The organism is Xanthomonas sp. CFBP 8445 (genome assembly GCF_025666235.1).
Lineage (GTDB): Bacteria > Pseudomonadota > Gammaproteobacteria > Xanthomonadales > Xanthomonadaceae > Xanthomonas_A > Xanthomonas_A indica.
This window is the reverse complement of the sequence record NZ_CP102594.1, coordinates 2,146,791-2,202,268: the sequence shown is the minus strand read 5'-3', so window position 1 is coordinate 2,202,268 and position 55,478 is coordinate 2,146,791. Positions and strand designations below refer to the sequence as shown.

The following is a 55,478-nucleotide window of genomic DNA, read 5'->3' as shown; positions in this document are numbered from 1 at the left end:
CGAAGCTGGTGGAAACCGCACCGGCACCGCCGCCGACTACGGAAGCACCGGCGCCTGCCGCAGGCAGCGATGGCGCCGGCAGCACGGCCACCGCGCTGGCCCCGGGCGACCGCCCGGTGCCGCTGGAAGGACAGACCCCGCCGCCGCGCTATCCGCCGGCGGCGCTGCGCCGCGGCGATGCCGGCACCGTGGTGGTGCGGGTCGAGGTCGACGCCAGCGGCGCGCCCGCCGGCGTGGCCTTGGTGCGGCGCAGCGGCTCGCGCGACCTGGACCGCGCGGCGATGGAGACCGTGCGCCGCTGGAAGTTCCGCCCCGCGCAGCAGAATGGCCGCGCCGTACCGGCCAGCATCGAGATCCCGTTCGACTTCAAGCCGGGCCCCTAACTGAACCGGCACCCGGCCGCGCGGGCAGCGTTCACATGGGGGTGACACCACCGGCACGGGTCCTGGGCGACACTGGCATCGCTCCCACGGCACCGGAGTTGCCGCCATGCCCACCCCGTACAAGTCGACACAGCCGCTGGATGCGTGGAAGCGCTCGGCCCGCCCGTCTGCGCGCCGGGAACCGCACGCACGAGCCGACCGCGGCTCGCCCTGGGCCTGGATGATCGTGATCGCCCTCGCCCTGGCGATCGCCGGCTGGTGGCTGGCCATGGACCGCGCCGACGACACCAGCAGCTACAGCTATCGCGCCGACGCGCCCTCGACGCCGACGAACGATCCGCCGCGTCCGCAGCCGTCGCACTAAGCGCGCACATCCGGGCGTGATGCTTGCACCGGCCGCGTCCACACGCGGCCGGTGTAATGAACGCGTTTACGCTGTGCGCAACCCGAATCCAGCACCACGCGCCAGTGTGTCGAACCCCGGGAACGAGGTGGCCACGTTCGCCACGTCCTCGATCCGCACCTCGCCCTGCGCCAGTTGCCCGGCGATGGCGAAGGCCATGGCGATGCGATGGTCGCCGTGGCTCTCGATGGTCCCGGCGCCCAGCGTGCCGCCGTGAATGGTGGCGCCGTCCGGGGTTTCGTCGACGACGATGCCCAGGCTTCGCAGCCCGGTGGCCATCGCCGCCAGGCGGTCCGATTCCTTGACCCGCAGTTCCGCCGCGCCGCTGACCACGGTCTGGCCTTCGGCCGCGGCCGCGGCCACGAACAACGCCGGGAACTCGTCGATCATGTCCGGCACCACGTCCTCCGGAATCCGCGCACCGCGCAGCGGCGCGTAGCGCACCCGCAGATCGGCCACCGGCTCGCCGCCGTGCTCGCTGTGGTTGTGCTCGACGATGTCTGCGCCCATCAGCCGCAACGCGGCGAGCAGGCCGGTGCGGCGTGGATTGAGCCCGACCGCCTTGAGGGTGATGGCGGAGCCGGGAATGATGCTGGCGGCGACGATGAAGAACGCCGCCGAGGAGAAGTCCGCCGGCACCGCGATATCGGTAGCGCGCAGGCGCTGGCCGCCGCGCAGCCGCGCCTGGCCGGGCGCGAACGTGATATCCACGCCGAACGCGGACAGCATGCGCTCGGTATAGTCGCGGGTGGGATGCGGTTCCTGCACCGAAGTGACGCCCTCGGCATAGAGCCCGGCCAGCAGCACCGCCGACTTGACCTGGGCACTGGCCACCGGCGAGACGAAGTCGATGCCGCGCAGCGGTTGCCCGCCATGGATGCGCAGCGGCGGCACGCCATTGGCCTCGGTGTCGATGCGCGCCCCCATCAGCGCCAGCGGCTCGGTCACCCGACGCATCGGCCGCTTGGACAGCGACGCATCGCCGACCAGCACGCTGTCGAACGGCTGCGCCGCGAGCAGCCCGGCAAGCAGGCGCATGCCGGTGCCGGCATTGCCGCAGTCCAGCTCGCCCTGCGGCGCCTGCAGCCCATCCACGCCCACGCCATGCACGATGCGCTGCGACGGCGACGGGGTCTCGATCCGCACCCCGAGCCGCGCGAAGATCGCCGCGGTCGAACGCGTGTCCTCGCCCTCGAGAAACCCCTCGATCCGCGACGTGCCATCGGCCAACGCCGCGAACATCACCGCCCGGTGCGACACCGACTTGTCCCCCGGCACCGTCAGCGTGCCCTGCAGCGCAGTGCCGCGCGTTGCGATCCAGCCTTGCTCGTTGCTCATCATCGTTCCTGAAAGTCCAACCACCCGAAGATCCACTACCACTCAGACGACACTGCCGCCGTTACCGCGCGCTTGCACTACCACGACGACGCCCGCCCCCACTCCATCACCGCTGTTGCTGTTGCTGTTGCTGTTGCCGTTGCTCTGGCTTTGCTGTTGCTCTCAATCCCCCGTGAGGGCTGGCGGACACGACGGGTAAAACCCCGTGAGGGGCGACGCGCAGGATGCGCGTCGTTTTCGGCAGGCACATGGATGTGCCTTCCGAAAATTCCCGTCGTGTCCGCGGACCCCGCGCGCAGCGCGGGGCAGCCCGCCCGGGGGTGTGTTTCTTTTGGTTACTTTTCTTTGCACAAGCAAAGAAAAGTGACTCGCGCAAAGCGCGAAAGCTGTTGCCGTTGCCGTTGCCGTTGCTGTTGCCGTTAAAGCTGTCGCTGTTGAAGAAGGGATTCATTTACCGAGGAACGCTCTGTCGCGGCTGAAGCCGCTCCTACAGGCGCACCTCTTTTCGTCAGCAAAGCGCCCCGCCGCGGTCAGATCAAAGCAACCGCGCAACCACCTCAAGGCACCGCCACCGGATACGACCCCAACACCTTGATCTGCGCCGAATGCGCCTTCAACTCCGCCAACGCCAACTTCATCGCCTCATCCTCCACATGCCCCGCCAGATCGATGAAGAACCCATATTCCCACTTCGCCTGATGCGACGGCCGCGACTCGATCCGGTTCATGCTGATCCCATGCCGCGCGAACGGACTGAGCACATCGAACAACGCACCCGGCTTGTCGTGGATGAACACCAGCACCGACGTGCGATCGTGCCCCGACGGCGGGAAGATCTGCCGCCCGATCACCAGGAAGCGCGTGGTGTTGTCCGCGTCGTCCTCGATCGACTTCATGATGACCTTCTTCAGCGCATACACGTGCGCCGCGCTCTCCCCGCCGATCGCCGCCGCGTCGTCGGCGTTGCGCGCGCGGCGCGCGCCCTCGGCGTTGCTGGAGACTGGAATCTTCTCCACCTTGGGCAGGTTCGCGCGCAGCCAGCCGGCGGTCTGCGCGAACGACTGCGGATGCGCGTAGATCCGCTCGATCGCGTCGAGCCGCCCGCTGCGCGAGAGCAGGAACTGGTGCACGCGCAACTCGGTCTCGCCGCAGATCTTCAGGTTGGAGGTGAGGAACATGTCCAGGGTGACCTGGATCGTGCCCTGCCCCGAGTTCTCCACCGGCACCACGCCGAAGTCGGCGTTGCCGCTTTCCACTTCCTGGAACACTTCCTCGATGGTGGCCATCGGCAGGCCCACCGCCGAGCGGCCGAAGTGCTTGAGCACCGCCTGCTGGCTGAAGGTGCCTTCCGGCCCCAGGTAGCCGATCTTCAGCGGCTCCTGCTGCGCCAGGCACGCGGACATGATCTCGCGGAACACGTGCACCAGCACTTCGTCGCTGAGCGGGCCCTGGTTGCGGTCCACCACCATTCGCAGCACCTGTGCCTCGCGCTCGGGGCGGTAGTAGTCCACCGCCGCGGCGAGCTTGCCCTTGGCCTTGCCGACCTGGTGCGCGAACTGCGCGCGCTCGGCGATCAGCGCCTGGATGGTGCGGTCGATCTCGTCGATCTTGGCGCGCACGTCGGCCAGGGCCGGCGTGGCGGCGGATTTCGCGGATTTCGCGGACTTGGCCGGCGTGGCGTCGGCGGCGGGGGATTTCTTCGGCTTTGCGGCCATGGATCGGGGTTCCTCGGTGGTCCGGATCGCCGGCGCGATCCGGTCGCGGCTGACGCCGCTCCTACAAAAATCGGCGACTCAGCCGTGGCGCTGCTGGAAGTCGCGCATGAACGCGACCAGTGCCTGCGCGCCGGCCAGGGGCATGGCGTTGTACAGCGACGCGCGGATGCCGCCGACCGCCTTGTGGCCCTTCAGCGCCAGCAGGCCGGCCGCCTTGGATTCGGCGACGAAACGCGTGGTCAGCGTCTCGTCCGGCAGGAAGAACGGAATGTTCATCCGCGAGCGCACCGACGCGGCGACCTCGTTGCGGTAGAAGCCGCCGGAGGCGTCGATCGCCGCGTACACCAGCGCCGACTTGGCCTGATTGCGCGCGGCGAACGCCTCCACCCCGCCCTCGGCCAGCATCCACTTGAACACCAGCCCGGCCAGGTACCAGTTCCAGGTCGGCGGGGTGTTGAGCATGGAGTCGCGCGCCACGTGCGAGCGGTAGTCGAAGATGTCCGCCCGCGGCTGGCCGGCGCGTTCGAGCAGGTCGCGGCGGATGATCACCACCGTGACGCCGACCGGGCCGAGGTTCTTCTGCGCGCCCGCATAGATCAGTGCGTACTTGGACACGTCGATCGGCTCGGAGGCGATGCTGGAGCTGAAATCGGCGAACAGCGGCACCGTGCCGACGTCGGGCGTGTCGCGGAACTCCACGCCGTGGATGGTTTCGTTGGCGGTGATGTGCACGTAGGCGGCATCCTCGCGCAACTGCCAGTCGGCGCGCGGCGGGATGTCGCGGAAGCCGCCGGCCTCGCTGCTGGCGGCCACGTGCACGTCGACGTAGGGCCCGACCTGCTTGATCGCGGTCTTGCCCCAGTGCCCGGTCACCACGTAGTCCACGGTCTGCCCGGGCGCGGCGAAGTTCAGCGCCAGCAGCGCCTGCTGGGTAGTGGCGCCACCGGCCAGGAACAGCACCGCGTAGTCGTCGGGAATGCCGATCAGCCGGCGCAGGTCGGCGTCGGCCTGTGCCGCCACCTCCATGAACTCGGCGCCGCGGTGGCTCAGCTCCACGATCGAGGCGCCCACGCCGTTCCACTCCAACATCTCCGCCTGCGCCTGGCGCAGGACCGATTCCGGCAAGGCAGCGGGGCCGGCACTGAAATTGAACGCGCGCGTCATGGGGCACCTATCGGACAGGACCCCTAGTATGCCGCAGCGCAACAGCTTGCGGCCCGGGCAATTTAGGTTGCATTTGCATCCATTCGCCCTGCGCATGCGTAGTCTGTGTTGAAGTCCCCGCCACTGCTCGCCCCCTTCGCTCCAGGAGTCCGCCATGTCGTTGCGCGATGCCCTCTCCGTCCCCAGCCGCGAGATCACCGACGAGACGGTCTACCGCGACCGGCGGCGCCTGCTGCAGGTCCTGGCGCTGACCCCGGTGGCCGGCCTGGTCGGCTGCGCCGATGCCGAGCCGCCGGCCCCGCCCAAGACCGTGGTGACCCCGGAGCAGGCGCGCAGCGGGTTTCGCACCAACGAGGAGCTGACCCGCTACGAGGACGTGACCAGCTACAACAACTTCTACGAGTTCGGCACCGACAAGACCGATCCGTCCAAGGCGGCCAAGACCCTGCGCACCTCGCCGTGGTCGGTGAAGGTGTCCGGCGAGTGCGAGAAGCCCGGCACGCTGAGCCTGGACGACCTGCTCAAGGGCCACACGCCCGAGGAGCGGATCTACCGCCTGCGCTGCGTGGAAGGCTGGTCGATGGTGATCCCGTGGCTGGGCGTGCCGCTGGGCGATGTACTCAAGCGCTTCGCGCCGACCTCCAAGGCCAAGTATGTCGCCTTCACCACCCTGGCCGATCCGCAGCAGATGCCCGGCATCCGCTACAGCTCGATCGACTGGCCGTACAAGGAAGGCCTGCGCATCGACGAGGCCATGCATCCGCTGACCCTGCTCGCCACCGGCCTGTACGGCAAGCCGCTGCCGCAGCAGAACGGCGCGCCGCTGCGGCTGGTGGTGCCGTGGAAGTACGGCTTCAAGAGCATCAAGTCGATCGTCGAGATCCGCTTCGTCGAGCGCATGCCGGAGACCGCCTGGCACGAGTTGCAGCCGTCCGAGTACGGCTTCTTCTCCAACGTCAATCCGGCGGTGGACCACCCGCGCTGGAGCCAGAAGACCGAGCGGCGCATCGCCGGCAAGGCCAGCAAGCTGTTCGCCGAACGCATCCCCACCCGCCCGTTCAACGGCTATGCCGACCAGGTGGCGTCGCTGTATGCGGGGATGGATCTGAAGAAATGGTATTGAGCCGGGAGTGGGGATTCGGGAGTGGGGATTCGCGAAGCGGTCGCTGCGTGCGTGGGGCCTACGCGCCCGCGTTTGTCCTCGGGTTTGCTGAGGTATTGAGGTTGCATGGCTAAGACATCTGCGTCGCTGATCGCTGCCAAGGCGGTGGTGCATGCGCTGGCGCTGGCGCCGATGGCGTATCTGGGCTGGCAGTTCTGGCAGGTGTGGCAGACCGGCAGCGATGCGCTCGGCGCCGATCCGGTGGCCGAGGTCGAGCACCGCACCGGACTGTGGGCGCTGCGGCTGTTGCTGTTGACCCTGGCGATCACGCCGCTGCGGCAGTTGACCGGGCAACCGGCGCTGCTGCGCTTCCGGCGCATGCTCGGGCTGTATGCGTTCTTCTACGCGACCGTGCATCTGGCGGCCTACCTGGGGCTGGACCTGCGCGGCTACTGGACGCAGATCTTCGAGGAGATCGTCAAACGCCCCTACATCACCGTGGGCTTCCTCGCCTGGCTGCTGCTGGTGCCGCTGGCGATCACCTCCACCCAGGGCTGGATGCGCCGGCTCAAACGCAACTGGGGCAAGCTGCACAAGGCGATCTACGCGATCGGCGTGCTCGCGGTGCTGCACTTCTGGTGGCTGGTGAAGTCGGACATCCGCGAGCCGCTGCTGTACGCGGCGATCCTGGCGGTGCTGCTGGGCTGGCGCGGCTGGCGGGCGCTCAGCGCGCGCCGAACCACAGCAGGCCGCTGAGCGCGGCGGCCAGCAGCAGGGCGCTGAGCAACAGCCACGGCCAGCGCCGCGCGGTGGCCGGACGCGGCGCCACCGCCGCCGGCGTCAGCGCCAACGCGGCCAGTGCCGGGTCGTCGCGCAGGGGCTCGGCGCCGACCACCTGCGGCACTTCCAGCACGAAACGGTGCTGGGCATCGAACACCACCTGGTCGCCGGGCTGCAGCCAGCAACTGCGCACGGCGATGCCGTTGACCTGGGTCTGCGCATCGCCGAAGCCGCGCAGCAGCACCCGCTCGCCATGCCGTTCCAGGCGCGCGTGCTGCTCGGCGCAGGCCGGATCGTCGATGCGGATATCGCACTCGCGCAGGCGGCCGATGCTGCGCACCCGGTCCACGGTGAAACTGCGGCCATGGTGCGGACCGCCGACGCCGCGCAGCACCAGCCGCGGATCGTCGTACTCGGCCTCGCTGACCTCGGGCAGCCGGTGCAGCGGCTCGCACTTGCCCTGCACCACCATCTCCACGCCGTCGGCGTAGATCGCGTCGCCGGCGCGCAGCAGGGCCATGCGCCGCACCGGGCGGCCGTTGACGTGGATCCCACGGCTGCCGTTGGCGACCTGCAGCCACAGGCCACGCCGGTCCAGGCAGAACTGCGCCAGCAGCAACGCGCCCTGGGTGTCGTCGACCACGCTGACCTGGCCGGAGGCCAGCCGCACGATGCGATGCACGCCCGCGCGCAGGGGCCGGTCGGGATGTTGGCGGTTGCTGAAATGGAGTTGCAGATCGTGCACGGCGGGCAGCCTAGCAGGTTGCCTGCGTGCGCAGAAGCGCGCGTACTGGACAATGCACCGCACATACGCACAATGCCTGATCGTTCACGTGGGCACCCGCCCGCACAGGAGCCAGCATGTCCAGCATCGACATCCGCCACGACCACACCAAGACCCCCGCGCAGGCCCGCAAGGCCATCGAAACCGCCGCCAAGAAACTGGCCGAGCGTTTCGATCTGGAATCGCATTGGGATGGCGATTCCTTGCTGTTCTCGCGCTCGGGCGTGGACGGACGCATCGAACTGCTGCCCAAGCAGGTGCATGTCACCGCCGAACTGGGTTTTCTGCTGTCGGCGATGAAGGGCACGGTGGAGAGCGAGATTCGCCGGGTGCTGTCGGAAAAGCTGGCCTGACGAGTGGATCGAGCCCCTCTCCCCACGGGAGAGGGGTTGGGGTAAGGGTGCGGCGCGCAGCGACTCGCCGAGGTTGGAACACGTACTGCCCGTACCCTCATCCGCCCCTGCGGGACACCTTCTCCTGGTCGGAGAAGGAAAAGCGCTAGCCCCTCTCCCGCCGGGAGAGGGGTTGGGGTGAGGGTGCGGCGCGCAGCGACTCGCTGAGGTTGGAACACGCGCCGCCGCACCCTCATCCGCCCCTGCGGGGCACCTTCTCCCGGTGGGAGAAGGAAAAGCGCTTGCCCATTTCTCCCCGGGAGAGGGGTTGGGGTGAGGGTCCGACCGCCCGGTCACTCCAACGCGAACGGATCCGGGTCGCCCGCAAACAATCGCCGCGACACGGCGCGCTCGGTGGTCTCGATATCGCCGATGAACCCCTCGGCATCGCCCAGCTTGGAGAACGCGTCGAAGCCGCGTTCCAGAAACCCCTGCAACTCCGACAGCCCCGCCGCCTTGGCCGGGCCGCGGGCGAAGCGCAGCAGCATGCGCACGCCGGGTGTGTGCACCGCGCTGGCCAGGCCCAGGCCGACGCGGGCGATCAGATCGATCTGGCGCTGGCGCAGGCGCGGCAGCCCGGTCTGCCGATAGGCCTCGGCATACAGCGCCTCGTCCAGGCGTTTGCGCCGCGGCGCCAGGGCCTGCAGCGCCTCGGCCATGCGCAGGTCCAGGGCGTGGGTCAGTGCGCCCAGGCCGATGCCGTCGGCCACGGTCTCCAGCAGCGAGGCCGGCATCAGCCGCTGCATCATCGGCAGCACCTTGACGATATCGGCGTCGCGGCGGCTGAAGTCGCGGTCGCCATAGACATCGGTGAGGAAGAACATCGCCGCCGGGCGCCGCTGCGGATCCTCCAGGAAATGCTCGAAGCTGCGCTCCAGCCGTTCCGATTGCCAGCGCCGCAGCTCCTGCAGCCAGCGCAGCGCATTGCGCGGTTCGCGCGCGGGATCGTGCAGCGCCTGGTGCCACGCCAGGCGGCGGCCGAGTCGTTCCAGGACGGGATTGCTGCGCGCCATGGCCGCCGATGATGGTCGCAGCCCGGCACGACCGCAAGCGTCACCGCGCTCGGCTACACTCGCGCCACTGCCTCCTGCGGACCGCGCATGCTTTCCCTCCACAGCGCCTCGCCCCGTCCCCATTCCAACGGCCGCATCGGCCTGGCCATCGCCGGCGGCGGCCCGATCGGCGGCATGTACGGCCTGGGTGCGCTGCGTGCGCTGGACGAGGCACTCGACGGCCTGGACCTGACCCGCCTGGATTGCTACGTCGGGGTCAGTTCCGGCGCCTTCCTGACCGCCGGCCTGGCCAACCGGGTCAGCAGCGCCGAGATCTGCCGGATCTTCGTCACCGGCAACAGCGACGATGCGCACTTCCGCCCGGAAGACTTCCTGCGGCCCAACGTCTACGAATACCTGCGCCGCGCCGCGACCCTGCCGCGGCTGGCCTACGGCTGGTGGCACGACCTGCTCACCGAACCGCGCAAGACCCGCTGGTCGGACCTGATCACCCGCTTCGGCGGACTGGTGCCCAGCGGCCTGTTCGACAACGCCGGGGTCGAGCGCTTCCTGCAGGACGTATTCAGCCGCCGCGGCCGCAGCAACGATTTCCGCGAACTGGGCACCAACCTGTTCGTGGTCGCGGTGGATCTGGACAGCGGCGGCACGGTGCGCTTCGGCGAGCCGGGCATGGACCACGTGCCGATCTCGCTGGCGATCCAGGCCAGCGCGGCACTGCCGGGGCTGTACCCGCCGGTGCAGATCGACGGCCGCCATTACGTGGACGGCGCGCTGCGCCGCACCATGCACGCCTCCACCCTGCTGGAGCGCGGCATCGACCTGATGATCGGGATCAACCCACTGGTGCCCTACGACGCCACCCACGCGCCGCGCCGCAATGGCCGCGTCGACCGCGCGCGGTTGCTCGCCGGTGGCCTGCCGGCGGTGCTGTCGCAGACCTTCCGCACCCTGCTGCAGTCGCGCATGCAGGTGGGGCTGGAGAAGTATGCGCGGCAGTACCCGCAGGTGGACCAGCTAGTGTTCGAGCCCAACGCCGACAATGGCGAGCTGTTCTTCACCAATCTCTTCAGCTACGCCGCGCGCCACCGCGTCTGCCAGCTCGCCTACCGCAACACCCTGTCGGACCTGCGCCGCAACGCGCAGACGCTGGAGCCGCTGCTGGCCGCGCACGGCATCGCGCTGCGCCACCAGATCCTCAACGACCGCAACCGCACCTTCCTCGACGGCGTGGACGTGCAGCCGCGGCGCATGACCGAGACCACCGCGCGCCTGCGGCGTGCGCTGGACGACGTCGACCAGGTCATCGCCGGCCGCCGCGCCACGCGCCGCACCCGCCGTTCGCCGCCGGCGTAGCGAAGGCCGCGCCGACCAACGGTGTCGTCCGCGTACGCCACGCGCACGCTGGTGTGATTACTCTAAGCAACCTCCCGAGTCTCGATCTCCGCCACTCACCCGCCGAAGGAACCGCACCGTCATGGCCACTCTGAAGAAATCCGCGCGCAAGAAGCGCAGCACCGCCCCTGCCGACGACACCCTGCAGGCGCAGGCGGAGAAGCTGTCCAAGCGCCTGGGCGAATCGGCGCAGCAGGTCTGGCTGGCCGGCGTCGGCGCCTTCGGCCGCGCCCAGGCCGAAGGCGGCAAGCTGTTCGAGACCCTGGTGAAGGAAGGGCTGAACCTGGAGCAGAGCACGCGCAAGCTGGCCGGCGGCGGCGTCGACGCGGTGCGCGATGCGGTGGAGAACCGGGTCGGCCAGGCCCGCGAGCGCGCCGCCGACACCTGGGACCGCCTGGAGAAGGTATTCGAGGACCGCGTGCAGCGCGCCCTGCGCCGCCTGGAAGTGCCCAGCCGCGAAGACCTGGGCGCGCTGATCGAACGCGTGGACGCGCTCAATGGCGAACTGCGCCATCTGCGTGGCGGCCGTGGGCCGCAGGCGTCGGGCAAGGCGCCGGCAGCGAAGAAGACCGCCAAGAAGACCGCCGCAGCGCAACCCGGCACCGCCAAGCGCGCGGCACCGGCGCGGCGCCGCGCCGGCCCGGTGGTCGCCAAGGTCGCACCTGCCAAGAGCACGCCAAAGCGCGCCAGCCGCAAGCGCAATACGGTGACGACCCCGGCCGAGTAACCGGATTGTTGCAAAGCAGCACGTTTTTCCAGACAATCGAAACGGACCCGCCAGTCCATCAGAAGACCGTTTGCTCCCCTCCCCTCTCGGCTTCGGACTGGCGGGTCTTTTTTGTCCGCCTTCCACCGCTGTCGCCTTGCCGGCGCCGTGACACGCTGGCGATACACTGACTTCTTTACGGCGCGTGTGCGGGTGCGAGCATGTTTTCCTGGATAGCGGCAGCGCTCTTGGCAGTCGCGGCATGGCTGGCGGCCAGCCTGTACCTGTGGCTGGTGCGGCGCCGCGAAAACGAGACCATGGCCGGGTTGCATGCACTGGCCGGCCTGCACTGGCGCGATTTCTCCTACATGGTGCGGCGCGCGATGCGCGAGCAGCGCGATCTGCAGGATGCGACCGTCGACGAGCACGCGAGCCAGGAACCGCAAAGCGACTTTGTGATGACCCGCGGCGACGCACGCTGGCTGCTGTCGTGCAAGCACGGCCGGGCGTATCGGATCGGCTCGGCCGCGGTCAACGAACTGGGCGCGGCGGCGCGGCTGATGGGCGCACAGGGCGGCATCCTGATCACCGAGGGCAAGGTGCAGCGCGACGGCATCGCCGCCGCGGAGAAGCAGGCGGTGGAAATCCTCGACGGCCGCCGCATCTGGCCGATGCTCAAGCCCTACCTGCCCAGCGAACTGGAAGACGGCGTGATCGGCGCCAGCCGCCGCCGCGCGCAGCGCCACATCGCCATCGCCGGCCTGGCATCGCTGGCCCTGGGCGTGCTGGTCGGCGTCGGCGCGATGGCGCTGCAGCAGCCCGCGGAGCCGCCGGCCACGGTGGCCACCCCCGTGCCGGCGACTCCGCCTACGCCGGCCGTTGCTGCAACCCCTACCCAGGCCGCGGCTACGCCGACGGCCACGCCCGCCACGCCCGCCGCGCCGCCCCAGCCGACGCTCGACGACGCCGGCAATCTCGCCGAACCCGACCCTGCCACCGAACAGCGCAACCGCCAGGCCCTGTCCAAGGCCCTGGCCGGCACCCCGGGCGTGATCCGCGGCATCTGGCAGACGCAGATGACCCTGGTGGTCGACCGCAGCGGTGACGACGCCCAGGTATGGCCGCGCATCTGCAAGGAAGTGGAGCGCTACCCGTCCCTGCGCACCGTGCGCATCCAGCTCAACCCCCGCCCCGGCCGCGAGGAACCGGTGCGCTGGCGGCAATGTAGGACGTTTTGATAGGCCGGGATTGGGGAGTTGGGATTGGGGATTGGTAAAAGCGGGTCGTTGCGGCGTTTCTCCAGGTCGGCTTCCTTCTGAGGCGAGGCAGCGCCGCGCTCACCGCGACCACTGCCTGTCCTTCCGCCTCCCAGCGGAACAGCAGAAGGACCTTAGGCCACGCAAACGCGGATCAGAGATCGAGAACCCGCTTTTGCGAATCCCCAATCCCGCCTCCCCAATCCCCGCCCCATCACCAATGCACACCCCGCATCAGCGCAGCAAACGCGATCTGCTCCTGGCTCGGCTTGGTCTCGCGTAGCGCCTTGCGGTCGCCCTTGGCCGCAGCGGAGTCCGGGAACAGTTCGAAGGCGGTGTTCATCACCACTTCGTAGGCCTTCGGCGCCACGGCGTTGACCAGGGCGGCGAAGATGCCCAGGCGCGTGGCCACGCGGCTGGGGCGTTCGATGATCGCCTTGACCATCAGGTCGGCGGCCTCGTCCACGCTCAGCGTCGGGACGCTGTCGTACATCTTGGTCGGAGCGATCATCGGCGTCTTCACCAGCGGCATGTTGACCGTGGTGAAGCTGATGCCCTTGCCCGACAGTTCGCCCTGCGCACAGCGGCTCCAGGCGTCCAGCGCCGCCTTGGAGGCGACGTAGGCAGAGAAGCGCGGCGAGTTGGCCAGCACGCCGATCGAGCTGACGTTGATGATGTGGCCCTTGCGCCGCGCGGTCATGCCCGGCAGCACGCCCATGATCAGGCGCAGGCTGCCGAAGTAGTTCAACTGCATGGTCCGCTCGAAATCGTGGAAGCGGTCGTAGCTCAGTTCGATCGAGCGGCGGATCGAGCGGCCGGCGTTGTTGATCAGCACGTCGACGTGGCCGTGCGCCTCCAGCACGGTCTTCAGCAGGCGGTCGCAGTCGGCCAGGTCCGAGAGGTCGGCGGTATAGGCGAAGACCTTGCCGCCCTTGGCGTTCATCGCGTCGCGCGCGGCGTGCAGTTCCTGCTCGCCGCGGGCCACGATGACGGTGATGGCGCCGGCCTCGGCGACGCGCTGCGCGGTGGCCAGGCCGATGCCGGAGGAACCGCCGGTGATCAGCACCACCTTGCCGCGGACCTTGCCCTTGAGCGAGCGATCGACGAACAGGTCCGGGTCCAGGTGCCGTTCCCAGTGATCCCACAGGCGCCAGGCGTAGTCTTCCAGGCGCGGCACGGCGATGCCGCTGCCCTTGAGCGCGCGCTCGGTCTCGCGGCTGTCGAAGCGCGTGGGATAGGTGATGAACTTCAGCACCTCGCGCGGGATGCGGAAATCGCGCAGCAACATGCCGGTGAAGCGGCGGATCGGCGGCAAGCTGCCGACCGCGGCGCGGATGCTCGAGGGCACGAACGCGAACATGCGCGCGTCCACCCGCAAGGTCATTTCCGGCGCATGGCCGGCGCGGCAGAACACGTTGAGCACCTCGCCCACGCGCAGCGGCTCGGGGTCGGTGAGGTGGAAGGTGTGGCCGTCGAGCTTGGGCTTGTGCGCGATGTGGTCCATCGCGTCGGCGACGAAGTCCACCGGCACCAGGTTGATCCGTCCGCCCTCGATGCCCAGCATCGGCGCCCACGGCGGCAGCAGCTGGCGCAGCTTCTTGATCAGCGGGAAGAAATAGTACGGGCCGTCGATCTTGTCGATGGCGCCGGTACGCGAATCGCCCACCACCATCGCCGGGCGGTAGATGCGCCACTTGATCCGGGTCTCGGCGCGCACCAGCGCCTCGGCGTCGTGCTTGGTGCGCAGGTAGGGATCGTCCAGCCCCTCGGCTTCCTCGAACATGTCCTCGCGGAAGATGCCCGGGTACAGCCCGGCCACTGCGATCGAACTGGTGTGGTGGAAAATGCCGGCGCCGAGCTGCGCCGCCAGTTCCAGCGCGTTGCGGGTGCCGTCGAGGTTGGCGACGCGCTGTTCCTCGGCCTTGGCGGTGAGGTCGTACAGCGCGGCCAGGTGGAAGAAGTGCTTGACCTTGCCGTGCAGCGCCTTGCGCTGCGCCGCCGACAGCCCGCAGTACGCGGCACCGACGTCGCCGTGCAGCACCACCAGGCGCTTGGGGTCCCAGCCCTGCTCGCGGACCAGCGCATCGAACTTGCGCTGCGACTCCTTGCGCAGCAGCACATGCACGACGCCCTTGCGCCGCATCAGCTTGGCCATCAGGTAGCGGCCGATGAAACCGGTGGCGCCTGTCACGAAATACGTCATGCCGAACCATCCCTCGTTCCGCGGCCATGGCCCCTCGCCCGGCCCCGGCGCTAACTTGCCAGAGTGCGGCAGGCAGGACAAACCCACGCTGGCGTATGGCGAACGTGCGGCATCGCAGCATCGCGCAGTGCAGAGGCCACTGCGGGCACCTCATCACGTGTGCTCGTCGCGCGTCGTGCCGCGTCCTGAAAGAGTGGCGTCGGCCACAACGGCCTTCCATGGACACCTTCGTCGCGGCTGAAGCCGCTCCTACGCGATGCTTCCCGACGTACGTGAGTTGCCTGCAATCGCCGTAAGCGCCAGGCTCAGCGCGCGCCGGGCGAGAACCGCGCCACCAGGTCGTAGGTGTCGCCGAGAAACACCTGGCGCACGAAGGTCACCGCCTGCTCGCCGCGCCAGGTGCGGCGGTCGATCAGCAGGCAGGCGGTGCCGGCCGGCACCTGCAGTCGCGCCGCCTGCGCGGCGCTGGCGCCGACCGCGCTGATGCGGTGCTCGGCGCGGGTCCACGGCACGTGCTGCAGCAGCCAACTGCCGGGCACGGTCACCGCAAAGTCCATCTGCAGGGCCTCGGGCACCGCCACCGGGTTGATCACCCGTTCCTCCAGCGCGAACGGGCGGCCATCGGCGTAGTGCAGGCACTGCAGCGCCAGCAGGCTGCCGCCCGCGGCGACCTCGGCCTCCTGCGGCAGCGACGCGCGCGGCGCGCGCTGCTGCCGTTCCAGCAGTTCGAAGCGATAGGCATGGCCGCGCGCGGCGACCTCGACCGGGATGTCCGGGATCTCCAGCGCGACCTGTTCCATGTGCGGGTGCGGCCGCGCCACGAACGAACCGGCGCGACGCCGGCGTTCGATCATGCCGGCGTCGGCGAGCAGCGCCAGCACCTTGTTGACGGTCATGCGCGAGCAGCCGTACTGCGCCATCAGTTCGTGTTCGAACGGAATGCGATGGCCCGGCGGCCACTCGCCGCTGCGGATGCGCGCCTCGATGTCGCGGCGAATGCGCTGGTTGAGCGGCAGCATCGGTGCAGCGAGACTCATGGGCGCTCCGTGCTGCGGCGATCGGTGCACGACTCCACGCGATCCGCGCGCCTCATGCGTCCAGCAACCGGGTCAACGCACGCGCATAGCGCGCGGCGACGGCGTCGCGCTGCAGGTGGCGGCCCTCGCGCACCAGTTCGCGGCCGTGGCGCCAGACCGAACGCACCGCGCCGCCGCGTGCGGCGAACAGCCAACTGTCCAGCCAGGCGTCGCCGTGGCGCGCCTGCAGTGCCGGATGCGCGGCGTCCAGTTCGACCAGATCGGCCGGTGCGTCCACGCACAGCCCCTGTTCGACACCGAGCGCCTGCGCCGCGCCCTGCGCGGCGGACTGGAACAGAAAGCGGCCGCTGGACAGCGCGGTGTCGCCGGTCAGCACGTTGCGCCCGCGCAGGCTCAGGCGCTGACCATATTCGAGCAGGCGCAGTTCCTCGGCCGCATCGATCAGCACGTTGGAGTCCGACCCCACGCCGAAACGGCCGCCGGCGCGCACGAACGCGGGCATCGGGAACAGGCCGTCGCCGAGGTTGGCCTCGGTGATCGGGCACAGCCCGACCACGGCGCCGCTGGCGGCGATGCCCTGCACTTCGGCGGCGTCGACATGGGTGGCGTGGACCAGGCACCAGCGCGCATCCACCGGTGCGTGCGCCAGCAGCCATTGCACCGGGCGCTGCCCGCTCCAGGCCAGGCAGGCGTCGACCTCGCGGGTCTGCTCGGCGATATGGATGTGCACCGGGCCATCGCACAGCGGCAGCAGCGCCGCCAGTTCGTCAGGGGTGACCGCGCGCAGACTGTGCGGGGCCAGGCCCAGCACCGCATCGTCCAGCCCCTGCAGGGCGCGGCGGCTGCCGTCCAGCAGCGCGGCGAAGCCGTCCACGTCGTGCAGCAGGCGCTGCTGCGCCGGGTTCGGCGCGGCGCCACCGAAGTCGGCGTGCGCGTAGAACACCGGCAGCAGGGTCAGGCCGATGCCGCTGGTCTGCGCCGCGGCGGCCAGGCGCTGCGCCATCTCGGCGCGGTCGGCGTAGGGTCGGCCGTCGGCGGCGTGATGCACGTAATGGAATTCGCCGACCCGGGTGAAGCCGGCCTCGAGCATCTCGACGTAGGCCTGCTCGGCGATGGCCTGCAGATCGTCCGGGTCCAGCCGCTGCAGGAAGCGGTACATCAGCTCGCGCCAGCTCCAGAAGCTGTCGCCGCTGCGTCCGCCGATCTCGGTGAGCCCGGCCATGCCGCGCTGGAAGGCGTGGCTGTGCAGGTTGCCCAGGCCCGGGACCACGATGTCCAGACGCCGATCGCCCAGAGCCGCGGCCACGCCGCTGTCCACCGTGGCGATGCGACCGCCGCGCACGCCGATGCGTACCTCGCGCGCCCAGCCCTGCGGCAGCAGCGCGTGCGCGCACCAGAATTCGCCCGATCCCGCGTTGCCGCTGGCCTGCTGCTGCGCCTGGGTCTGCACTGGACACCCTCCATCGACCACAATATTGTATATACAAAATAACCGACGAGCCTGCCCGTGACCATGCCCTGCGACACGCTCTGGCACAACGCGCACCTGATGACGCTGGACGGCGAGGACGGCGGCCTGGGGCTGGTCCACGACGGCGTGGTGGCGTGCCGCGACGGCCGCATCGTCTATGCCGGCGCCGCCGCGCAGTTGCCCGGCCCGCTGTCGGCGCAACGCAGCATCGACTGCGGCGGACGCTGGATCGGCCCCGGCCTGATCGATTGCCACACCCACCTGGTCTATGCCGGCAACCGCGCCGGCGAGTTCGAGCAGCGCCTGCTCGGCGCCAGCTACGCCGACATCGCCCGCGCCGGCGGCGGCATCGTCTCCACGGTGCGCGCCACCCGCGCCGCCGACGAGAACGCCCTGCTCGCCGCCAGCCTGCCGCGGCTGGATGCACTGCTGGCCGAAGGCGTGACCACGGTGGAGATCAAGTCCGGCTACGGCCTCACGCTGGAGGACGAACTGCGCCTGCTGCGCGTGGCCCGCCGCCTGGGCGAACTGCGCACGGTGGAGGTGTCACCGACCTTTCTCGGCGCGCACGCCGTGCCGCCCGGCGCCGAGGCGCAGGCCTACATCGACGAGGTCTGCGAGCGCATGATCCCGGCGGTCGCCGCACAGGGCCTGGCGGAGGCGGTGGACGTGTTCTGCGAGCACCTGGCGTTCAGCCCGGCGCAGACCGAGCAGGTGTTCCAGGCCGCGCAGCGCCATGGCCTGGCGCTGAAGATCCATGCCGAGCAGTTGTCCAACCAGGGCGGCGCGGCACTGGCGGCGCGCTACGGCGCGCGCTCGGCCGACCATGTCGAATACCTGGACGACGCCGGCGTCGCCGCGATGGCCGCCGCCGGCACCGTCGCGGTGCTGCTGCCGGGCGCGTTCTATTTCACCCGCGATACCCAGCTGCCGCCGATCGCCGCGCTGCGCGCCGCCGGCGTGCCGCGCGCGCTGGCCACCGACTGCAATCCCGGCACCTCGCCGCTGACCAGCCCGCTGCTGGCGATGAACCTGGCGGCGACGTTGTTCCGGCTGACCGTGGCCGAATGCATCGCTGGCTTCACCCGCGAGGCGGCGCGCGCGCTCGGGCGCCAGGACCGGGTCGGCCGGCTGCGCGCCGGGCTGGCCTGCGACCTGGCGATCTGGGACATCGCCGAACCGGCCGAATTGGTCTATCGCATGGGCTTCAACCCGCTGCATGCGCGTATCTGGAGAGGACAATGAGCGACAACGAGATCCTGCTGCGCCCGGGCGCGGTCAGCCTGGCGCAGTGGCGCGACGTGTACCGCGGCGCCGGCGTGCGGCTGGACCCGGCCTGCGCCGACGCGGTGCTGCGCAGCGCGCAGACCGTGGAGGCGATCGTGGCCAGCGGCGCGCCGGTGTACGGCATCAACACCGGCTTCGGCAAGCTGGCCAGCGTGCGCATCGAGCGCGAGGACCTGGAAGCCCTGCAGCGCAACATCGTGCTGTCGCATGCGGCCGGGGTCGGTGCGCCGATGCCGGTGCCGGTGGTGCGGCTGATGATGGCGCTGAAGCTGGCCAGCCTGGCCCAGGGCGCTTCCGGCGTGCGGCCGCAGACGCTGGCGCTGCTGGAGGCGCTGCTGCAGCATGAGGTGATCCCGGTGGTGCCGTGCCAGGGCTCGGTCGGCGCCTCCGGCGACCTGGCGCCGCTGGCGCACCTGGCCACGGTGATGCTGGGCGTTGGCGAGGCCTTCGTCGGCGACGCGCGCCTGCCGGCCGCCCAGGCGCTGGCCCAGGCCGGGCTGCAGCCGCTGACGCTGGGCGCCAAGGAGGGCCTGGCGCTGCTCAACGGCACCCAGTACTCCACCGCCTATGCGCTGGCCGGGCTGTTCGAGATCGAGCGCGTGTTCCATGCCGCACTGGTCACCGGCGCACTGTCCACCGAGGCCGCGAAAGGCTCGGACACCCCGTTCGATCCGCGCATCCACACGCTGCGCGGCCAGCCCGGGCAGATCGCCACCGCCGCCGCGCTGCGCGCCCTGATGCACGACTCGGCGATCCGCGATTCGCACCGCGACAACGACGTACGCGTGCAGGATCCCTACTGCCTGCGCTGCCAGCCGCAGGTGATGGGCGCGGCGCTGGACGTGATGCGCCAGGCGGCCACCACCCTGGCCACCGAGGCCAACGGCGTCTCCGACAACCCGCTGGTGTTCAGCGACACCGGCGAAGCGCTGTCCGGCGGCAACTTCCACGCCGAGCCGGTGGCCTTCGCCGCCGACATGCTGGCGCTGGCGGTGTGCGAGATCGGCTCGATCAGCGAGCGCCGCGTCGCCATGCTGGTGGATCCGGCGCTGTCCGGGTTGCCGGCGTTCCTGACGCCCAAGCCCGGCCTCAACTCCGGCTTCATGATTCCGCAGGTCACCGCCGCGGCGCTGGTGTCGGAGAACAAGCAGCGCGCCTATCCGGCCAGCGTCGACTCGATCCCGACCTCGGCCAACCAGGAAGACCACGTATCGATGGCCGCGCACGGCGCGCGCCGGCTGCTGCCGATGGCCGAGAACGCGGCCAACGTGGTCGGCATCGAATTGCTGGCGGCCGCGCAGGGCTGCGATTTCCACACGCCGCTGCGCTCCAGCGCCGCACTGGAAGCGGCGCGCGCGCTGCTGCGCACCCGTGTACCGGCACTGCAGGACGACCGCTACTTCCACCCGGACATGCTCGCCGCCACCGCACTGGTGCGCGACGGCGCGCTGGCCGCGGCGGTGGGGATGCGCTTGCCCGAGGCGAGTGCTTGATCTGATGAGACCCTTGTAGGAGCGGCTTTAGCCGCGACGGGGCGTTACCCGGTAATGCCCCGCGCGGCTGAAGCCGCTCCTACGACAAGCACAACCCGCGAGGCCGTATGACATCCCTGCCCGACTGGCTCACTGTGCACCGCGGCGATGCGCCGCTGATCCTCAGCTTCCCGCATACCGGCACCGAGCTGCCGGAGGCGCTGGCCGACCGCTTCGTCTCGCCGTGGCTGGCGCAGCGCGATGCCGACTGGTGGGTGCACCTGCTGTACGACTTCGCCGGGACACTCGGCGCAACCACCGTGCGCACCGCGATCTCGCGCTCGGTGATCGACGTCAACCGCGATCCGGCCGGGGTGTCGCTGTATCCCGGGCAGAACACCACCGGGCTGTGCCCGCTGACCACCTTCGACGCGCAGCCGCTGTACCGGCCCGGCGCCGAGCCGGATGCGGCCGAGATCGACGCGCGCCGCACGCGCTGGTTCGCGCCGTACCACGCCGCGCTGGAGGCGGAGATCGCGCGCCTGCGCGCCCTGCACCCGGCGATCGTGGTGTACGACGCGCATTCGATCCGCTCGCGCATCCCGCACCTGTTCGACGGCGAGTTGCCGCAGTTCAACATCGGCAGCGCCGGCGCCTCCGGTGCGGTGGAGACCAGTTGCGCGGCGGCGCTGACCGATGCGGTCGAACGCGTCTGCGCCGGCAGCGGCTTCAGCCACGTGCGCAACGGCCGCTTCAAGGGCGGCTGGAGCACCCGCCACCACGGCGCGCCGGCCGACGGCGTGCACGCGATCCAGATGGAACTGGCCTGCCGCGGCTACATGCACGAGCCGGACACGGTCAGCCCCGCCAATTGGCCCTCGCCCTGGCAACCCGACCACGCCGCGCCGCTGCGCGCGGTGCTGCAGCAGGTACTGCAGGCCTGTCTCGACTTCGCCCACAGCCCCGCCGCGTCCGGCCGCGCCGCCGACTGACCCATGCACCGCGTTTCGCCTTCCGCGCATCCACCTGAGGATTCCCGCATGACCCGCCTCGACGCCACCCGCCGCATCCACGCCCCCACCGGCAGCACCCTCACCGCCAAGAGTTGGCTGACCGAAGCGCCGTTGCGCATGCTGATGAACAACCTGCATCCGGACGTGGCCGAGCGCCCGCAGGAACTGGTGGTGTACGGCGGCATCGGCCGCGCCGCACGCGACTGGGAGAGCTTCGACGCCATCGTCGAGACGCTTAAGCGCCTGGACGACGACCAGACCCTGCTGGTGCAGTCGGGCAAGCCAGTGGGCGTGTTCCGCACCCACGCCGACGCGCCGCGCGTGCTGATCGCCAACTCCAACCTGGTGCCGCGCTGGGCCAACTGGGACCACTTCAACGAACTGGACAAGAAAGGCCTGGCCATGTACGGCCAGATGACCGCCGGCAGCTGGATCTACATCGGCGCGCAGGGCATCGTCCAGGGCACCTACGAGACCTTCGTGGAAATGGGCCGGCAGCACTACGGCGGCGATCTGTCCGGCAAGTGGCTGTTCACCGGTGGCCTGGGCGGCATGGGCGGCGCGCAGCCGCTGGCCGCGGTGATGGCCGGCGCCTCGTGCCTGGCGGTGGAGTGCCGCAAGAGCAGCATCGACATGCGCCTGCGCACCGGCTACCTGGACATCTGGACCGATTCGCTGGACGAGGCGCTGCGCCTGATCGCCGAAGCCTGCGCGGCGAAGACGCCGCGCTCGGTCGGCCTGCTCGGCAACGTCGCCGACGTGCTCGCCGAACTGCTGGCGCGCGGGGTCAAGCCGGACCTGCTGACCGACCAGACCTCCGCGCACGACCCGGTCAACGGCTACCTGCCGCAGGGCTGGACGGTCGAGCAGTGGGACGCCAAGCGCGTCTCCGCCCCCAAGGAGGTGGAACAGGCCGCGCGTGCCTCGATGGCCAACCACATCCGCGCCATGCTCGGCTTCCACGCGTTGGGCGTGCCGACCGTGGACTACGGCAACAACCTGCGGCAGATGGCGCTGGAAGAAGGCGTGGCCAACGCCTTCGATTTCCCCGGCTTCGTGCCGGCCTACATCCGCCCGCTGTTCTGCCGCGGCGTCGGCCCGTTCCGCTGGGCGGCGCTGAGCGGCGATCCGGAAGACATCGCCAGGACCGATGCCAAGGTCAAGGAACTGATTCCCGACAACCCGCACCTGCACCGCTGGCTGGACATGGCCGCCGAGAAGATCCAGTTCCAGGGCCTGCCGGCGCGGATCTGCTGGGTCGGCCTGGGCGACCGCGACCGCCTGGGCCTGGCGTTCAACGAGATGGTCGCCAGGGGCGAACTGAAGGCGCCCGTGGTGATCGGCCGTGACCACCTGGACAGCGGCAGCGTCGCCTCGCCCAACCGCGAGACCGAGGCCATGGCCGACGGCTCGGACGCGGTCTCCGACTGGCCGCTGCTCAACGCCCTGCTCAACACCGCCAGCGGCGCCACCTGGGTGTCGCTGCACCATGGCGGCGGCGTCGGCATGGGCTTCTCGCAGCATGCCGGCATGGTCATCGTCTGCGACGGCACCGAGGCGGCGGCCAAGCGCATCGCCCGCGTGCTGTGGAACGACCCGGCCACCGGCGTGATGCGGCATGCCGACGCCGGCTATCCCATCGCCCTGGAGTGCGCCCGCGAGAAACACCTGGACCTGCCGGGCATCCTGCGCTGAGCCCCGCACCCGGCCGCCGCTCGAGGCGCGGCCGGGTGCACCAGGCGCCAAACCGGAACTGCGTCACCGCTCCGACGATGCACCCTCAAGATCGGCCGCACCACGCCGACAAGGGATGCATCGTTTCAAGGAGCCTGCATGGGCATCCTGATCTACCTCACTCCTGCCGTGGCGCTGTGGGCTGCCGTTGCCACCGCGTTCGCGCATGGCTTGTTCCAGCGTCTGGGGCATGCCTATCGACGCGACGCGACTGCGAAGGAGGCCATCGCGCGGTATCAGGCGGCGCTGAGCCAGCTGAAGGCGCAGGCCGCCGCCAGCGCGCAGGAGCTGGAGACGCTGCGTCAGGACCACGAGCGCCTGCGCGCGACCTACGAATACGAGGCGGCACCGGCTGCGGCCGCGTCCGCGACCGCCGCGCCTGCCAGTGCGCCTGCGGCCACCACCTCGAAGGTGGCGCCCGCCCCGGCCCCGGTCGCGCCGCCGTCGACCATCGCCCTGGCGCAGATCGACATCGCCGACGAGGTCGGCACCCTGCTCGCGCACGTGGCGCGGGTGGCGCGCAGCATCCGCCGCTACAGCGCCTACAGCCGCGGCCACAACGGACCGGAACCTGCCAGCGCGCGCTACGACCTGCATTGGCTCTCGGACTGCCTGCACAATCTCGACCAGGTCGGCCATGCGCTGGCCCGCAACAACATGGAAACCCTGACCGCGGCCTGCACCGAACTGCTGACCATGTACGAGCAGTACCTGCGCGACGGCTCCGGCTACAACAGCCGCGACACCTTCCAGCGGCTCAGCACGCAAGTGCCGCTGGCCGAAGTCACCGATGCGATCCGGTCGATCGCGGCCAAGGCCTCGCTGGCACGGCAGGCGCAGGCCGCGCAGGAACAGGCTGCGCACGCGCACGAACGCATCGCCGAGAGCCACCAGATCGACGCACTGTCGATGCTGTGACGGCGGTGTCCGTGCCGACGGCCGTAGGCATGGCCGTCCGCGGCCCGCGTTGACCCGGCCGGTCGCCCGTGCTGTGATGCCTGCCGGTCAGGGCGGAGCGGGATCATGGTGGACAGCAAGGCGGCCTTCGAGAAAGCGGTCCAGGACATCAAGCAGCGCGCGGAGCGTCCCGACAACGACACCCTGTTGCGGCTGTATGCGCTGTACAAGCAAGGCTCGGAGGGCGACGTGAGCGGCGCCAAGCCGGGCTTCTTCGACTTCGTCGGCACCGCCAAGTACGAAGCCTGGGCCAAGCTCAAGGGCATGCCGCAGGCCGACGCGCAGAAGAAGTACGTGGACCTGGTGAAGAAGCTGCTGGCCTGATGGCCCGCGACACCCGGCGGCGCATCCTCGAGACCGCCCTGGCGATGTTCAACGCGCAGGGCGAGCCGCACGTCACCACCAACCACATCGCCGACGAGCTGGAGATCAGCCCCGGCAATCTGTACTACCACTTCCGCAACAAGGACGACATCATCGAGCACCTGTTCGCGCGCTACGAGGAGCGCATGGACGCGGCGCTGGCGTTGCCGAGCGCGCGCCTGCCCGGGCTGGAAGACATCTGGCTGCAGTTGCACCTGGTGTTCGAGTGCATCTGGGACTACCGCTTCCTGTACCGCGACCTGGTCGAGATCCTCAGCCGCAGCCGGCGCCTGCGCCTGCGCTTCGCGCGCATCCTGCGCCGCGCCGACGCCAGCGTGCAGGCGGTGTTCCAGGGGCTGGCGCAGACAGGGGCGATGCGCGCCAGCGCCCAAGAGCGCGAAGGCATGGCCACCAATGCACTGGTCGTGGCCACGTTCTGGCTCAACTACGCGGCCGCACGCGGCGAGAAGGACGAGCAGGTGGCGATCCGCCACGGCATTGTGCAGGTGATGCGGCTGATCGCGCCGTTCCTGCGCGAGACCGAACGCGCGCACCTGACCGCGCTGATGGACGCCTACCTGGATTGAGGCGCCTGCCCCGCGCGCAAATGCACGTGGCGCAACCGCGCTCAGCCGTCGGTCGTGGCGCCGTCGAGCACGTAGACCTTGCACACCAGGCCTGGCGGCTCGCGATAGGTACGAAAGCCGACGGCGTCGTAGTACGCCTGCCCGAGCGCATTGTCGGCGGCGATGCTGGCGTCGATCCGGGTCAGCCCGGCGCTGCGCGCCGCCGCACAGGTGGCCCGGAACAACGCGCTGCCGACGCCACGGCGCGCGGCGCGCGGATCGACGTGGGTGCCGATGATGCCCCAGCCCTCGGCGACGTCGTAGGCATTGCCGGGACGGGCGATCCGCAGCGACTGGAAACCGAGGACCGCGCCGTCGGCGTCCTCGGCCAGCACGCACTGGACGCGGTCGGGATGCGTCAGGTAGGTCGCGCAGACCGTCGCCAGGTCGGTGGGCGCCTTGCGCAGGCCGGCGGCGAAGATGGCGTGCTGCACCGCCACCATGGCGGCAGCATCGTCGCGCGTGGCGGGCCTGATCTGCATGACGCTGTTGCCTCGGGTCGGGTCGACGCGGCCGAGTATGCCCGAGCGCGCCTGCCACTGTGCGCCGTGGCGAACGCCAGGTCAGGTGCCGGTGCGGCGCGCCCTGCCCGCGCCCGCCGTGCGTTTGCCGGCCGGCTTCTTGGCGACGCGCTTCTCGGCGGCGTGCTTGCCGGTGGCCGCGCGCTTGCGCGGGTGCGGGCGCGGCTGCAGCCCCAGCTTGACCAGCACCGGCTGCAGGCGCGCCTCGACCTCGGCGCTCAGCGGCTGCACCTGCCCGCGCAGCGCCGCGGCGCCCTCGCGCACGCTGCTCTCGGCCTCGTCGGCCAGTTGCGTGGCCAGCGCCTTCAACGTCGCCGCGCCCTGCGCGGCATCGGCCGCTGCGGCCAGCGCGCGCTTGCGGGTCAACGCGACCACGCCCAGCCCGGCCAGCCACAGGTGCCGCGGGTTCAGCCGGTCCGGCCGCAACGCGGAGGTGGAACGCTTCTTGGTCGCCATCGCACGATCTCCAACTGGGCCGACGTGGCCCCCATGCGCGCCATGCTGGCGCCGGCGGCTTGAGCAAACACACTATCCGACCACCCTTGCCACACGCCGGCGCCCGCGCCATGCTCGGCGCGGACGCCGTGGCCCGGCGCCGCACAGGGAGATCCGCATGGCAGCAAAATCGAGCGCGTGGGCACCGTTTCCTTACGACGCCAAGGGCTACGCCTACGCCGGCGATGCGTTGAAGAAGGCCTGGCCCAAGTTGCACGCCGGCGACCGCGAGCCCTACCCCGATCCGGCCCATGCACAGGCGCTGCTAAACGCCGCCGGCAAGGCCGGCAAGGGCCACGACGCGCAGACCCTGTCGGCGGCGCTGATCGAGGCCTGGCGGGCCTTCCACCACGGGCAGTTCCAGCAGGCCTACGAGGGCGGCAAGGCGCTGGGCGTGTTCGGCGCCTCGGTCGCGGTCAAGGCGATCGGCATCCACGCCGGCTATCTGGTCGACGACGAAAAGGAGCAGTTGCAGCGGCTGCAGCAGGCCGCGGCACTGGCCGAGGCGGCGATCGCTGCGCTACCGGACGAGGCCAACAGCCACTACCGCCACGCCTTCGCGCTGGGCCGCTACAGCCAGGGCCTGAGCATCGTCAAGGCGCTCAAGCAGGGCATCGCCAGCAAGGTGCGCGCGTCGCTGGAAGCGGCGCTCGAGCTGGAGCCCAAGCATGCCGAGGCGCACATGGCGCTGGCCCTGTACCACGCCGAGATCATCGGCAAAGTCGGCGCGATGATCGGCGGCCTCACCTACGGGGCCAAGGCCGCCACCGCCGAACAGCACATCCAGCAGGCGCTGAAGCTGGTGCCGGACGCGCCGATCGCCCACGTCGAACACGCCAACGTGCTGCTGTTGCTGTACGGCGACAAGCGCGAAGAGGACGCCGCCGCGGCGTTCGAGAAGGCCGCCAAGCTCAAGCCGCGCGATGCGATGGAAGCGTTGGACGCGGCGTTCGCCCGCGACCAGTTGGAGTAGCGCCGCGCTGCGCACGCCAGCGAACTGACCGTATCCCGATCGTATCGTAGGAGCGGCTTCAGCCGCGACAGGCCTCCCCGGGAACGCCTGTCGCGGCTGAAGCCGCTCCTATGACGAATCGCACGCCCGTAACCGACCGCACCGCGACGCGACTGGCGCGATCGGCGGCGGTGAGGCCGACACATCGTGTCGCCATCCACCAGGTTCCGCCGCTGCGACATCGCAACTCGATGTCACAGCGGCGGCGCGCATCACCCTGCCGGCGGCAGCGCGTAGGCGATCACGTAGTCGCCGCGCTTGGTCTCCATGAAGTGATGGCCGGCGGCGACGATGACCAGGTACTCGCGGCCGTCGACCGCGTACACCATCGGCGTGGCCTGGCCGCCGGCCGGCAGCTTGGCCTGCCACAGCGTCTTGCCACTGGCCAGGTCGATCGCGCGGATCATGTCGTCGGTGGCCGCGGCGATGAAGATCAGGCCGTTGGCGCTGACCACGGCGCCGCCGTTGTTGGGCGTTCCGATCTCGATCGGCAAGCCGGAGTGGATGCCGAACGGGCCGTTGCCGCGTGCGCTGCCGAACGGGCGATCCCACAGGGTCTTGCCGCTGGCCAGGTCGATCGCGCGAATGCCGCCGTAGGGCGGCTGCTTGCACAGCAGCCCGGTGAACGGCAGCCGCCAGCCGGCGTTGACGTTGATCGCGTACGGCGTCCCCGCCTGCGGATCGCCCGCGCCCTCGGCGCCGCCGCTGTCGCCGCGCACCTGATCGCGCGGCGCCCAGCCCATCTTGTCGGCCTTGGCGCGCGGCACCAGCAGGTTGTAGTTGGGCATGTCGTTGTAGTTGGCGACGACCACCCCGCGCTGCGGGTCCACCGCCACGCTGCCCCAGTCCGAGCCGCCGTTGTAGCCGGGATACTCGATCGAATGGCGGTCGGCTTCCGGCGGCGTGTAGATGCCCTTGTAGCTGGCGCTGCGGAACTGGATGCGGCACACCAGTTGGTCGATCGGGGTCATGCCCCACATGTCGCGCTCGGTCAGGTCACGCTTGCGCAGCGAGTGGTACAGCGAGAACGGCTGGGTCTTGGCGCGGCGCTGCGGCTCCACGCCGCCGCCCGGCACCGCGCGTTCCTCGACCCCGACCAGCGGTTTGCCGGTGCGCCGGTCGAGCACGTACAGCTCGCCCTGCTTGCTCGGCAGCAGCACCGCCGGCACGGTCTTACCGTCATGCGGGAAATCCAGCAGGGTCGGTTGCGACCCCAGATCGTAGTCCCACACGTCGATATGGGTGGTCTGGAAATTCCACACCGGCTTGCCGGTGGTGACGTCCAGCGCGACCAGCGAGGTCGCATAGCGGTCTTCCTGCGGGGTGCGCGAGCTGCTCCAGTAATCGGCCGAGGAATTGCCCATCGGCAGGTACACGTAGCCGAGTTGTTCGTCGCCGGCCGCGCTGGTCCACATGTTGGGCGTACCGCGGGTCCAGGTCTGCCCCGGCGGCGGCGCGCCGGCCCAGTCCGGATGGGTCATGTCCCAGGCCCAGCGCAGCGCACCGGTCACCGCGTCGAAGCCCTGGATCACGCCGGACGGCTCGTAGCGCTTCTGTCCATCCAGCACCTGGTGCCCGGTGACGACCACGCCGCGCACGATGGTCGGCGGCGAATTGATCGAGACATAGCCGGGCGGTGTGGAGCCCATGCCGACGGTGATGTCGACCTGGCCGTGTTGGCCGAAGTCCTCGCAGGGCTTGCCGTCGGCCGCATCGACCGCGATCAGGCGCCCGTCCAGGGTGCCTTCGATGATGCGATGGCGGCACGCGGCCGACGCCGTCGCCTTGTCATCGGGCACCGCGTAGTAGCTGACGCCGCGGCAGGCAGCGGTGTACGGGATCGCCTTGTCCGCCACCTTGGGGTCGTAGCGCCAGCGTTCGCGGCCGCTGCGCGCATCCAGCGCGATCAGTTGGTTGCGTGCGCTGCACAGATACAGGCTGTCGCCGATCTTCAGCGGCGTGGTCTCCGCGCCCCAGCGCTTGTCCGGCAGGTCGCCGGTGCGGAAGGTCCAGGCGGTGCGCAGTTGCGCCACGTTGCCCGGGGCGATCTGGCGCAATGGCGTGTAGCGGCTGCCGGCGTTGTCGCGGCCGTAGGCGGCCCAGTCGGCATCGGCGGGCGCATCGGCCGGCTGCGCGCCGGTGCGCTGGGTCGCCAGCGCCGCGGCCATCCCGGCCGCATGCGCCAGCGTGCCGTCGGCCTCGGTCACGCCGTACGGCAGGAACGCCAGCGCGAACGCGCCGACGAACACCAGGGCCAGCACCGCGGCGAGCGCGCGCGACAGCGTGCGCGAGAACGGCCGATCCAGCCGCGGCAGCAGCAGCGCCAGCAGCAGCGCCAGGAACACCATCAGGCCCATGCGCGGCACCCAGCGCCAATAATCGGTGCCCGACTCCCATGCCGCCCACAGCAGTGACAGCAGGAAGGTCGCGGCGAACCACAACGCGCCGATGCGCCGCGCGCGCCACAGCTGCACGCCGGAAATCGCCAGGCCGAGGCCGGCGACCAGGTAGTACCAGGACCCGCCCAGCGCCAGCAGCCAGGCGCCACCGGCCGCCAGCACTACGCCGATCAGCGCGCAGGCGCCGCCGAGCAGGCGCAGCGGCCAGCCGCCGCGACGCTGCGTTTGTTCGAATGCATTCATTGCCACTCCTTGCAGGACACGGCCACGCGGAACATCCGACGTGGCAGCGGCGCACGCGCGCCGCGCATCCTTATCCCAAGCAGCAAGTGAACGTGATGCGTTTCTCGGTGACACACGCTGACACGCAACGTTCCGGTCCTCGTGACCCGGCGCCGACCTGGGCGTCACGCCGCTTGTGTATCGCCCCCAGCGGCGATCCGACATCGTCGTCCGGACGCATGGAACCGCCTTGGCACGGCACGCGTGCGCCGCATGCGGACACGCCCGCCGCGTCACGCGCCATCCCCGAAAACGACAACGCCGGCACGAGGCCGGCGTCGTCGTTCGCTCAGGCGCGGATCACTCCTGCGGCGGTGCCGCCTCGCCAGCGGATTCGGCGACGCCATCCTCGCCCGGCAGCGCGTCCTCCTCGACCAGCGAGCCATCCAGGCGTTCCACCGCCTGCAGCTTCTCGCCCTTGGACAGGCGGATCAGGGTCACGCCCTGGGTGTTGCGGCCGACGCGGGAGATTTCCGAGGCGCGGGTGCGCACCAGGGTGCCGCCGTCGGAGATCAGCAGCACTTCGTCGCGCGTGCTCAACAGCACCGCACCGACCAGCTTGCCGTTGCGCTCGCTGGTCTGGATGCCGATCACGCCCTGGGTGCCGCGGCCCTTGCGCGGATACTCGCCCAGCGGGGTGCGCTTGCCGTAGCCGTTCTCGGTCGCGGTGAGGATGTAGGCATCGGCCTCGTCGCCATTGCGCGCGTCGGCCTCGACCTCGATGTCGGCCGCGGCGTCGACATCGTCGGCGTCCTCGTCCTGGCCCACGGCCGGCTCGGCCACGATCAGGCTGACCACGTACTCGCTCTTGGCCAGGCGGATGCCGCGCACGCCGCGGCTGCTGCGCCCGGTCGGCTTGACTCCGCCGCGGCTCTTGCGTCGCGCGCCACGGGCCTCGTCGCCCTCCTCGCCCGCGGCCTCGTCGTCGGCCGCGGCGCTTTCGTCGGCACCGGTGTCGTCGATGACCGCATCATCGGCCTCGTCGTCCTTGGGCCGCTCGGAGAAGCGCACGGTCTTGCCGTTGGAGGCGAACAGCAGCACGTCGCGCTCGCCGTCGGTAAGCGCCACGCCGACCAGGGCGTCGCCCTCGTCGAGGTTGATCGCGATCTTGCCGATCTTGCGCTGGAACGCGAACTCGCTCAGCGGGGTCTTCTTGACCATGCCGTTGCGGGTGGCGAAGAACACGTAGCGGCCTTCGGCGTACTCGCGCACCGGCAGCACCGCCTGCACGCGCTCGCCGTTCTCCAGCGGAATCCAGTTGACGATCGGGCGGCCGCGCGCATTCGGTCCGGCCTCGGGCAACTGATGCACCGGCAGCCAGAACACCTTGCCGCTGCTGGTGAAGGTCAGCAGCGTGTCGTGGGTGTTGACCAGCCACAGCTGGTCGATGAAATCCTCTTCCTTGGTCGCCGCCGCGCTGCGGCCGCGGCCGCCGCGGCGCTGTGCGCGGTAGGCGCTGACCGGCTGGCGCTTGGCGTAGCCGGCGTGCGACAGGGTCACCACCACGTCTTCCGGCGCGATCAGGTCGAGGATGTCCAGATCCTCTTCGCTGTGGCGGATTTCGGTGCGGCGCGCATCGCCGTATTCCTCGCGGATGTTGACCAGTTCCTCGCGGATCACCTGCAGCAGCACGTCCGGGTTTTCCAGGATGCGGATCAGTCCGGCGATCGCCTCCAGCAGCTGCTTGTATTCCTCGGTCAGGCGCTCCTGCTCCAGGCCGGTCAGGCGGTGCAGGCGCATTTCCAGGATCTGCGTGGCCTGCACTTCGGTCAGCTGGTAGCCGCCGCCGACCAGGCCGACGCCGCTGGGCAGGTCTTCCGGGCGCGAGGCCTCGGCGCCGGCCGCATTGAGCAGCGCGCCGACCAGGCCCGGCTGCCAGGTCTTGGCCAGCATGCGCTCGCGCGCTTCGTTCGGGTTCGCCGAGGTCTTGATCAGCTCGATCATCTCGTCGATGTTGGCGAGCGCGACCGTCAGGCCTTCCAGGATGTGCGCACGCGCGCGCGCCTTGCGCAGTTCGAAGATGGTACGGCGGGTCACCACTTCGCGACGGTGGCGGACGAACGCCTCCAGCATCTGCTTGAGGTTCAGCAACTGCGGGCGGCCGTCGACCAGCGCCACCATGTTGATGCCGAACACCGACTCCATCTGGGTCTGCTGGTACAGGTTGTTCAGCACCACGTCGGCGGCTTCGCCGCGCTTGACCTCGATGTAGATGCGCATGCCGTCCTTGTCGGACTCGTCGCGCAGCTCGCTGATGCCCTCGAGCTTCTTTTCCTTGACCAGCTCGGCGATCTTCTCGATCAGCCGCGCCTTGTTGACCTGGTACGGGATCTCGGTGACCACGATCGCTTCGCGGCCGTTGTCCTGGATCTCGATCTCGGCCTTGGCGCGCATGCGCACGCGGCCGCGGCCGGTGCGGTAGCCGGCGACGATGCCGGTGGTGCCGTTGACGATGCCCGCGGTCGGGAAATCCGGGCCGGGGATGTGTTCCATCAGCCCGTCGACGTCGATCTGCGGGTTGTCGATCAGCGCCAGGCAGGCATTGATCGACTCGGTCAGGTTGTGCGGCGGGATGTTGGTGGCCATGCCCACCGCGATGCCGGCCGAGCCGTTGACCAGCAGGCTCGGGAAGCGCGTCGGCATCACCGACGGCTCCTGTTCCTTCTCGTCGTAGTTGGGCTGGAAATCGACGGTTTCCTTGTCGATGTCGGCCATCATCTCGTGCGCGAGCCGCGACATGCGCGCCTCGGTGTAACGCATCGCCGCCGCGGAATCGCCGTCGACCGAGCCGAAGTTACCCTGCCCGTCCACCATCATGTAGCGCAGCGAGAACGGCTGCGCCATGCGCACCAGGGTGTCGTACACCGACTGGTCGCCGTGCGGGTGGTACTTACCGATGACGTCGCCGACGATACGCGCCGACTTGTAGTAGGGCTTGTTGCTGTGCGCGCCCAACTCGTTCATCGCGAACAACACGCGGCGATGCACCGGCTTGAGGCCGTCGCGCGCATCCGGGAGGGCACGCCCCACGATCACGCTCATGGCGTAATCGAGGTAGCTCTTGCGCATCTCGTCTTCCAGGTTGACCTGGATGATTTCCTTGGCGGATTCTGCCATTCGGGTTCCGTAAGTCTGGTGGCGGATCGACCACGACGCCGGCCCACGACAGGCGGGCCCGCCGCGGCCGCACGCCTACGGCGCACGGCGGTCGATCGAACCGCCGGATTCTATCATGACGGGCGCCCGATTGCCCGGTTTTTGCCGGCGCGAACAAGCACTTGCGCGCCATCGGCCGGGTTTGCCGGGTGCTGTGGCGCTACCCCGGTGCTCAGCCGCCGAAGGCGGCGCGCATGCGCGCCGGGTCCGGCTGCTCGATGACCCCGCGCTCGGTGACGATGGCATCGATCAGCGTCGCCGGGGTCACGTCGAACACCGGGTTCCAGGCGGCGATGCCGTCGGCCACGGTGCGCGTGCCGCCGACGCCGAACAGTTCGCCCGGATCGCGCTGCTCGATCTCGATCTGCGCACCGTCGGCGGTGTCCATGTCCACGGTGGACGACGGCGCCACCACCATGAACCTGACCCCATGGTGGCGCGCGGCGATCGCCAGCTGATAGGTGCCGATCTTGTTGGCGGTGTCGCCGTTGGCGCAGATGCGGTCGGCGCCGACGATCACCCACTGCACCGCCCCGGTCTTCATCAGGTGCGAGGCCGCCGAATCGGCGATCAGCGTCGCGTCGATGCCGTCCTGCTGCAGCTCCCACACGGTCAGCCGCGCGCCCTGCAGCCAGGGCCGGGTCTCGCCGGCGAACACCTTGGCGATGCGCTGCTGGGCGACGCCGGCGCGGATCACGCCCAGCGCAGTGCCGAAACCGGCGGTGGCCAGCGAGCCGGTGTTGCAATGGGTCAGCACGCCGCTGCCGGCGGCGATCAGGCCGGCGCCGAGCGCGCCCATGTGGCGGTTGGCGGCCAGATCCTCTTCGGCGATCGCCTGCGCCTCGCGCTCCAGCACCGAGCGCCAGTCGCTGCCGGCCGCGCCCAGCGCCGTGCGCATGCGCGCCAGGGCCCAGGCCAGATTGACCGCGGTCGGCCGCGCGGCATTGAGCCGCTGCAGGGCCGGCTCCAGCTTCAGCAGCGCCTCGGCGCCGTTGTCGGCCTGCACCTCGCGCGCGGCCAGCACCGTGCCCCAGCCGGCGGCGATGCCGATCGCCGGCGCACCGCGCACGGCCAGGGCATGGATCGCCGCGGCGACCTGGTCGCTGTCGCTGCAGCGCACGTGCTCCACCGCGAACGGCAGCTTGCGTTGGTCCAGCAGTTCCAGCGCGTCGCCGGTCCACAGGATCGGGCGGATATGGTCGTAGCGGGCGTAATCGATATCGAGGGCGGCGTTCATCGCCCCATTGTAAACGCCGGCGATTGCGGATTGAGGACGGCGCACGGCGCCGAAGCGCCGCACCAGCGCTCAGTTGACGCTGAACTCGGCGCGGCAGCCCTTGTCGACCCAGATGCCGTCGCGGTCCCAGCCCCAGCTGTCGTCCTGCACGCAGGCGGCGCCGGACAGCTGCCGGCGCAGCTCGACATGGTCCTGCACACTGACGCCGCAGCGGCGCCGGGCCTTGCCCTTGGATTCGCACAGCACCGGCCGCGGACCGGCGGGGAATCCGGATCCGTCGGCGGCACCGATCTCGAACTCGCCGCGGCAGCCGCGCGCGACCCAGATCTCGTTGCGGCGCACGCCCCAGCTGCGCTCCTCGCGGCATGGCACCGACGACAGCTGCCGCATCAGCCGCACCGGTGCGCCGCGCAGCATCACCGGGCAACTCTCGAGGCGACCATCGGACTCGCAGCGCAGCACGCGGCGCATGGCACTGCGCGGCGCCTCTCCCGGATTGGGGCGGAATTCGGCGCGACAGCCCAGGGTCACCCACACGCCGGTGGCGTCGGAGCCCCACTCGCTGCCGCGGATGCAGTCGTTGTCGGACAGTTGCCGCACCAGTTGCACGCCCTGCGCGGTCGGCATCGGGCAGTGCACCCAGGTCATGTCGCGCGATTCGCAGCGCACCACCGCTGCGTCGTACGCATCGGCGGTCTGTGCCGGCGACGGCATCGGCCACACGCTTGCCGCCAATCCCAGCCAACACCAGCCACCGAGCCCGTACGCCCACTTCATGCTTGGCTCTGCCCCTATGCCTAGAACCTGAACAACGAAGACCTGCTGGCGCGCGGCGTGCGCATGCCGTGCCCGATCAAACCATCATCGGTGTGGACAACGCAACAACGCGCCGTGGCAGCGCGTGACGGCCGGTTCAGGCATGCGCGAAATCGTAGGCGAGCACATCGCCGATCTGCGCGGTGCCGCGCATCGCCATCAGCAGCCGATCCACGCCCACTGCCACACCGGCGCAATCGGGCAGCGACGGCAGCGCCTGCAGCAGGCGTTCGTCCAGCGGCGGCAGCACCGCGCCGCGCGCCTGGCGCAGCGCATGGTCGCGCAGGAAACGCCGGCGCTGCTCGGCGGCATCGTTGAGCTCGTGATAGCCATTGGCCAGTTCGTAGCCGCCCAGGTACAGCTCGAAGCGCTCGGCCACCGGCGGATCGCCATCGCGGACCCGCGCCAGCGCGCACTGGCTGGCCGGCCAATCGTGGACCACGGTAAGACGGTCGGCGGGGAACGCGGGCTGCAGGCGATGGGTCATCAGCAGGTCCAGCCAGTCGTCGCGGCCGAGGCCCTCGGCGTCGATGCGGACATCGCGCAACGGCTGCTGCAGCGCCTCCAGCGGCGCGGCGAACGGATCCAGCTCCAGCCCCTGCAGGAACAGCGCACGGTAGCTGAGCACCTGCAGCGTGGCGCTGCGCCCGACCAGGGCCAGCGCGGTGCGCACCAGCTCCACGGTCTCCTCGATCAACTGCCGGTGATCCCAGCCGACCCGGTACCACTCGAGCATGGTGAACTCGGGATTGTGGCGGCCGCCGGCCTCGCCGTTGCGGAACACCCGCCCCAGTTCGTAGCAGTCGCCGATGCCGGCGGCGAGCAGCCGCTTCAGCGGGTACTCGGGCGAGGTGCGCAGCCAGCGCAATGCCGGGCCGGCATCGACGTGGCCGCTGAAGCGGGTCTGGAAGCTGTCGATGTTCGGCTCGGTATTGCCGGCCGCCGACAGCATCGGCGTCTCCACTTCCAGCACGCCGCGCGCGGCGAAGAAGGCGCGGATGGCGGCATTGAGCCGGGCGCGCAACTGCAGGGTGGACAGCAGGTCCATCAGGGCGCCATGTCGAGCCGGCGGCTCAGTTGGTCGCGCGCGTCGTCGCGGTAGCCCAGGCCCAGGTACAGACGCTTGGCATCGGCGTTGTGGTGGTTGACCTCCATCCGCAGCACGTCCACGCCCAGCGCGCGGGCGCGCGCCTCGACCAGCGCCACCGCGCGCCGGCCCCAGCCGCGGCCGCGCGCGGCCGGGCCCAGGTACAGCTCGTCGAGCAGCAGATAGCGCCCGCCCAGTTCGACGCTGAAGCAGGCGGTGATCAGCGCATAGCCGACCACCGCACCGTCCGGCGCCAGCCACAGCAGCGCCTCGCCCAGTGCCGGCTGCGCCAGCAGCGCCTGCAGGCCGCGCGTCACCCGCTCGGCATCGAAGGCGATGCCGTCTTCGGCGTAGAACGCCTGCAGCATCGCCAGCAAGGCCGGCTGGTCGGCCCTGCCGGCGGTGCGCCAGCGCAGTTCTTCCTGCACCCTGCCGGGCGCGCTCATGCGCCCTGCCCCGGCGACTGCAGGAACGCCAGCAACTGCGCCTCGTCCCACACCGGCACGCCCAGTTCCTGCGCCTTGTCGAGCTTGGAGCCGGCGGCTTCGCCGGCGACCACGAACGCGGTCTTCTTCGACACGCTGCCGGCCACCTTGGCGCCCAGCGCCTCCAGTTGCGCCTTGGCCTCGTCGCGGGTCAGTGCGGTCAGCGTGCCGGTCAGCACCACGGTCTGCCCGTCCAGCGGACCGGCGCGGCGCCGCGTCTGCGCCGGCGCGGCGTCGAGCAGGCGTCGCATCGCCGCCTCGGCCTCCAGCAAGGCCTGCTTCTGCGCCGGATCGGCCAGGTACGCGGCCAGGTTGGCGGCACCTGCCGTGGACAGGCCGGCCCCGGTCCAGCCGCTTTCGTTGGCGCGCAGCAGCGCGTCCAGGGTGCCGTAGGTGGCGGCCAGGCGCTGCGCGCTCTTGCCGCCGAGCTTGTCCACCGACAGCGTGCCGAGCAGATGCGCCAGGTCCAGCCGCTCGCGTAATTCCGCCGGCGGCGCGCCCTCGTCGGAGAAGCGAATGCCGGCGGCGATCAGCGCATCGACCACCTCCGCATTGCCGGGCTGCTCGAAGAACGTCGCGATCGAGCGCGCCACCTCGCCGCCGATGTCCGGCAAGGCCTGCAACAGCACTGCCGGGGTGCTGCGCACGAACGCCAGCGAGCCCAGCCAGTAGGCCAGCGCCTTGGCCGTGGTCTCGCCCAGGTGCGGGATGCCCAGCGCGAACAGGAAGCGCGGCAGGGTCGTGGCGCGGCTGGCGTCGATGCCGGCGACCAGGTTCTCGGCCCACTTGGTCGCCAGCTTGCCGCCCAGATCCACCGCCAGGTGGGTGCGCAGGAAATCGGCGCGCCGCCACGGCGTGGCCTCGTCGTCCAGCGCGGCGCGGCCGGCCGCGTCCAGCGCCAGTGCGCCCTTGCTGTCCTCCACCGCCTGCAGCAGGTCGGCAGCCGTTGCAGCGTCGAGCGCCGCCTTCATCATCACCAGGTCCTCCACGCTCAACGCGTACAGGTCGGCCAGCGACTGCACGAAGCCGAACTCGACCAGGGCGTCGGCCTGGCGCTCGCCCAGGCCTTCGATGTCCAGCGCGCGGCGCGAGGCGAAGTGGCGCAAGGCCTCCTTGCGCTGCGCGGCGCAGGCCAGGCCGCCGCTGCAGCGCCAGGCCACCGCATCCTCTTCCTTGACCAGCTCCGAGCCGCACACCGGGCACACCGCCGGCATCGTCCACGGCACGGTGCCGGGCGGACGCCGTTCCTCGATCACCCGCACCACTTCCGGGATCACGTCGCCGGCGCGGCGCACGATCACCGTGTCGCCCTCGCGCGCGTCCAGCCGCGCGATCTGGTCGGCGTTGTGCAAGGTGGCGTTGGTGACGGTGACGCCGGCGACCTGCACCGGCTCCAGCCGCGCCACCGGGGTAACCGCGCCGGTGCGGCCGATCTGCACCTCGATCGCGCGCAGCACGGTGGACTGTTCCTGCGCCGGGAACTTGTGCGCCAGCGCCCAGCGCGGCGCGCGCGAGACGAAGCCCATCGCCTGTTGCTGGTCGTAGTCGTCGAGCTTGTAGACCACGCCGTCGATGTCGTACGGCAAGGTGTCGCGGGCGGCGCCGATGCGGCGGAAATACGCGATCAGGCCGTCGAAGCCGGTGGCGGTGTCGGCCTCCGGCGCGACCGGGAAGCCGTAGTCGCGCAACAGCTGTAGCGTCTGCGAATGGGTTTCCGGCAGTTCCAGGCCGCGCACCTCGCCCACCGAATAGGCGAAGAACGCCAGCGGCCGGCGCCGGGTGACCGCCGGATCGAGCTGGCGCAGCGAACCCGCGGCGCCATTGCGCGGATTGGCCAGCAGCTTTTCGTTGCGCTCCAGCGCCTGCGCGTTCCACGCGGCGAAGGCCGCGCGCGGCATGTAGATCTCGCCACGCACCTCCAGCACCGCCGGCGGCGGCGTGCCGAGGCCGCGCAGCTTAAGCGGCACCGAGCGCACCTGCCGCAGGTTGGCGGTGACGTCCTCGCCGGTGCTGCCGTCGCCGCGGGTGGCGCCCTGCACGAACACGCCGTCCTCGTAGCGCAGGCTGATCGCCAGGCCGTCGAGCTTCGGCTCGACCGAGAACACGGGCGCGGCCAGATCCAGTTCGCGCTCGATGCGGCGCTCGAAATCGGCGACTTCGGCGAAGCGCGTGCGATCGTCGGCGTCCTCGTCCACGCCCGGGGTTTCGAAGGCGTTGGCCAGCGACAGCATCGGGATCGCGTGGCGCACTTCCGGGAAGCCGCCGTCCGGCCGCGCGCCGACCTTGCGCGTCGGCGAATCCGCGCTGGCCAGTTCCGGGTGCGCGGCTTCCAGGGCCTCCAACTCGCGCATCAGCGCGTCGTACTCGGCGTCAGGAATCGTGTTGTCGTCGAGCACGTAGTAGCGGTGGTTGGCGTCGTCGATGCGCTGGCGCAACTCGGCGGCACGCTGCTGGGGATCGGAATTCGCGGTCATGCGCAGCGGAAATGCGGTAACGGAGAGGGGGGCGATAGTAGCTGGAAGGCAGGGATGGGGGAGTCGGGGTTTGGGATTCGGGATTGGCTTGAAGGCCGAGATTGGGGATTGGAGATTGGGGATTCGCAATGCCAACGCTCGGACGTCTTGCGGCGGCGGCGGTCGTACCCTCATCCGCCCCTGCGGGGCACCTTCTCCCGGAGGGAGAAGGGAAACGCCGAAGCCCCTCTCCCACCGGGAGAGGGGTTGGGGTGAGGGTGCGGAGCGCGCGGCGCCATCGACGTCAGCGCCCCGGCTTTTGCCAATCCCCAATCCCCATTCCCCATTCCCGGCTTTTAAGCCAATCCCAAATCCCCAATCCCCGCCCCACACCACCCTTGCCCCACCATTAACACCCCGTTAACGTGACCTCCCCCCGCCCGCTCTGGAGAGCCCCGTGTCGCTACCGGTCTCGCGCCGTTCCTTCCTGTCCCTGGCCACCTCGGGCCTGGCGCTCGGCGCCGTCGGCCTGGCGCCCGTCGCGGAGGCGGCGCGACGCAAGGCGGCCGCCGCCGCGGTCACGACTCCCGGCGTGGCGCCGGCGGCGGGCACGGTGTACCTGAACTTCAACGAGTGCCCGCTGGGTCCTGCGCCCGCAGCGCTGGCGGCGGCGCAGGCGATCCTGCCGCGCAGCGGCCGCTATCTGTTCGAACTTTCCGACGAACTGATCGCTGCCTTCGTCGGCCAGCAGCATCTGCCGGCCGACCACGTCGCGGTCTATCCCGGGTCCAGCGAGCCGCTCGCGCGCGCGGCGCGCGCCTTCACCTCGCCGCGCGCCGGCGTGGTGGTGGCCGATCCGACCTTCGAGGCCGTCGCCGATGTCGCCGCCGCGCATGGTGCGCCGGTGCGGCGCGTCCCGCTACGCGCCGACGGCGCGCACGACGTCAAGGCCATGGCCAGCGCCGACCCGAACGCCGGCCTGATCTACCTGTGCAATCCGAACAACCCGACCGGCTCGATCACCAAGCGCGCCGACATCGAGTGGCTGCTGGCCAACAAGCCCGCCTCCAGCGTGCTGTTGGTCGACGAGGCCTACCTGCACTACAGCGAAGAGCCGTCGGTGATCGACCTGATCGGCCAGCGCCAGGACCTGCTGGTGCTGCGCACCTTCTCCAAGCTGTACGGCATGGCCGGGCTGCGCCTGGGCCTGGCGGTGGCGGCGCCGGGGCTGCAGACCAAGCTGGCCGCGTTCGGCCAGAATCCGGTCTCGGTGCCCGCCCTCGCCGCCGGCATCGCCAGCCTGCAGGACCTGCAACTCGTGCCGACCCGTCGCGCCGAGAACGCACGCATCCGCGACGCCACCATCGCCTGGCTGCAGAGCAAGGGCTACAAGTGCCTGCCGTCGCAGGCCAACTGCTTTATGGTCGACGTCAAGCGCGATGGCGCCGCCTTCGCCGCAGCGATGGCCAAGCAAGGCGTGATCGTCGGCCGCAGCTGGCCGATCTGGCCGAAGCTGGTCCGCGTCACCGTCGGCAGCGAAGCGGAGATGCTGCGGTTCCGGGAGGCGTTTGTGAAGGCGCGCAAGTAGCGCGCGCCGGGATTGGGAGTCGGGATTAGGGATTCGTAAAAGCGGGTTGCCGTGGGGCTGAGGCGTGGCTGGTGTTGCCTCGGTGCGTCGCATTCACGATGCACGATTCGCTAGCTCCGGCACGGCGCGCCAGACGGGGCCCGAATTCGGGAATGGTGATTGGAGTTCGCGAGAGCCAAAAGCCAGCGCTTCTGGCGTCGGCGGCGGTCGTACCCTCATCCGCCCCTTCGGGGCACCTTCTCCCGAAGGGAGAAGGGAAAAGCGCGCTCGAGGATCAGCGCGACAGGGACTGGCTTTTACAAATCCCCAATCTCGACTATCCAATCCCTGCCCTTAACCGACTCCCCAATCCCGACTCCCCAATCCCGGCCCCGCGCCACCGGCGCGGCGCTTACCAGCGCGGCGCCTTCGTCAACGGCGGTGCCTGGTGCTGGCGATCGTAGGCGCGCAGGTCGTCGCGGATGTGGGCGATGCGCTGGCGGCCCAAGGCGTTGCGGCTGTCGTCCAGGACCACGCCGTCGAGCAGTTCGCCCATGCGCTGCACGGTCGGCAGCATCTTCTCCCAGGCGTCGAGCGCGGTCAGCGGCGCCGGCAGGGTCAGGAAGAAGGCGATCGCCGGGGTCTCCATCTCGCGGATGTGGGCCATGTCGAAGCTGCCCGGCTTCATGATGCTGGCCATGCTGAAGATCGGACCGCGCTCGGGATGACCTTCCACCAGGCGGTGGAACACGTTCATGTGGCCGAAGGTCAGGCCGGTCTTCTCCGCGGCCACCACGATGTCCTCGCCGCGCAGCACCTGCCCCGCGCGGGCGGCGACGTACAGCGAGACGATCTTGTCGAAATCCTGGCTCGGCCGCTTGCCGAGTTCGGCACCCGGCGCTTCCGCCGCGGGCAGGCCCAGTTCGGGTTCGCGCGCCTCGCCGTCCGCACCCGGTGCGGCCAGCGCGTCGTCGCCGGTGGCCGGGGCATCGCCCAGCGAGGGTTCGCGGCGCGGCGCAGCCGGATCGGCCGGCTCGACGCGCCGGCCCTGGCTCGGTTTCTTCGGGCGGCCGAACAGGAAGATCGCCGCAATCAACAGCAAGCCGGCGGCGAGGATGCCGATGCGTAGCATTGCCATGTCGGACATTCAGGGGTTACTCCGGCAAGGGTACACAGGGGGAAAACAACTGCTAGGTGCGCACGAGGCCTGCCGGTCCGGGACCAACGCCTCCACGCGCATCGCGTCCTTTAGCATGTCACGTCAGGCCGCGCCCGCCAAACGCGCGGCCTCCTCGAGGTCCACGCTGACCAGGCGGCTGACGCCGGGTTCGCGCATGGTGACACCGCTGAGCTGATGCGCCGCCTCCATCGTCGCCTTGTTGTGGCTGACGAACAGGAACTGCACTTTCTCGCTCATTTCCTTGACCATCGCCGCCAGGCGGCCGACGTTGGCTTCGTCCAGCGGCGCGTCGACCTCGTCGAGCAGACAGAACGGCGCCGGGTTGAGCTGGAAGATCGCGAACACCAGCGCCACCGCGGTCATCGCCTTCTCGCCACCGGACAGCAGCGAGATGCTCGACACGCGCTTGCCCGGCGGCCGCGCCATGATCGCCACGCCGGTGTCCAGCAGGTCCTCGCCGGTCAGTTCCAGGTAGGCGTGGCCGCCGCCGAACAGGCGCGGATACAACGCCTGCACGCCGGAGTTGACCCGGTCGAAAGTGTCCTTGAAGCGGCCGCGGGTCTCGCGGTCGATCTTGCGGATGGCGTCTTCCAGGGTCTCCAGCGCGGTGTTCAGGTCGACGTCCTGCGCTTCCAGGTACTCGGCGCGCTGCGCGGCCTCGCCATACTCGCTGATCGCCGCCAGGTTGACCGGCTCCAGCCGGCGCATGCGCGCATCGATCTGCTGCACCGCCTGCTCCCACTCGGCCGGGTCGGCGTGTTCGGGCAGGCCGTTGATCACGTCCTCGAGCACGAAGCCGGCCTTGACCACGGCGGCCGACAGCTGCTCGGCGCTGAGCACCAGCGCCTGCTGGTCGAGCCGGCGCTGGGCGATGCGCTCGCGCTGCGCCAGCGCCTGTTCGTCGCGCTGCTGGCGGGTCTGCTCCAGCGCGCGCAGTTCGTTGTCGATGCCGTCCAGCAGCGCGCGCGCCTCGCCGAGTGCGCGGTCGGTGCGCACGCGCTCGCTCAGCGCGGCCTGGTGCTCGGCCTCCAGCGCCAGCACCGGCGAGTCGCCCTCGTTCAACTGCGCGCTGAGCTCGCCCAGGCGCGCGTCCAGTTGCCCGCGCTGGTTGCCCATGCGCTCCAGCGCCTGGCTCAGCGAGGCGATCTGGGTGCGCTGTGATTCCAGGGTCAGGGCCAGCGCGTGCGAGGCCTCGCGCACCCGCCGCGCGGCGTCGCGGGCCAGATCGCGTGCTTCGGTGAGCTGGCGGCGCTCGCTTTCCAGCGCATGCCGCACCGACTCCAGATCGCCCATGCTGGTGACCGCGTCCTCCAGCTTGGAGCGCGCCTCGCGTGCCTGCTCGCGGCTACTGTCGAGGGTTTCCAGCAGTTGCGCGACCTCCAGTTCGATGCGCTCGATGCGGGTGCGCGCGGCGTCGACCTTGCCCTGCTGGCTCTGCAACTGCCCGGCCAGTTCGGACACGCTGCGGTGCGCCTGGTACAGCTGGCGCTGCGCGTCCTCGCGCTGCTGCTCGCCGGCCAGCAACTGCGCGCGCAGTTCGCCCAGGCGCTGCTCGAGGTCGGCCTCGCGCTCCTGCAGCGTCTCGATCTGGCCGCGCAGGCTCTGGATCTCGCGCTCGCGCAGCAGCGCGCCCTGCTTGGCCGCGCCCGAGCGCGACACCCGCAACCAGCCCTGGCCCAGGCGCGCGCCGTCGCGGGTGACGATGGAATCGCCCTCGCCCAGCTGCGGCAGCAGCGCGCGCGCGGCAGCCAGGTCCTCGGCCGCGTGCAGCCGCGCCAGCAGCCGGCGGATCGCGATCGGGCCTTGCACCTTGGCCGCCAGCGAGGTCGGCGCGAAGGTCTCGGCCGCGTCCTCGCCGCTGACCAGGGCAATGCGGCCTTCGCCGAGTTCGCCAAGGGCGTCGACCAGGGTCTCCGGCGCCTCCACCAGCACGCCTTCGATCAATTGCCCGAGCGCGCCTTCGACCGCGTTCTCCCAGCCGCTCTCGACGCTGAGCCGCTCGCCGACGCGCGCCGCCGAATCCAGCCCGCGCGCCTGCAGCCAGGCCACCGCCGCGCCCTGCTCCTGGCCGAGCGCGGCCTGCTGCAGGGTTTCCAGCGACGACAGCCGGCCGCGTGCGGCCTGCGCCTGCTTGCGCACGTCGGCCAGCTCGGCCTGCGCCGAGCGCTGCTGGTCCTGCAGCGCCGCCACCGCCAGCTTGCGCGCCTCGACCTGCTCGGTCAGCCCGTCCAGCGCGGCGCGCTGGGTCTCGTGCTGCAGTTCCAGTTGCGCGAACGCCTCGGACAGCGCGTCCAGATCCAGCCCGGCGCGCTCGGCCTGCAGTGCCTCGCGGCGGCGCTCGGCCTCCAGCGACTGCCGGTCCAGGTAATCGACGCGGGTGCGCTCCACTTCGCCGGCGCGCGAGGCTTCGGCGGTGTTGCGCTGATGCGATTCCCAGCGCTGCTGCCAGTCGGCCAGGCGCGCCTCGGCCTCGCGCAGCGCTTCCTGCTTGTACTCGTTGTCTTCCTGCAACTGCTCCAGCTGCGGGCCGGCCACGTCCACCGATTCGCGCAACAGCGCCAGCTTCGCCTCGTCGGTGCCGATATGCTGGCCGAGCTCGGCCAGCGCCAATTGCGCCTCGTCGCGCGCCTTGTGCAGGCGCTGCGACAGGTCGCGCTGGTGCTGGATCTGCTGTTCGATCCGGGCCAGGGTGCTGCCGACCTTGTAGACCTCGGCCTGCGCGGTGCTCAGCGCCTCGGCAGCCTCCTCGCGGCGCACGCGGCCGGTCTCGATGCGCGCCTCGGCATCGCGCTGCTCGGCGATCAGCTGCTGCAGGCGGGTCTCTTCCTGGCCCAGCGCTTCGCGCAGGCCCTGCAGGCGTCCGTCCAGGCCGCGGTACTCCAGCGCTTTCCATTGCGCGTCCTTGATCCGCCGTTCTTCCTGCAGCGCCTGGTACTGCTCGGCCTGGCGCGCCTGGCGCTTGAGGTGCTCGAGCTGCTTGCCGATCTCCTCGCGCAGGTCGCCCAGGCGTTCCAGGTTCTCGCGGGTGTGGCGGATGCGGGTCTCGGTTTCCTTGCGCCGCTCCTTGTACTTGGAGATGCCGGCGGCCTCTTCCAGGTACACGCGCAGGTCTTCCGGGCGCGCCTCGATGATCTGGCTGATCATGCCCTGCTCGATGATCGAGTAGCTGCGCGGACCCAGGCCGGTGCCCAGGAACAGGTCGGTGATGTCGCGGCGCCGGCATTTGGTGCCGTTGAGGTAATAGCTGCTGCTGCCGTCGCGGCTGACCTGGCGCTTGACCGAGATCTCGTTGAAGGAGGCGTACTCGCCGGCGATGGTGTGATCGGTGTTGTCGAAGATCAGCTCCACCGTGGCCTGCGACACCGGCTTGCGCGCCGAGGACCCGGAGAAGATCACGTCGGTCAGCGAATCGCCGCGCAACCGGCTGGCCGAACTTTCGCCCATCACCCAGCGCACCGCGTCGATGATGTTCGACTTGCCGCAGCCGTTCGGACCGACGATGCCGGTCATGTTGGTCGGCAGGTGCAGCGTGGTCGGATCGACGAAGGACTTGAAGCCGGACAGCTTGATGGTCGACAGGCGCATGGTGCGGGCAATCCATGGCAGGCGCCGCCGGCATTCCGAGCTGCGCTGCCGCTAATGAAGATCCAGGTGAGGTCCTGCGTCCAACCCATTGATGCGGCTACACCACCAGGTCGACATCGGACACGAATTGCTGAGTATAGCGGCCCCTGCGCAAGGCTGGGCGGCCCACGCCGGGCGGCAGCGATGCGACGGCGGTCGCACACGCGGGCGATCGCGCCCTGCCGGCCGTGCCGGCCAAGCCGCACGGCCCGCCGGCGGCGGCGCAGGTCCGCAAAAACGACACGGGCACCTTGCGGTGCCCGTGTCGGTCCAGCGATGACGCTACGATCAGGCGTCGGCTTCGACCACGACCTTGACCGTGGTTTCCACGTCGGCGTGCAGGCGCACCAGCACCTCGTACTCGCCGATGTTGCGGAACGCGCCTTCGCCCAGCACCACTTCGCCCTTCTCCAGCGGCATGCCGGCGGCGGTGAAGGCCTCGGCGATGTCGCGCGGGCCGACCGAACCGTACAGCTTGCCTTCGGTGGAGGCGTTGGCCTTGACGGTCACGCTGGCGCCTTCCAGCTTGGCGGCGCGGGCTTCGGCGTCGTCGTGGATCGACTTGGCCTTGGCTTCGTACTCGGCGCGCTTGGCTTCGAACTCGGCGATGTTGGCGGCGGTGGCCGGCACGGCCTTGCCCTGCGGCACCAGGTAGTTGCGGCCGTAACCCGGCTTGACGTCGACCTTGTCGCCGAGGCCGCCCAGGTTGGTCACTTTCTGCAGAAGAATCAGTTGCATGGTCTTGCTCCGTTATTCGTTAGCGTCGGCACGCGGCCGCCGCAACGGGTGCTGTCCGAATAGGAGAAGCCGGGATTCGGGATTCGGGAATCGGGATTGCGCCCGATCGGCACCGCACTCTTCGATCGCCAGACTTCAGTGGAATGCCCGCACCGGAGGGTGCGGGCCAGGCGTTCCGGGAAACCCGGAATCAAACGTCGTGGTTGTCCGTGTACGGGATCAGCGCCAGGAAACGCGCACGCTTGACCGCCGTGGCCAGCTGACGCTGGTACTTGGACTTGGTGCCGGTCACGCGGCTCGGCACGATCTTGCCGTTCTCGGTGAGGTACTGGCGCAGGGTGTTGAGATCCTTGTAGTCGATCTCCTTGACGCCCTCGGCGGTGAACTTGCAAAACTTGCGACGACGGAAGAACTTGGACATGAGCGTGCTCCTTAGGCGGCTTCGGCGGCGTCGCCGTCGGTTTCGGTGGCGGCGGCGGGCGCATCGCCCTCTTCGTCGTCGCGACGACGGCGCTCACCGCGCTCGGGCTTGTCGGCCTTCTCGTCCTTGCTCTTCATGATCAGCGACTGCTCGGTGTCGGCGCCGTCGCGCTTGATCACCAGGTGGCGCAGCACGGCGTCGTTGAAGCGGAAGCTCTCGACCAGCTCGCTCAGCACGGCCTGGTCCACTTCGATGTTCAGCATGACGTAGTGGGCCTTCACCAGGTTCTGGATCGGGTACGCCAGCTGGCGGCGGCCCCAGTCTTCCAGACGGTGGATGGTGCCCTTGCCGTTCTCGACCAGCGACTTGTAGCGCTCGATCATGGCCGGGACCTGCTCGCTCTGGTCCGGGTGGACCAGGAACACGATTTCGTAATGACGACTCATGGTGTTTACCTTTCGGATGTGGCCTTGCGGCCGGACAGCCCCCCGCGGTGCGACGGCGGTGGGGCAAGGACTCCTGCCCGGAAGGCAGGAAGCCGCACATTATGGCGCAGAAGTGCCGCTGCGGGCAAGGTGCCGCGACGGGAGGCGGGATGCAGGACGCTTGGCCGCCGCGGCCACGCTCAAGGCGCGGCGGCGTGCGTGGCGTCGGTGGTGAAGCTCTCGCCGCAGCCGCACTCGGCGGTGGCATTGGGGTTGCGGAACACGAAGGTCTCGCCCAGGCCCTGCTTGGCGAAGTCGATCTCGGTGCCGTCCACCAGCGGCAGGCTGGTCGCATCGACGTAGATGCGCACGCCGTCCTGCTCGAACACCGCGTCGTCCGGACGCGCCTCGCGCGCCAGGTCGGTGACGTGGCCCCAGCCGGAACAGCCGGTGCGCTCCACGCCGAAACGCAACCCCAGCGCACCGGGCGTCTGCGCGACGAAGCGCTGCACGCGGGCGTGGGCGACAGGGGTGAGACGGATGGCCATGGCAACGACTCCGGCGACTGCGAACGATCATTATAGGGAGGACAGCGGCCGATCGCCGCCACGCCTCGCAAGCGTTGCGCTCCAGCCAGTACACTTGCCCCTTCCATATCGAGTCGCTGCGGCGAGGATTCAAGTCATGACGGTGGTGAGCGTTGCACATGCGCTGGCCGGGAAGATCCCGGAAGGCGGCGAAGTCACGGTGCGGGGATGGGTGCGCACGCTGCGCGGATCTGCCGGACTGGCTTTCATCAACGTGACCGACGGCTCCTGCTTCGCCCCGATCCAGGTGGTGGCGACCGACGCGCTGCCCAACTTCGACGAGGTCAAGCGGCTCACCGGCAGCTGCTCGCTGATCGCCAAGGGCGTGCTGGTGAAGTCGCAGGGCAAGGGCCAGTCGTACGAGATCCAGGCCAGCGCGGTCGAGGTGGTGGGCTGGGTCGAGGACCCGCTGACCTACCCGATCCAGCCCAAGCCGATGTCGCCGGAGTTCCTGCGCGAGGTCGCGCACCTGCGCCCGCGCACCAACCTGTTCGGCGCGGTGACGCGCATCCGCAACTGCCTGGCGCAGGCGGTGCACCGCTATTTTCACAGCAACGGCTATTCCTGGATCAGCACGCCGATCATCACCACCTCCGACGCCGAAGGCGCCGGGCAGATGTTCCGCGTCTCCACCTTGGACATGGCCAACCTGCCGCGCGACGCGCACGGCCAGGTCGACTTCGGCCGCGACTTCTTCGGCAAGGAGACCTTCCTGACCGTATCCGGCCAGCTCAACGTCGAGGCCTACTGCCTGGCGCTGAGCAAGGTCTACACCTTCGGCCCGACCTTCCGCGCCGAGAACAGCCACACCACCCGCCACCTGGCCGAGTTCTGGATGATCGAGCCGGAGATCGCCTTCGCCGACCTGGCAGAGGACGCGCGCGTGGCCGAGGATTTCCTCAAGTACCTGTTCCGCGCGGTGCTGGAAGAGCGCGCCGACGACCTGGCGTTCATCGCCGAGCGCGTGGACAAGACCGCGGTCAGCAAGCTGGAGACCTTCATCAACTCGCCGTTCGAGCGCATCGAGTACGGCGACGCGATCGGCCTGCTGCAGAAGTCCGGGCAGAAGTTCGAGTTCCCGGTGGAATGGGGCCTGGACCTGCAGACCGAGCACGAGCGCTGGCTGACCGAGCAGCACGTCGGCCGCCCGGTGGTGGTGACCAACTACCCCGAGCACATCAAGGCCTTCTACATGCGCCTGAACGACGACGGCAAGACCGTCGCGGCGATGGACGTGCTGGCGCCGGGCATCGGCGAGATCATCGGCGGCAGCCAGCGCGAGGAGCGTCTGGACGTGCTGGACGCGCGCATGCTGCAGTTCGGCCTGGATCCGCAGCACTACGGCTGGTACCGCGACTTCCGCCGCTACGGCACGGTGCCGCACGCCGGCTTCGGCCTGGGCTTCGAGCGCCTGGTGGTGTACGTGTGCGGACTGAGCAACATCCGCGACGCCATCCCCTACCCGCGCGCGCCGGGCAGCGCCGAGTTCTGAGGCGAGCCGGGGAGCGCGCGCCATGATCCTGTTCTTCGCGCTGTGCTTCGTCGGCGTGGCGATCGCCGGGGCCAGCGCGTTCCTGATCTTCTGGCCGCTGACCCTGGTGCACATCCGCGACCGCCATCCGCCGCTGGTGACGGCGTTCGGGCCGGGCGCCTTCCTCAAGCCGGCAGCGCTGGGCTGGCTGCTGGCGCGGCGCTACCGTCCGCTCGGCGACCGCGGCCTGTCCGGGCTGGCGACGCCGGCCTGGCTGTCGCTGCTGACCATCTTCTTCGGCCTGGGCATGGCCGCCCTGCTCTGGCTGCTTTCCCTGGTGATCCCATGACCTCAGATTCCCCCGCCCACGATCAGTGGTACCTGGCCAGTCTCGGCCGCCTGCTGGTGTGGGCACGCCTGCGCGTGCGCGCGGCCGGCACCGCCGAGGTGCTGGACAGCGACGGCAACACCCTCAGCTACGACAGCGAGGACACCGCCCGCGCGGCGCTGTTCGACGCCGAGTTCGTCGCCTTCGACGGCCTCGACGAGGACGATGCGCGGGCACGCGGCTTCTCCTTGGGCGAAGTGTCGCCGCCGCAGGCCGAGGACGACGCCGGCCTGCGCGGGCGCATGACCCAGACCCTGGGCGCACGCGCCTGAGCCGGCGATGCATGTTCCGCCCGCCTTCGCCGAACACGACCTGGGCGCGCTCGACGCGTTGATCGCGGACAACCCGTTCGCCACCCTGGTCACCGTCGCCGACGGCCTGCCCTGCGCCACGCCGTTGCCGGTGCTGTACCGGCGCGACGGCGCGCGCATCCTGGTCGAAGGCCATTGGTCGCGGGCCAACCCGCAGGCGCGGCACGTCGGGCCGGCCTTGCTGATCGTGCACGGCCCGCATGCCTACGTCTCGCCGGGCTGGTACCCGGACAAGGAGGCGATGGCGCGGGTGCCGACCTGGAACTACGCCACCGCGCACCTGCACGGGCAGTTGCACGCCAGCGACGACGCAGCACAGCTGGCCGATGTGGTGGCGCGGCTGAGCGAACACCACGAGCGTGCGCTGGGCAGCGACTGGCGCTACGAGCCGGGCAACGACGCGCACCGGCGCCAGTTGCGCGGGATTGTCGGCTTCCGGCTCGAGGTCGAGCGGGTCGACCTGAAGTTCAAGCTCAGCCAGAACCATCCGCCGGCGAACCAGGCCGCGGTGCGCGAGGCGTTGCAGGCCCAGGCCGGCGCCGGTGCGCAGGCCATCGCGGCGCTGATGCACGCGCGCCGCCCGGACTGAACCTCACTGTCCTGCAGCGGGACTGACTGCACCCCGCGCCGTCGCCACACGGCCGCGCCGCAGCGGCGTTCGCCGCCTCATCCGCAGCGGCTGGCCGGCCCCTGCCGGTCGTGCTCGGCGCGGCGCGCACTGGCCCGCCCGCCCTCCAGCGGCGACAGGCCTTCGCGGATCGCATAGCGCGTCAACTGCGCGATGCTCTGCATGCCCAGCTTGAGCATGATGTGCTCGCGATGGGTGCCGATAGTCTTGACGCTGATGTGCAGCCGCGCGGCGATTTCCTTGGTCGACAGGCCCTCGGACAGCAACTGCACGATCTCGCGTTCGCGCGAGGTCAGCAGGGTGTACGCGGAGACCGTGTCGCCGGGCGGACAGCGGTATTCGCTGACCAGCGACTGCGACAACTGCGGGCTGATGTACAGCTGGTCGTTGCCGACCTGCTGGATCGCGCGCAACAGTTCGTGGAAGGTGCTGTTGCGCGCCAGGTAGCCCTTGGCGCCGGCGTCGATGGCCGCGCGCACGTTGGCCGCGGCATCGGAGGCGGCGATGCAGATCGCCTTGCTGCGCGGGCTGCGCTGCAGCAGCCGGCGGGTGGCCTCGATGCCGTTGAGACCCGGCAGCATCACGTCCATCAGCACGACATCCGGCTGCCGTCGGGTCACCAGTTGCACGCACTCCAGTCCGTCGACCGCATGGCCGACCACGTCGATGTCCGGCGTATTGTTCAGCAGGGCCACCATGCCCTCCAGCACGATGCTGCGTTCGGCGGCAATCACGATACGTGTGTTCATTCTCTACCTGTGTTGGCAATGGAACTCCCAACGCGCGACCGCGCGGCAACCCGCGTCCCCTGCAGTGCGACGCGCCCCTTTTCAATCGATGCGACAGCGCTGAACCTGCGCTTGCGTTACGTCCTCAGCTTGTCACGCTGCGCTATGGCGGCCATCGGTTTCAGGCTGATATGGGCGAGCAGGACGGCTGAAATTGTGCGAATTGCCGCATTCGTCTAGCCTCGTAGACAGAATTCCGTGCTAGTGCGCTCGCGCTGTGACGCAGAACGAAGTCCTGCGATGAAATCGGTGTTGAGGCCGGGTGCGCTGCGCGCACCTCGGCGGCGCCGTCAGTCGGCCGGAGCCGAGGGTGGCGGCAGCCGGGCGGCCTCCACCTGCAACATCGCGCGGGCGAACTCGGCCAGCCGTTGCTGGATCGCCGCCGGCGGCGTGCCGGCCGCGATTGACTGCTGCAGCGCCATCAACTGCGCGGCCAGTTCGCCCTGCCAGCGCATGCGCTCGGTGTCGTTGCTGGCGCGCTGCACTTCCAGCGAGGCCTGCGCCTGCGCCGAGGTGTCGCCGCGCACCAGGGTTTCCATGGAATCGACCAGGCGTTGCAGCAGGCGGTACACCGCAGTGGCGGAAAAGCCGCCCAGCATCGCCAGGGTCGGCTTGCCGAAGCTGCGCATGCTGCCGCTCTCGAACAGATCCGGCGGCAGCACCTCGACCAGGATCAGGCCGGCGATCAGGCCCAGGATCATGCGTGCGCCGTAGGAGGCGTCGTACTTGGGGTCGTAGGTGGCGTCGGCGACGTAGCGGTGCACCTGGAACAGCGAAGAGAACGAGGCGCCCAGGCCGGCGCAGAACAGCAGGAACAGCGCGTTCCACAGCAGCACGCTGCCGGACGAATCCAGGAACCCCAGGCGCACGTTGTCCGCGCTGACCTTGCTGGACAGCGCCGACGCCACCACCAGGAACAGGAACAGCAGCGACGTGACGGTCAGCGCGCGCACCAGCGGCAGCGGGCCGAGCAACGTGGCCCAGTGCGGGCGGCGGCGCTCGGCATCGAGCAGGAACACCGCCTGCGGCGTCGCCGGACGGATCAGCTGCGCCAGGCGCCGATGGGTCACCGCCAGTTCGTGCGCGCGCGGCTCGATCTCGCCATCGTCGGCCGCGCCCTCCGCGGAACCGGCGCCGACCAGCACCGACAGACGCGCGATCAGCTCCGGCGGCACCGCCATGCCGTGTTCCAGCGCGTAACGCGCCATCGCTTCGCACTCCGCACGCAGTTGCGGCAGGATGCCCGGCGGCGGCAGGCGCGGCCCGGCACTGCGGGCCGCGGTCAGCCGGCGCAGCAACGCGCCGGCCAGCGTCTTGATCCAGACGAGGTTCATCGCACGACTCCTGGACGGAAAGGACGGCCGGCGCGTCCGCGCGGCGGGCTACGGATTGGTGGGCGCGCGCTCCAGCAATGCGCTTTCCCGGTGCGTTCCGGCGCGGTCCACGGCCTGCAGTTCGAGCTTGCCGTCCGGCCTGGCGCGCAGGGTCAGTTGGCCGTCGCTCAATCGCGCGCAGATCCCCTGATCGTTCATGTCCAGCGCATACAGCGCGTCTGCTTCGCGCATTCCCACGTAGCGGCCTTGCACCCTGCACTCGCGCGGCGGGCCGTAGCGTAGCTGCACCGTGGCATTGCCGGGCGCCTGCGGCGTCGCGGCGATGCTCAGTTCCACGACAACGTCCCGATCGCCGCGCTCGGTGCGAACCATCCCGCGCCACCTGCCCTGCAACGGGCTGGGCTGCCCTGGATCGCTATGCAGCACCACCGGCAGGTCCTTGCCGTCGACATTCAAGCGCAGGTCGTCGCCATTGCGTTGCACGTGCAATTGCTTGCCCATCAGCTTGTCGCAATAGGCGCCGCCGTTGATCGAGTCCAGCGCGAAGCCGCCACTTGGTTGCGGCTTGACCAGCAGCGTGCAGTTCAGCGGCGAGCCGAACATCAACCTGGCCTTGCCATCGCGCTGGACCAGGCGCACCGCCGCCAGGCGCTGCGCGTCCAGCGCCAGGGTGCCGTTCCATTCGCCGGCCGGCAGCGCCTCGACACTGGCCGCTGCGTCCGACGACGCCGGAGCGGGCGCCTGCGGCGCGGCGCCGGCCATCGGCGAAAAGGCCAGGCCCAGCGCCAGCCAGAGCGGAACACGCGCAACACCACGCGAACGAATGTGCATACGACTCTCCTGTAGGAATACGAACGGGAAAACGATGGGCGCGGTCAGGACAGGCCGAACCAGAGCAGCGCCGACACGGCCGCCACCAGGCACAGTACGGCAAGCAGCCACAGCGCCCGGCGCCGGCGCCGCCGCGACCGCTGCGCACGGGCCAGCGAGCGCAGGTCGATATGCAGTTCTCGGCACCACAGGTCGGTGTCGTGCCGGGACAGCAGAAAGCCGTGTCTACGCATGTGCGGTCTCCTGGGCGGGGTCCTGCGGCGCGGCCGGTTCGGACAGGTGCCACAGCTTCAGCAGTTGCCCGTCGAACAGCACTTCGCCGACCGGGATGTGGGTGCCGCGGAACAGCACCTGCAGGCGGTGGCCCGGCCGCCGTGGCCGTCGCGGCAACACCTGCAGCAGCAGGCGCGGTGCCTCGTCCGGCATCTCCACCACGTCCAGCTCCACGTCGAAGGACAGGGCCAGCTCGCCGATCTGCGGCAGTTGCCAGGCGCGCAGCTCCCACAACGGGATCTGCCACGCCGGCGGGTCGGCCTCCTCCGCCACCACCTGCACAGTCTCGGCGGCGCCGAAGCACGCGCGCAATGCCTGCTCGTGGCGGGCCCGGCACCGGCGCTGCGCGTCCAGCAGCGCCGCCGACAGCCCCTGCAGCAGCAGGTCGAATTCGCAGCGCAACCTGGCCATCAGTCGTCCTTCAGCCAGCCGGGCTTGCGCGGAAACCCCACGTGGTAGCACAGCCACTGCATCACCACCTGGTGCTCGCCGATCTGCAGCACGGCGAAATTCTTCTCGGTGCCGATGATCGCGCCCTTGGGCGAATCGCTCAGGCACCGGTTGAGCAAGGCTCGCGCCGCTTCGATCTGCTCGGGCGATTGCATCTGCGTCGGGTTGTCGCTACCGACCACGACCCGCTTGACGAACTTGACTTCAGTAAGGTCGAACATCGTTGACGAGTTCCCCGACGAGATGGTTCAACGGACGGCTATGGGATTACGGGGTGACCGCAACCGGCTTGCCGATCTTGCGCGGCGCCACCGAGGTCTGCAGGATGTCCAGCACCCGCGCCAGGCCTTCCGGCGGCCCCTTGTCGGCGGCGTGCACCGAGACGTGGTACTTGGCCGAGTTGTCCGAGCTGCGCGTGTTTTCCTTGCTCGTGGAGACCGAGCCCTGGATGTGCACCTTGGCCTTGAACATGCCCCAGCCGAACTCCATGTCCGCCGACAGCGACGCGGAGGCATCGGTCTTTTCCTTCGCGGAGAAGGACGACTTCACTTCCATGTCGAAGGTGACGTCCACGGTCTGGATGCTCAGGCTGGGCACGTTGACGATGGCCAGCAGCGGCACTTCCAGCTCGACCTCCTCCTCGGCGATGCCGCCGGCCTTGTCCGGATCGTCGACCGGCCGCTTGAAGCGGAAGCTGGCGGTGCGGGTGGCGCCGGCCGCCTGCGGATTCTTCGGGTCCGGAGTGTCCGGCGGCAGGAAGCCGATGACGCGGATGAAATCGGCGGTGGCGCGGGCCAGCTTGACCTGCGCGTCGCAGGCCGCATCCAGCGGTCCGCCGATCAGGTCGCCCATCGGCAGACCCTTGAATTGACTCGACATGTTGACGAGTTCGTCAGCCATTGCAGTGACTCCTTAGTTGGTGGGATTGGTTACATCGTCCGTGCCCGCGACGTCCGGCTTGTCGGCCATGACCGTCTTGAACACGCCCTGCGTCTGCGCCAGATGGTTGAGCAATCTGGCCGCTCCGTCAGTCGGTTCGGTCCCCTCCACGCGCAGCACGACGTGGACGGCACTCTGGCGCTGGCTCCGCGCGCTGGCGCTGGTATCCACGCGCACGCTGGAACGGGTGGCGGTGCGCTTGGCCTGCCAGGCCGCTTTCGGGCCGGGCGGCTCCGGCGCGAAGAAACCGTCGGCCGACTGCAGGCCACCGAGGTCGCCGAGCTGGGCATCGAAGCTGATCTCCACGTCCTTGATCCGCAGCACATTGGTCGAGACCAGCGGCAGCAGCGGCGCGCGGTAGTAGTCCTCGTCGCCTTCGGCGGCCTGCGGGTGCTGCGACGGCAGGCGGATAATCACGCTCTTGGGCCGGTGGAACTCGTCGAAGTAGTCGCCGAGGTTGGCCATCTGGTGCTGCTCGATGCGGTCCTGCGCCTCGATCACCGCGCCGGCCAGCGCTTCGATCAGGTCGTTCAATGCGGTCGGTCCAGCCATGGTCGCTCCTGGGGAAAGAAGGCCGCCGTCGGCGACGGCGGCGGATCGGCGGCATGCGCCGGGCGCGCGCTCAACTCAGGTCGGGAAAGGAATCGGTGCGCGCCAGCCAGCCCTTGAGGAACTTGGCCAGCGGCGGCCGGGCCGCGACCAGGCGCTGGTAGTAGTCGCGCCGGCCCTGCTTGTAGCGCGCGTACAGATCGCGCTGGTCCGCCGCCTTCAGCGCGGCCAGGGTGGCCGGGCCGAGCTTGCCGTCCTCCGGCAGCTTCAGCGCCGGGGTCTGTGCGTTGAGCACGCGCTGCAGCAGCTTGATCGCGTTGCTGCCGGCGTTGACCTGGAAGTCGAACAGGATGTTGGCCAGCGGCTGCAGCGCGATCTCGTCGCCGTGCACCGCGTTCCAGTAGCAGGTCTTGTAGATCACGCCGGCCTGCGCGTCGGTG

General features: G+C 70.0%; 53 protein-coding genes and 1 pseudogene (2 of these 54 cut by a window edge). 21 read left to right on the top strand and 33 right to left on the bottom strand.

The genetic code is table 11. The features are described 5' to 3' along the window. Window positions 1-383: the 3' portion of an energy transducer TonB gene (locus NUG21_RS09320; RefSeq protein WP_263392888.1), read on the top strand. It extends 271 nt beyond the left edge of the window; 383 of the gene's 654 nt are visible here — the last part of the coding sequence; its start codon lies off the left edge, out of view; its stop codon occupies window positions 381-383. Window positions 384-489: 106 nt separating this feature from the next. After that, entirely contained in the window at window positions 490-747 is a 258-nt protein-coding gene (locus NUG21_RS09315) for a hypothetical protein (protein WP_242083159.1), read from the top strand. A gap of 66 nt (window positions 748-813) precedes the next feature. Here NUG21_RS09315 and aroA read toward each other — a convergent pair whose 3' ends face one another. The 4 genes from aroA to serC form a co-directional block, all read right to left on the bottom strand. Beyond that, window positions 814-2,127: a 3-phosphoshikimate 1-carboxyvinyltransferase gene (gene aroA, locus NUG21_RS09310; RefSeq protein ID WP_263392887.1), complete on the bottom strand. Its 1,314-nt coding sequence runs from the start codon at window positions 2,125-2,127 to the stop codon at window positions 814-816. Between the two features lie 103 nt (window positions 2,128-2,230). Further along, window positions 2,231-2,575, bottom strand: a complete 345-nt coding sequence (locus NUG21_RS09305; RefSeq protein ID WP_263392886.1) for a hypothetical protein — start codon at window positions 2,573-2,575, stop codon at window positions 2,231-2,233. Between the two features lie 106 nt (window positions 2,576-2,681). Beyond that, complete coding sequence (gene pheA / locus NUG21_RS09300) at window positions 2,682-3,839, bottom strand: prephenate dehydratase (RefSeq protein ID WP_160947846.1); 1,158 nt, start codon at window positions 3,837-3,839, stop codon at window positions 2,682-2,684. Between the two features lie 78 nt (window positions 3,840-3,917). Further along, a complete protein-coding gene (serC, locus tag NUG21_RS09295) occupies window positions 3,918-5,003 on the bottom strand; it encodes a 3-phosphoserine/phosphohydroxythreonine transaminase (RefSeq protein ID WP_263392885.1) in 1,086 nt (361 codons plus the stop codon). 154 nt (window positions 5,004-5,157) lie between these two features. Here serC and msrP point away from each other — a divergent pair, with 154 nt between their 5' ends. After that, window positions 5,158-6,126: a protein-methionine-sulfoxide reductase catalytic subunit MsrP gene (gene msrP / locus NUG21_RS09290; protein ID WP_019798361.1), complete on the top strand. Its 969-nt coding sequence runs from the start codon at window positions 5,158-5,160 to the stop codon at window positions 6,124-6,126. Window positions 6,127-6,231: 105 nt separating this feature from the next. Continuing rightward, a complete protein-coding gene (gene msrQ / locus NUG21_RS09285) occupies window positions 6,232-6,861 on the top strand; it encodes a protein-methionine-sulfoxide reductase heme-binding subunit MsrQ (RefSeq protein ID WP_263392884.1) in 630 nt (209 codons plus the stop codon). On the opposite strand, the gene NUG21_RS09280 is transcribed toward msrQ, so the two are convergent. Then, window positions 6,830-7,630 carry an FHA domain-containing protein gene (locus NUG21_RS09280; RefSeq protein ID WP_263392883.1) on the bottom strand — a complete coding sequence of 267 codons (801 nt, stop codon included), beginning with the start codon at window positions 7,628-7,630 and terminating at the stop codon, window positions 6,830-6,832. The genes msrQ and NUG21_RS09280 overlap by 32 nt on opposite strands. A gap of 116 nt (window positions 7,631-7,746) precedes the next feature. Between NUG21_RS09280 and NUG21_RS09275 the strand changes: the two genes are divergently transcribed. After that, window positions 7,747-8,022 (top strand): polyhydroxyalkanoic acid system family protein, encoded by a 276-nt coding sequence (locus tag NUG21_RS09275; RefSeq protein ID WP_019798384.1) that lies wholly within the window; start codon window positions 7,747-7,749, stop codon window positions 8,020-8,022. Window positions 8,023-8,354: 332 nt separating this feature from the next. On the opposite strand, the gene NUG21_RS09270 is transcribed toward NUG21_RS09275, so the two are convergent. Further along, complete coding sequence (locus NUG21_RS09270; protein WP_242083144.1) at window positions 8,355-9,074, bottom strand: DUF8198 family protein; 720 nt, start codon at window positions 9,072-9,074, stop codon at window positions 8,355-8,357. An 87-nt stretch (window positions 9,075-9,161) separates the two neighbouring features. Between NUG21_RS09270 and NUG21_RS09265 the strand changes: the two genes are divergently transcribed. From NUG21_RS09265 to NUG21_RS09255, 3 genes are all read left to right on the top strand, one after another. Further along, window positions 9,162-10,427: a patatin-like phospholipase family protein gene (locus NUG21_RS09265; protein ID WP_160947853.1), complete on the top strand. Its 1,266-nt coding sequence runs from the start codon at window positions 9,162-9,164 to the stop codon at window positions 10,425-10,427. Window positions 10,428-10,548: 121 nt separating this feature from the next. Beyond that, the gene (locus NUG21_RS09260; protein WP_263392882.1) at window positions 10,549-11,193 is read left to right on the top strand and encodes a phasin family protein; all 645 of its coding nucleotides are present in this window, start codon (window positions 10,549-10,551) and stop codon (window positions 11,191-11,193) included. A gap of 200 nt (window positions 11,194-11,393) precedes the next feature. Continuing rightward, the gene (locus tag NUG21_RS09255; protein WP_263392881.1) at window positions 11,394-12,410 is read left to right on the top strand and encodes a restriction endonuclease; all 1,017 of its coding nucleotides are present in this window, start codon (window positions 11,394-11,396) and stop codon (window positions 12,408-12,410) included. Between the two features lie 232 nt (window positions 12,411-12,642). On the opposite strand, the gene NUG21_RS09250 is transcribed toward NUG21_RS09255, so the two are convergent. The 3 genes from NUG21_RS09250 to NUG21_RS09240 all read right to left on the bottom strand — a co-directional run bounded on the left by NUG21_RS09250 (window position 12,643) and on the right by NUG21_RS09240 (window position 17,118). Next, window positions 12,643-14,631, bottom strand: coding sequence for an SDR family oxidoreductase (locus NUG21_RS09250; protein ID WP_242083139.1), 1,989 nt, complete (start codon window positions 14,629-14,631; stop codon window positions 12,643-12,645). Between the two features lie 305 nt (window positions 14,632-14,936). Beyond that, window positions 14,937-15,668: a histidine utilization transcriptional repressor HutC gene (hutC, locus tag NUG21_RS09245; RefSeq protein ID WP_160947856.1), complete on the bottom strand. Its 732-nt coding sequence runs from the start codon at window positions 15,666-15,668 to the stop codon at window positions 14,937-14,939. Window positions 15,669-15,720: 52 nt separating this feature from the next. After that, on the bottom strand, window positions 15,721-17,118 hold the full coding sequence (locus NUG21_RS09240) for a formimidoylglutamate deiminase (RefSeq protein WP_263392880.1): 1,398 nt from the start codon (window positions 17,116-17,118) through the stop codon (window positions 15,721-15,723). A gap of 63 nt (window positions 17,119-17,181) precedes the next feature. Between NUG21_RS09240 and hutI the strand changes: the two genes are divergently transcribed. From hutI to NUG21_RS09205, 7 genes are all read left to right on the top strand, one after another. Further along, complete coding sequence (hutI, locus tag NUG21_RS09235) at window positions 17,182-18,384, top strand: imidazolonepropionase (RefSeq protein ID WP_263393060.1); 1,203 nt, start codon at window positions 17,182-17,184, stop codon at window positions 18,382-18,384. Next, window positions 18,381-19,919, top strand: a complete 1,539-nt coding sequence (gene hutH, locus NUG21_RS09230) for a histidine ammonia-lyase (protein WP_263392879.1) — start codon at window positions 18,381-18,383, stop codon at window positions 19,917-19,919. Before hutI ends, hutH begins: the two co-directional genes overlap by 4 nt. Window positions 19,920-20,026: 107 nt before the next feature. Beyond that, on the top strand, window positions 20,027-20,890 hold the full coding sequence (gene hutG / locus NUG21_RS09225) for an N-formylglutamate deformylase (RefSeq protein WP_263392878.1): 864 nt from the start codon (window positions 20,027-20,029) through the stop codon (window positions 20,888-20,890). Between the two features lie 48 nt (window positions 20,891-20,938). Next, the gene (hutU, locus tag NUG21_RS09220) at window positions 20,939-22,606 is read left to right on the top strand and encodes a urocanate hydratase (protein WP_263392877.1); all 1,668 of its coding nucleotides are present in this window, start codon (window positions 20,939-20,941) and stop codon (window positions 22,604-22,606) included. 138 nt (window positions 22,607-22,744) lie between these two features. Further along, window positions 22,745-23,563, top strand: coding sequence for a hypothetical protein (locus NUG21_RS09215; protein WP_263392876.1), 819 nt, complete (start codon window positions 22,745-22,747; stop codon window positions 23,561-23,563). A gap of 105 nt (window positions 23,564-23,668) precedes the next feature. Then, window positions 23,669-23,926, top strand: coding sequence for an acyl-CoA-binding protein (locus NUG21_RS09210; protein ID WP_263392875.1), 258 nt, complete (start codon window positions 23,669-23,671; stop codon window positions 23,924-23,926). Then, window positions 23,926-24,552 carry a TetR/AcrR family transcriptional regulator gene (locus tag NUG21_RS09205; protein WP_242083126.1) on the top strand — a complete coding sequence of 209 codons (627 nt, stop codon included), beginning with the start codon at window positions 23,926-23,928 and terminating at the stop codon, window positions 24,550-24,552. The genes NUG21_RS09210 and NUG21_RS09205 overlap by 1 nt, the downstream gene beginning before the upstream one ends. Before the next feature lie 41 nt (window positions 24,553-24,593). Here NUG21_RS09205 and NUG21_RS09200 read toward each other — a convergent pair whose 3' ends face one another. Together NUG21_RS09200 and NUG21_RS09195 are read right to left on the bottom strand one after the other, a co-directional pair. Then, the gene (locus NUG21_RS09200) at window positions 24,594-25,073 is read right to left on the bottom strand and encodes a GNAT family N-acetyltransferase (RefSeq protein WP_263392874.1); all 480 of its coding nucleotides are present in this window, start codon (window positions 25,071-25,073) and stop codon (window positions 24,594-24,596) included. 81 nt (window positions 25,074-25,154) lie between these two features. Next, window positions 25,155-25,568 (bottom strand): hypothetical protein, encoded by a 414-nt coding sequence (locus NUG21_RS09195; RefSeq protein ID WP_237473330.1) that lies wholly within the window; start codon window positions 25,566-25,568, stop codon window positions 25,155-25,157. A gap of 157 nt (window positions 25,569-25,725) precedes the next feature. Between NUG21_RS09195 and NUG21_RS09190 the strand changes: the two genes are divergently transcribed. Continuing rightward, on the top strand, window positions 25,726-26,580 hold the full coding sequence (locus NUG21_RS09190) for a tetratricopeptide repeat protein (protein WP_263392873.1): 855 nt from the start codon (window positions 25,726-25,728) through the stop codon (window positions 26,578-26,580). Window positions 26,581-26,831: 251 nt separating this feature from the next. Here NUG21_RS09190 and NUG21_RS09185 read toward each other — a convergent pair whose 3' ends face one another. The 7 genes from NUG21_RS09185 to ligA all read right to left on the bottom strand — a co-directional run bounded on the left by NUG21_RS09185 (window position 26,832) and on the right by ligA (window position 38,555). Further along, entirely contained in the window at window positions 26,832-29,261 is a 2,430-nt protein-coding gene (locus tag NUG21_RS09185) for a membrane-bound PQQ-dependent dehydrogenase, glucose/quinate/shikimate family (protein ID WP_263392872.1), read from the bottom strand. 339 nt (window positions 29,262-29,600) lie between these two features. Next, window positions 29,601-32,417: a DNA gyrase subunit A gene (gene gyrA / locus NUG21_RS09180; protein ID WP_263392871.1), complete on the bottom strand. Its 2,817-nt coding sequence runs from the start codon at window positions 32,415-32,417 to the stop codon at window positions 29,601-29,603. A gap of 211 nt (window positions 32,418-32,628) precedes the next feature. Next, entirely contained in the window at window positions 32,629-33,693 is a 1,065-nt protein-coding gene (gene mtnA / locus NUG21_RS09175; protein WP_242160383.1) for an S-methyl-5-thioribose-1-phosphate isomerase, read from the bottom strand. A gap of 69 nt (window positions 33,694-33,762) precedes the next feature. Then, a complete protein-coding gene (locus NUG21_RS09170; RefSeq protein WP_160947880.1) occupies window positions 33,763-34,407 on the bottom strand; it encodes a DUF3011 domain-containing protein in 645 nt (214 codons plus the stop codon). A gap of 199 nt (window positions 34,408-34,606) precedes the next feature. Beyond that, on the bottom strand, window positions 34,607-35,557 hold the full coding sequence (gene epmA / locus NUG21_RS09165) for an EF-P lysine aminoacylase EpmA (RefSeq protein ID WP_160947867.1): 951 nt from the start codon (window positions 35,555-35,557) through the stop codon (window positions 34,607-34,609). Next, window positions 35,557-36,042 carry a GNAT family N-acetyltransferase gene (locus NUG21_RS09160; RefSeq protein WP_263392870.1) on the bottom strand — a complete coding sequence of 162 codons (486 nt, stop codon included), beginning with the start codon at window positions 36,040-36,042 and terminating at the stop codon, window positions 35,557-35,559. The genes epmA and NUG21_RS09160 overlap by 1 nt, the downstream gene beginning before the upstream one ends. Then, the gene (ligA, locus tag NUG21_RS09155; protein WP_263392869.1) at window positions 36,039-38,555 is read right to left on the bottom strand and encodes an NAD-dependent DNA ligase LigA; all 2,517 of its coding nucleotides are present in this window, start codon (window positions 38,553-38,555) and stop codon (window positions 36,039-36,041) included. Before ligA ends, NUG21_RS09160 begins: the two co-directional genes overlap by 4 nt. A 436-nt stretch (window positions 38,556-38,991) precedes the next feature. On the opposite strand from ligA, the gene NUG21_RS09150 reads away from it, so the two are divergent. Then, window positions 38,992-40,122, top strand: coding sequence for a pyridoxal phosphate-dependent aminotransferase (locus tag NUG21_RS09150; RefSeq protein ID WP_160948280.1), 1,131 nt, complete (start codon window positions 38,992-38,994; stop codon window positions 40,120-40,122). A 391-nt stretch (window positions 40,123-40,513) separates the two neighbouring features. Here the strand turns inward: NUG21_RS09150 and zipA are convergent, their stop codons facing one another. The 6 genes from zipA to NUG21_RS09120 form a co-directional block, all read right to left on the bottom strand. Then, a complete protein-coding gene (gene zipA / locus NUG21_RS09145; protein WP_160948279.1) occupies window positions 40,514-41,248 on the bottom strand; it encodes a cell division protein ZipA in 735 nt (244 codons plus the stop codon). A gap of 114 nt (window positions 41,249-41,362) precedes the next feature. After that, window positions 41,363-44,866 (bottom strand): chromosome segregation protein SMC, encoded by a 3,504-nt coding sequence (smc, locus tag NUG21_RS09140; protein WP_160948278.1) that lies wholly within the window; start codon window positions 44,864-44,866, stop codon window positions 41,363-41,365. Window positions 44,867-45,193: 327 nt separating this feature from the next. Beyond that, a complete protein-coding gene (gene rplI, locus NUG21_RS09135) occupies window positions 45,194-45,643 on the bottom strand; it encodes a 50S ribosomal protein L9 (RefSeq protein ID WP_010342531.1) in 450 nt (149 codons plus the stop codon). A 190-nt stretch (window positions 45,644-45,833) separates the two neighbouring features. Continuing rightward, window positions 45,834-46,064 (bottom strand): 30S ribosomal protein S18, encoded by a 231-nt coding sequence (rpsR, locus tag NUG21_RS09130; RefSeq protein WP_002804494.1) that lies wholly within the window; start codon window positions 46,062-46,064, stop codon window positions 45,834-45,836. Window positions 46,065-46,075: 11 nt separating this feature from the next. Continuing rightward, a complete protein-coding gene (rpsF, locus tag NUG21_RS09125) occupies window positions 46,076-46,510 on the bottom strand; it encodes a 30S ribosomal protein S6 (protein WP_010342529.1) in 435 nt (144 codons plus the stop codon). Between the two features lie 179 nt (window positions 46,511-46,689). After that, window positions 46,690-47,037 (bottom strand): HesB/IscA family protein, encoded by a 348-nt coding sequence (locus NUG21_RS09120; RefSeq protein ID WP_242083101.1) that lies wholly within the window; start codon window positions 47,035-47,037, stop codon window positions 46,690-46,692. 136 nt (window positions 47,038-47,173) lie between these two features. Between NUG21_RS09120 and asnS the strand changes: the two genes are divergently transcribed. The 4 genes from asnS to NUG21_RS09100 are packed head-to-tail and all read left to right on the top strand — an operon-like array spanning window position 47,174 to window position 49,835. Further along, a complete protein-coding gene (asnS, locus tag NUG21_RS09115) occupies window positions 47,174-48,568 on the top strand; it encodes an asparagine--tRNA ligase (protein ID WP_263392868.1) in 1,395 nt (464 codons plus the stop codon). Between the two features lie 22 nt (window positions 48,569-48,590). Beyond that, entirely contained in the window at window positions 48,591-48,896 is a 306-nt protein-coding gene (locus NUG21_RS09110) for a hypothetical protein (protein ID WP_263392867.1), read from the top strand. Further along, complete coding sequence (locus NUG21_RS09105; RefSeq protein WP_160948274.1) at window positions 48,893-49,207, top strand: hypothetical protein; 315 nt, start codon at window positions 48,893-48,895, stop codon at window positions 49,205-49,207. Before NUG21_RS09110 ends, NUG21_RS09105 begins: the two co-directional genes overlap by 4 nt. A gap of 7 nt (window positions 49,208-49,214) precedes the next feature. Next, window positions 49,215-49,835 (top strand): FMN-binding negative transcriptional regulator, encoded by a 621-nt coding sequence (locus NUG21_RS09100; protein ID WP_263392866.1) that lies wholly within the window; start codon window positions 49,215-49,217, stop codon window positions 49,833-49,835. A 77-nt stretch (window positions 49,836-49,912) separates the two neighbouring features. Here the strand turns inward: NUG21_RS09100 and NUG21_RS09095 are convergent, their stop codons facing one another. The 9 genes and pseudogenes from NUG21_RS09095 to NUG21_RS09055 all read right to left on the bottom strand — a co-directional run. Beyond that, on the bottom strand, window positions 49,913-50,623 hold the full coding sequence (locus NUG21_RS09095; protein WP_160948272.1) for a response regulator: 711 nt from the start codon (window positions 50,621-50,623) through the stop codon (window positions 49,913-49,915). Between the two features lie 329 nt (window positions 50,624-50,952). After that, window positions 50,953-51,870, bottom strand: a complete 918-nt coding sequence (locus tag NUG21_RS09090) for a hypothetical protein (RefSeq protein ID WP_237473365.1) — start codon at window positions 51,868-51,870, stop codon at window positions 50,953-50,955. Window positions 51,871-52,044: 174 nt separating this feature from the next. Next, window positions 52,045-52,827 carry a hypothetical protein gene (locus NUG21_RS09085; protein WP_263392865.1) on the bottom strand — a complete coding sequence of 261 codons (783 nt, stop codon included), beginning with the start codon at window positions 52,825-52,827 and terminating at the stop codon, window positions 52,045-52,047. 44 nt (window positions 52,828-52,871) lie between these two features. Continuing rightward, on the bottom strand, window positions 52,872-53,060 hold the full coding sequence (locus NUG21_RS09080; RefSeq protein ID WP_160948269.1) for a hypothetical protein: 189 nt from the start codon (window positions 53,058-53,060) through the stop codon (window positions 52,872-52,874). Continuing rightward, on the bottom strand, window positions 53,053-53,511 hold the full coding sequence (locus NUG21_RS09075) for a hypothetical protein (protein ID WP_242083093.1): 459 nt from the start codon (window positions 53,509-53,511) through the stop codon (window positions 53,053-53,055). The genes NUG21_RS09080 and NUG21_RS09075 overlap by 8 nt, the downstream gene beginning before the upstream one ends. Continuing rightward, window positions 53,511-53,771, bottom strand: a complete 261-nt coding sequence (locus NUG21_RS09070; RefSeq protein ID WP_048492013.1) for a hypothetical protein — start codon at window positions 53,769-53,771, stop codon at window positions 53,511-53,513. The genes NUG21_RS09075 and NUG21_RS09070 overlap by 1 nt, the downstream gene beginning before the upstream one ends. Before the next feature lie 46 nt (window positions 53,772-53,817). Further along, the gene (locus NUG21_RS09065) at window positions 53,818-54,450 is read right to left on the bottom strand and encodes a DUF2589 domain-containing protein (RefSeq protein WP_160948267.1); all 633 of its coding nucleotides are present in this window, start codon (window positions 54,448-54,450) and stop codon (window positions 53,818-53,820) included. Between the two features lie 12 nt (window positions 54,451-54,462). Continuing rightward, window positions 54,463-55,041 (bottom strand): DUF2589 domain-containing protein, encoded by a 579-nt coding sequence (locus tag NUG21_RS09060; RefSeq protein ID WP_184502415.1) that lies wholly within the window; start codon window positions 55,039-55,041, stop codon window positions 54,463-54,465. Further along, window positions 55,020-55,478: pseudogene (locus NUG21_RS09055) on the bottom strand (glycosyl hydrolase 108 family protein) (it continues 173 nt past the right edge of the window). The gene NUG21_RS09060 and the pseudogene NUG21_RS09055 overlap by 22 nt, the downstream one beginning before the upstream one ends.

Excerpts from the sequence above, each read along its gene's own strand:
- NUG21_RS09060 (WP_184502415.1), bottom strand. The coding sequence starts at position 55,041 with ATGGCTGGACCGACCGCATTGAACGACCTGATCGAAGCGCTGGCCGGC.
- NUG21_RS09305 (WP_263392886.1), bottom strand. The coding sequence starts at position 2,575 with ATGAATCCCTTCTTCAACAGCGACAGCTTTAACGGCAACAGCAACGGC.
- zipA (WP_160948279.1), bottom strand. The coding sequence starts at position 41,248 with ATGTCCGACATGGCAATGCTACGCATCGGCATCCTCGCCGCCGGCTTG.
- NUG21_RS09270 (WP_242083144.1), bottom strand. The coding sequence starts at position 9,074 with ATGGCGCGCAGCAATCCCGTCCTGGAACGACTCGGCCGCCGCCTGGCG.
- pheA (WP_160947846.1), bottom strand. The coding sequence starts at position 3,839 with ATGGCCGCAAAGCCGAAGAAATCCCCCGCCGCCGACGCCACGCCGGCC.
- NUG21_RS09120 (WP_242083101.1), bottom strand. The coding sequence starts at position 47,037 with ATGGCCATCCGTCTCACCCCTGTCGCCCACGCCCGCGTGCAGCGCTTC.
- NUG21_RS09260 (WP_263392882.1), top strand. The coding sequence starts at position 10,549 with ATGGCCACTCTGAAGAAATCCGCGCGCAAGAAGCGCAGCACCGCCCCT.
- NUG21_RS09255 (WP_263392881.1), top strand. The coding sequence starts at position 11,394 with ATGTTTTCCTGGATAGCGGCAGCGCTCTTGGCAGTCGCGGCATGGCTG.
- NUG21_RS09100 (WP_263392866.1), top strand. The coding sequence starts at position 49,215 with ATGCATGTTCCGCCCGCCTTCGCCGAACACGACCTGGGCGCGCTCGAC.
- NUG21_RS09185 (WP_263392872.1), bottom strand. The coding sequence starts at position 29,261 with ATGAATGCATTCGAACAAACGCAGCGTCGCGGCGGCTGGCCGCTGCGC.
- hutU (WP_263392877.1), top strand. The coding sequence starts at position 20,939 with ATGACCCGCCTCGACGCCACCCGCCGCATCCACGCCCCCACCGGCAGC.
- NUG21_RS09200 (WP_263392874.1), bottom strand. The coding sequence starts at position 25,073 with ATGCAGATCAGGCCCGCCACGCGCGACGATGCTGCCGCCATGGTGGCG.
- NUG21_RS09195 (WP_237473330.1), bottom strand. The coding sequence starts at position 25,568 with ATGGCGACCAAGAAGCGTTCCACCTCCGCGTTGCGGCCGGACCGGCTG.
- NUG21_RS09070 (WP_048492013.1), bottom strand. The coding sequence starts at position 53,771 with ATGTTCGACCTTACTGAAGTCAAGTTCGTCAAGCGGGTCGTGGTCGGT.
- hutC (WP_160947856.1), bottom strand. The coding sequence starts at position 15,668 with ATGAGTCTCGCTGCACCGATGCTGCCGCTCAACCAGCGCATTCGCCGC.
- hutH (WP_263392879.1), top strand. The coding sequence starts at position 18,381 with ATGAGCGACAACGAGATCCTGCTGCGCCCGGGCGCGGTCAGCCTGGCG.
- hutI (WP_263393060.1), top strand. The coding sequence starts at position 17,182 with ATGCCCTGCGACACGCTCTGGCACAACGCGCACCTGATGACGCTGGAC.
- msrP (WP_019798361.1), top strand. The coding sequence starts at position 5,158 with ATGTCGTTGCGCGATGCCCTCTCCGTCCCCAGCCGCGAGATCACCGAC.
- smc (WP_160948278.1), bottom strand. The coding sequence starts at position 44,866 with ATGCGCCTGTCGACCATCAAGCTGTCCGGCTTCAAGTCCTTCGTCGAT.
- NUG21_RS09265 (WP_160947853.1), top strand. The coding sequence starts at position 9,162 with ATGCTTTCCCTCCACAGCGCCTCGCCCCGTCCCCATTCCAACGGCCGC.
- NUG21_RS09315 (WP_242083159.1), top strand. The coding sequence starts at position 490 with ATGCCCACCCCGTACAAGTCGACACAGCCGCTGGATGCGTGGAAGCGC.
- rplI (WP_010342531.1), bottom strand. The coding sequence starts at position 45,643 with ATGCAACTGATTCTTCTGCAGAAAGTGACCAACCTGGGCGGCCTCGGC.
- NUG21_RS09075 (WP_242083093.1), bottom strand. The coding sequence starts at position 53,511 with ATGGCCAGGTTGCGCTGCGAATTCGACCTGCTGCTGCAGGGGCTGTCG.
- NUG21_RS09275 (WP_019798384.1), top strand. The coding sequence starts at position 7,747 with ATGTCCAGCATCGACATCCGCCACGACCACACCAAGACCCCCGCGCAG.
- NUG21_RS09105 (WP_160948274.1), top strand. The coding sequence starts at position 48,893 with ATGACCTCAGATTCCCCCGCCCACGATCAGTGGTACCTGGCCAGTCTC.
- asnS (WP_263392868.1), top strand. The coding sequence starts at position 47,174 with ATGACGGTGGTGAGCGTTGCACATGCGCTGGCCGGGAAGATCCCGGAA.
- epmA (WP_160947867.1), bottom strand. The coding sequence starts at position 35,557 with ATGGACCTGCTGTCCACCCTGCAGTTGCGCGCCCGGCTCAATGCCGCC.
- serC (WP_263392885.1), bottom strand. The coding sequence starts at position 5,003 with ATGACGCGCGCGTTCAATTTCAGTGCCGGCCCCGCTGCCTTGCCGGAA.
- gyrA (WP_263392871.1), bottom strand. The coding sequence starts at position 32,417 with ATGGCAGAATCCGCCAAGGAAATCATCCAGGTCAACCTGGAAGACGAG.
- aroA (WP_263392887.1), bottom strand. The coding sequence starts at position 2,127 with ATGATGAGCAACGAGCAAGGCTGGATCGCAACGCGCGGCACTGCGCTG.
- ligA (WP_263392869.1), bottom strand. The coding sequence starts at position 38,555 with ATGACCGCGAATTCCGATCCCCAGCAGCGTGCCGCCGAGTTGCGCCAG.
- NUG21_RS09190 (WP_263392873.1), top strand. The coding sequence starts at position 25,726 with ATGGCAGCAAAATCGAGCGCGTGGGCACCGTTTCCTTACGACGCCAAG.
- NUG21_RS09205 (WP_242083126.1), top strand. The coding sequence starts at position 23,926 with ATGGCCCGCGACACCCGGCGGCGCATCCTCGAGACCGCCCTGGCGATG.
- NUG21_RS09095 (WP_160948272.1), bottom strand. The coding sequence starts at position 50,623 with ATGAACACACGTATCGTGATTGCCGCCGAACGCAGCATCGTGCTGGAG.
- hutG (WP_263392878.1), top strand. The coding sequence starts at position 20,027 with ATGACATCCCTGCCCGACTGGCTCACTGTGCACCGCGGCGATGCGCCG.
- NUG21_RS09085 (WP_263392865.1), bottom strand. The coding sequence starts at position 52,827 with ATGCACATTCGTTCGCGTGGTGTTGCGCGTGTTCCGCTCTGGCTGGCG.
- NUG21_RS09065 (WP_160948267.1), bottom strand. The coding sequence starts at position 54,450 with ATGGCTGACGAACTCGTCAACATGTCGAGTCAATTCAAGGGTCTGCCG.
- NUG21_RS09090 (WP_237473365.1), bottom strand. The coding sequence starts at position 51,870 with ATGGCGCGTTACGCGCTGGAACACGGCATGGCGGTGCCGCCGGAGCTG.
- mtnA (WP_242160383.1), bottom strand. The coding sequence starts at position 33,693 with ATGAACGCCGCCCTCGATATCGATTACGCCCGCTACGACCATATCCGC.
- NUG21_RS09110 (WP_263392867.1), top strand. The coding sequence starts at position 48,591 with ATGATCCTGTTCTTCGCGCTGTGCTTCGTCGGCGTGGCGATCGCCGGG.
- rpsF (WP_010342529.1), bottom strand. The coding sequence starts at position 46,510 with ATGAGTCGTCATTACGAAATCGTGTTCCTGGTCCACCCGGACCAGAGC.
- NUG21_RS09210 (WP_263392875.1), top strand. The coding sequence starts at position 23,669 with ATGGTGGACAGCAAGGCGGCCTTCGAGAAAGCGGTCCAGGACATCAAG.
- rpsR (WP_002804494.1), bottom strand. The coding sequence starts at position 46,064 with ATGTCCAAGTTCTTCCGTCGTCGCAAGTTTTGCAAGTTCACCGCCGAG.
- NUG21_RS09160 (WP_263392870.1), bottom strand. The coding sequence starts at position 36,042 with ATGAGCGCGCCCGGCAGGGTGCAGGAAGAACTGCGCTGGCGCACCGCC.
- NUG21_RS09215 (WP_263392876.1), top strand. The coding sequence starts at position 22,745 with ATGGGCATCCTGATCTACCTCACTCCTGCCGTGGCGCTGTGGGCTGCC.
- NUG21_RS09080 (WP_160948269.1), bottom strand. The coding sequence starts at position 53,060 with ATGCGTAGACACGGCTTTCTGCTGTCCCGGCACGACACCGACCTGTGG.
- NUG21_RS09170 (WP_160947880.1), bottom strand. The coding sequence starts at position 34,407 with ATGCCGTCGCCGGCACAGACCGCCGATGCGTACGACGCAGCGGTGGTG.
- NUG21_RS09250 (WP_242083139.1), bottom strand. The coding sequence starts at position 14,631 with ATGACGTATTTCGTGACAGGCGCCACCGGTTTCATCGGCCGCTACCTG.
- msrQ (WP_263392884.1), top strand. The coding sequence starts at position 6,232 with ATGGCTAAGACATCTGCGTCGCTGATCGCTGCCAAGGCGGTGGTGCAT.